The organism is Ensifer sp. ENS02 (assembly GCF_014851885.1).
Taxonomy (GTDB): domain Bacteria; phylum Pseudomonadota; class Alphaproteobacteria; order Rhizobiales; family Rhizobiaceae; genus Ensifer; species Ensifer adhaerens.
The window spans coordinates 57,672-101,683 of the sequence record NZ_JACVAO010000020.1 but is presented as its reverse complement, the minus strand read 5'-3'; the positions used below and the strand labels follow the sequence as shown (position 1 = coordinate 101,683).

At 62.2% G+C, this 44,012-nt stretch carries 41 protein-coding genes (1 of these 41 only partly in view); 29 read left to right on the top strand and 12 right to left on the bottom strand.

The window, feature by feature from the left end:
• Positions 1 to 131 precede the first annotated feature (131 nt).
• The 7 genes from IB262_RS30505 (at position 132) to IB262_RS30475 (ending at position 6,118) form a co-directional block, all read left to right on the top strand.
• Entirely contained in the window at positions 132 to 1,085 is a 954-nt protein-coding gene (locus IB262_RS30505) for a sulfonate ABC transporter substrate-binding protein (protein ID WP_110819022.1), read from the top strand.
• Positions 1,085 to 1,921 (top strand): ABC transporter permease subunit, encoded by an 837-nt coding sequence (locus IB262_RS30500; RefSeq protein ID WP_051659223.1) that lies wholly within the window; start codon positions 1,085 to 1,087, stop codon positions 1,919 to 1,921. The genes IB262_RS30505 and IB262_RS30500 overlap by 1 nt, the downstream gene beginning before the upstream one ends.
• Entirely contained in the window at positions 1,918 to 2,661 is a 744-nt protein-coding gene (locus tag IB262_RS30495; protein ID WP_060521248.1) for an ATP-binding cassette domain-containing protein, read from the top strand. The genes IB262_RS30500 and IB262_RS30495 overlap by 4 nt, the downstream gene beginning before the upstream one ends.
• A gap of 219 nt (positions 2,662 to 2,880) precedes the next feature.
• Positions 2,881 to 3,168, top strand: coding sequence for a DUF971 domain-containing protein (locus IB262_RS30490; protein ID WP_034791608.1), 288 nt, complete (start codon positions 2,881 to 2,883; stop codon positions 3,166 to 3,168).
• A gap of 9 nt (positions 3,169 to 3,177) precedes the next feature.
• Entirely contained in the window at positions 3,178 to 4,914 is a 1,737-nt protein-coding gene (locus IB262_RS30485) for a fumarate reductase/succinate dehydrogenase flavoprotein subunit (RefSeq protein ID WP_060521247.1), read from the top strand.
• 12 nt (positions 4,915 to 4,926) lie between these two features.
• Entirely contained in the window at positions 4,927 to 5,160 is a 234-nt protein-coding gene (locus IB262_RS30480) for a ferredoxin family protein (protein WP_034791614.1), read from the top strand.
• A gap of 1 nt (position 5,161) precedes the next feature.
• On the top strand, positions 5,162 to 6,118 hold the full coding sequence (locus IB262_RS30475; RefSeq protein WP_110819023.1) for a HEAT repeat domain-containing protein: 957 nt from the start codon (positions 5,162 to 5,164) through the stop codon (positions 6,116 to 6,118).
• A 20-nt stretch (positions 6,119 to 6,138) separates the two neighbouring features.
• Here IB262_RS30475 and IB262_RS30470 read toward each other — a convergent pair whose 3' ends face one another.
• A complete protein-coding gene (locus IB262_RS30470) occupies positions 6,139 to 6,879 on the bottom strand; it encodes a Crp/Fnr family transcriptional regulator (protein WP_181432597.1) in 741 nt (246 codons plus the stop codon).
• A gap of 512 nt (positions 6,880 to 7,391) precedes the next feature.
• Here IB262_RS30470 and IB262_RS30465 point away from each other — a divergent pair.
• From IB262_RS30465 to IB262_RS30430, 8 genes are all read left to right on the top strand, one after another.
• Complete coding sequence (locus IB262_RS30465) at positions 7,392 to 7,979, top strand: thioredoxin family protein (RefSeq protein ID WP_192494114.1); 588 nt, start codon at positions 7,392 to 7,394, stop codon at positions 7,977 to 7,979.
• 64 nt (positions 7,980 to 8,043) lie between these two features.
• A complete protein-coding gene (locus IB262_RS30460) occupies positions 8,044 to 9,672 on the top strand; it encodes an FAD-binding protein (protein ID WP_110819026.1) in 1,629 nt (542 codons plus the stop codon).
• 3 nt (positions 9,673 to 9,675) lie between these two features.
• Complete coding sequence (locus tag IB262_RS30455) at positions 9,676 to 10,005, top strand: ferredoxin family protein (protein ID WP_034791661.1); 330 nt, start codon at positions 9,676 to 9,678, stop codon at positions 10,003 to 10,005.
• A gap of 13 nt (positions 10,006 to 10,018) precedes the next feature.
• Entirely contained in the window at positions 10,019 to 10,855 is an 837-nt protein-coding gene (locus tag IB262_RS30450) for an ABC transporter ATP-binding protein (protein ID WP_060521243.1), read from the top strand.
• 11 nt (positions 10,856 to 10,866) lie between these two features.
• Complete coding sequence (locus IB262_RS30445; protein ID WP_060521242.1) at positions 10,867 to 11,730, top strand: ABC transporter permease; 864 nt, start codon at positions 10,867 to 10,869, stop codon at positions 11,728 to 11,730.
• A gap of 48 nt (positions 11,731 to 11,778) precedes the next feature.
• Positions 11,779 to 12,804, top strand: coding sequence for an aliphatic sulfonate ABC transporter substrate-binding protein (locus IB262_RS30440; protein WP_060521241.1), 1,026 nt, complete (start codon positions 11,779 to 11,781; stop codon positions 12,802 to 12,804).
• Positions 12,805 to 12,858: 54 nt separating this feature from the next.
• On the top strand, positions 12,859 to 14,298 hold the full coding sequence (locus IB262_RS30435) for an MFS transporter (RefSeq protein ID WP_060521240.1): 1,440 nt from the start codon (positions 12,859 to 12,861) through the stop codon (positions 14,296 to 14,298).
• Between the two features lie 531 nt (positions 14,299 to 14,829).
• Complete coding sequence (locus tag IB262_RS30430; RefSeq protein WP_246802757.1) at positions 14,830 to 15,828, top strand: septal ring lytic transglycosylase RlpA family protein; 999 nt, start codon at positions 14,830 to 14,832, stop codon at positions 15,826 to 15,828.
• 230 nt (positions 15,829 to 16,058) lie between these two features.
• Here the strand turns inward: IB262_RS30430 and IB262_RS30425 are convergent, their stop codons facing one another.
• Positions 16,059 to 16,262 (bottom strand): cold-shock protein, encoded by a 204-nt coding sequence (locus IB262_RS30425; protein WP_034791723.1) that lies wholly within the window; start codon positions 16,260 to 16,262, stop codon positions 16,059 to 16,061.
• Positions 16,263 to 16,497: 235 nt separating this feature from the next.
• Positions 16,498 to 17,508, bottom strand: a complete 1,011-nt coding sequence (locus IB262_RS30420) for a substrate-binding domain-containing protein (protein WP_060521239.1) — start codon at positions 17,506 to 17,508, stop codon at positions 16,498 to 16,500.
• A 136-nt stretch (positions 17,509 to 17,644) separates the two neighbouring features.
• Here IB262_RS30420 and IB262_RS30415 point away from each other — a divergent pair, with 136 nt between their 5' ends.
• Genes IB262_RS30415 through IB262_RS30405 form a run of 3 tightly spaced genes read left to right on the top strand, consistent with a single transcriptional unit; the run spans position 17,645 to position 21,113 of the window.
• Positions 17,645 to 19,012, top strand: coding sequence for a uracil-xanthine permease family protein (locus IB262_RS30415; RefSeq protein WP_110819028.1), 1,368 nt, complete (start codon positions 17,645 to 17,647; stop codon positions 19,010 to 19,012).
• On the top strand, positions 19,009 to 20,409 hold the full coding sequence (locus tag IB262_RS30410) for an amidohydrolase (RefSeq protein WP_162727222.1): 1,401 nt from the start codon (positions 19,009 to 19,011) through the stop codon (positions 20,407 to 20,409). Before IB262_RS30415 ends, IB262_RS30410 begins: the two co-directional genes overlap by 4 nt.
• Positions 20,406 to 21,113: a sulfite exporter TauE/SafE family protein gene (locus IB262_RS30405; RefSeq protein WP_110819029.1), complete on the top strand. Its 708-nt coding sequence runs from the start codon at positions 20,406 to 20,408 to the stop codon at positions 21,111 to 21,113. Before IB262_RS30410 ends, IB262_RS30405 begins: the two co-directional genes overlap by 4 nt.
• 42 nt (positions 21,114 to 21,155) lie before the next feature.
• On the opposite strand, the gene IB262_RS30400 is transcribed toward IB262_RS30405, so the two are convergent.
• The 9 genes from IB262_RS30400 to IB262_RS30360 all read right to left on the bottom strand — a co-directional run bounded on the left by IB262_RS30400 (position 21,156) and on the right by IB262_RS30360 (position 31,832).
• Complete coding sequence (locus IB262_RS30400; protein WP_192494113.1) at positions 21,156 to 22,400, bottom strand: DUF2325 domain-containing protein; 1,245 nt, start codon at positions 22,398 to 22,400, stop codon at positions 21,156 to 21,158.
• Positions 22,401 to 22,733: 333 nt separating this feature from the next.
• Positions 22,734 to 23,630: a LysR family transcriptional regulator gene (locus tag IB262_RS30395; RefSeq protein ID WP_034791732.1), complete on the bottom strand. Its 897-nt coding sequence runs from the start codon at positions 23,628 to 23,630 to the stop codon at positions 22,734 to 22,736.
• Positions 23,631 to 23,686: 56 nt separating this feature from the next.
• Positions 23,687 to 25,219, bottom strand: coding sequence for an ABC transporter ATP-binding protein (locus tag IB262_RS30390; protein WP_110819060.1), 1,533 nt, complete (start codon positions 25,217 to 25,219; stop codon positions 23,687 to 23,689).
• A gap of 5 nt (positions 25,220 to 25,224) precedes the next feature.
• A complete protein-coding gene (locus IB262_RS30385; RefSeq protein ID WP_060521234.1) occupies positions 25,225 to 26,157 on the bottom strand; it encodes an ABC transporter permease in 933 nt (310 codons plus the stop codon).
• 79 nt (positions 26,158 to 26,236) lie between these two features.
• Positions 26,237 to 27,331 carry an ABC transporter permease gene (locus IB262_RS30380; RefSeq protein WP_110819031.1) on the bottom strand — a complete coding sequence of 365 codons (1,095 nt, stop codon included), beginning with the start codon at positions 27,329 to 27,331 and terminating at the stop codon, positions 26,237 to 26,239.
• Between the two features lie 67 nt (positions 27,332 to 27,398).
• Positions 27,399 to 28,388: a BMP family protein gene (locus IB262_RS30375; RefSeq protein WP_162250988.1), complete on the bottom strand. Its 990-nt coding sequence runs from the start codon at positions 28,386 to 28,388 to the stop codon at positions 27,399 to 27,401.
• Between the two features lie 54 nt (positions 28,389 to 28,442).
• Positions 28,443 to 29,738: an amidohydrolase family protein gene (locus IB262_RS30370; protein ID WP_034791735.1), complete on the bottom strand. Its 1,296-nt coding sequence runs from the start codon at positions 29,736 to 29,738 to the stop codon at positions 28,443 to 28,445.
• Between the two features lie 223 nt (positions 29,739 to 29,961).
• Positions 29,962 to 30,750, bottom strand: coding sequence for an aldolase (locus tag IB262_RS30365; RefSeq protein WP_060521333.1), 789 nt, complete (start codon positions 30,748 to 30,750; stop codon positions 29,962 to 29,964).
• A gap of 185 nt (positions 30,751 to 30,935) precedes the next feature.
• Positions 30,936 to 31,832, bottom strand: a complete 897-nt coding sequence (locus IB262_RS30360; protein WP_192494112.1) for a LysR family transcriptional regulator — start codon at positions 31,830 to 31,832, stop codon at positions 30,936 to 30,938.
• 164 nt (positions 31,833 to 31,996) lie between these two features.
• Here IB262_RS30360 and IB262_RS30355 point away from each other — a divergent pair, with 164 nt between their 5' ends.
• The 11 genes from IB262_RS30355 to IB262_RS30305 all read left to right on the top strand — a co-directional run.
• Positions 31,997 to 33,388 carry a nucleobase:cation symporter-2 family protein gene (locus IB262_RS30355; protein ID WP_060521231.1) on the top strand — a complete coding sequence of 464 codons (1,392 nt, stop codon included), beginning with the start codon at positions 31,997 to 31,999 and terminating at the stop codon, positions 33,386 to 33,388.
• A 62-nt stretch (positions 33,389 to 33,450) separates the two neighbouring features.
• Positions 33,451 to 34,314, top strand: coding sequence for a xanthine dehydrogenase family protein subunit M (locus IB262_RS30350; protein ID WP_192357351.1), 864 nt, complete (start codon positions 33,451 to 33,453; stop codon positions 34,312 to 34,314).
• Positions 34,311 to 34,793, top strand: coding sequence for a (2Fe-2S)-binding protein (locus tag IB262_RS30345; protein WP_060521229.1), 483 nt, complete (start codon positions 34,311 to 34,313; stop codon positions 34,791 to 34,793). Before IB262_RS30350 ends, IB262_RS30345 begins: the two co-directional genes overlap by 4 nt.
• Positions 34,790 to 37,096 carry a xanthine dehydrogenase family protein molybdopterin-binding subunit gene (locus IB262_RS30340; protein ID WP_060521228.1) on the top strand — a complete coding sequence of 769 codons (2,307 nt, stop codon included), beginning with the start codon at positions 34,790 to 34,792 and terminating at the stop codon, positions 37,094 to 37,096. The genes IB262_RS30345 and IB262_RS30340 overlap by 4 nt, the downstream gene beginning before the upstream one ends.
• A complete protein-coding gene (locus tag IB262_RS30335; RefSeq protein ID WP_082584624.1) occupies positions 37,093 to 38,229 on the top strand; it encodes a GTP-binding protein in 1,137 nt (378 codons plus the stop codon). Before IB262_RS30340 ends, IB262_RS30335 begins: the two co-directional genes overlap by 4 nt.
• Positions 38,230 to 38,630: 401 nt before the next feature.
• Positions 38,631 to 39,554 (top strand): amidohydrolase family protein, encoded by a 924-nt coding sequence (locus IB262_RS30330; RefSeq protein WP_034791747.1) that lies wholly within the window; start codon positions 38,631 to 38,633, stop codon positions 39,552 to 39,554.
• Positions 39,555 to 39,572: 18 nt separating this feature from the next.
• Positions 39,573 to 40,517, top strand: coding sequence for an amidohydrolase family protein (locus tag IB262_RS30325; RefSeq protein WP_034791749.1), 945 nt, complete (start codon positions 39,573 to 39,575; stop codon positions 40,515 to 40,517).
• A 60-nt stretch (positions 40,518 to 40,577) separates the two neighbouring features.
• Positions 40,578 to 41,951, top strand: coding sequence for a UbiD family decarboxylase (locus IB262_RS30320; RefSeq protein WP_089045344.1), 1,374 nt, complete (start codon positions 40,578 to 40,580; stop codon positions 41,949 to 41,951).
• Between the two features lie 4 nt (positions 41,952 to 41,955).
• Entirely contained in the window at positions 41,956 to 42,537 is a 582-nt protein-coding gene (locus IB262_RS30315; RefSeq protein ID WP_060521226.1) for a UbiX family flavin prenyltransferase, read from the top strand.
• Position 42,538: 1 nt separating this feature from the next.
• Positions 42,539 to 43,477, top strand: coding sequence for an XdhC family protein (locus IB262_RS30310; protein WP_060521225.1), 939 nt, complete (start codon positions 42,539 to 42,541; stop codon positions 43,475 to 43,477).
• A 147-nt stretch (positions 43,478 to 43,624) separates the two neighbouring features.
• On the top strand, positions 43,625 to 44,012 hold the start of the coding sequence (locus tag IB262_RS30305) for an adenylate/guanylate cyclase domain-containing protein (RefSeq protein ID WP_192494117.1). 1,319 nt of this gene lie beyond the right edge of the window; only the first 388 of its 1,707 coding nucleotides appear in the window; its start codon is at positions 43,625 to 43,627; its stop codon lies off the right edge, out of view.

Genomic DNA, 44,012 nt, shown 5'->3' with positions numbered 1-44,012 from the left:
ACGGCCCTGTCCAGCGGAACGAAGACCATTGAGCCGATCGGCAAAAAAGGCCGGTCAGAACAAAACCGAACCCAAGGAAAGCCGCCAACTCAAGGCGTTCTGCCCCTTGCGTTCTTTCATTGGAGAACGTCATGATGATTTCCAGACGCCTTTTCTCGATAGCGCTTGCGGCCCTGTTTACGGTGCCGCTTCTTGAGGTCGCTCCCGCAGCAGCCTCCGACAAAGTGATCCGCATTGGCTACCAGAAATACGGCACGCTTGTGCTGCTCAAGGGAAAGGGTCTTCTGGAGAAGAAGCTGGAGAAGATCGGCTACACGGTCACATGGGCAGAATTCCCGGCGGGCCCGCAACTTCTCGAAGCCTTGAATGTCGGCGCAGTCGATTTCGGTACGACGGGAGAAACGCCGCCGATCTTCGCGCAGGCGGCCGGCGCGCCGCTGGTCTATATCGCCCATGAACCGCCGGCGCCGCGCGGCGAGGCGATCCTCGTGCCGAAGGGTAGCCCCATCCAGAAGGTTTCGGATCTGAAGGGTAAGACCGTCGCCCTTAACAAGGGTTCGAACGTGCACTTCCTCCTGGTGAAGGCGCTGGAGGAGGCTGGTCTCAACTATAGCGACATCAAGACCTCCTTCCTTCCGCCCGCCGACGCCCGCGCTGCCTTTGAACAGGGCGCCGTCGATGCCTGGGTGATCTGGGACCCGTTCCAGGCCTCAGCCGAGCTCGCGATCGAGGCACGCGAACTTCGAAACGGCGAAGGGATCGTACCCAACCACCAGTTCTACCTGGGCGCAAAGCCATTCGTGGACGGCCATCCCGAGGCCGTCGATACGGTGATCGAGGCCGTTGCAGAGATCGACGAATGGGCGAAGGCCAATCCGGCCGCCGCGGCCGCCGAACTTTCGCCTTCCGTTGGCATTCCCGCGGACGTGCTGGCCGTCGCGCTGCAGCGACAATCGTACGGCGTGAAGGCTCTTGATGAGGGCATCGTCAAACAGCAACAGACGATCGCCGATACCTTCTTCGAACTCGGCCTGATCCCGAACAAGATCTCGATCGCGGACGTCGTGCGCAAAGGCGGTGCCTGATGGTGGACGTGTCGGTAGCCGGTATTGCTACCGGCGAAGCCCGCAGGCCCAATCTGAAGAACCTGTGGAGCGGGCTGGCTCCATGGGCTCTTCCGCTTGCGCTTCTCGTCGTTTGGGAAATTGCGGCGCGCACGGGTCTCGTCACCGCCCGCCTCATGCCGGCGCCGACGACGATTGCTGCGGCCTTCTGGCGGTCGTTGCTTGATGGCTCGCTTCTTTTCCATACACTCGCCTCCACCCGTCGGGCCTTCATAGGCCTTGCGATCGGCGGCGGGCTCGGCTTCGTCGCCGGCGTCGTTACCGGTCTGTGGAAACCGGCCGAAACCCTCCTCGACAGCACCGTCCAGATGGTGCGCAACATCCCGCATCTTGCCTTGATCCCGCTCGTGATCCTCTGGTTCGGTATCGATGAAACCGCCAAGATCTTTCTGGTTTCGATCGGCGTCTTTTTCCCGATCTACATCAACACCTTCTATGGCGTGCGAACCATCGACCCTCAGATCGTTGAAATGGCGTCCGTCTACGGGCTCGACCGCAGGGCGCTGATCCGCCGCATCATTCTTCCCGGCGCGCTGCCCTCCATCCTGGTCGGCCTGCGCTATGCTCTCGGTTTCATGTGGCTGACGCTGATCGTCGCTGAAACGATTTCATCGACGAACGGCATTGGATACATGACGATGAACGCGCGGGAGTTCCTGCAGACGGACGTCGTCCTGCTCGGCATTATCGTCTATGCGCTTCTCGGAAAATTCGCTGATGTTGTGACCCGTTCGATTGAGAAGCGCGTTCTCGTATGGCATCCGGCCTATCAGTTGAAGCAGGGGGGCCGACAATGAGTGCCCTGCAGGCCCATGTGAGGGATAGCGACGGCGGTCTCCCGATTTCGCTGTCGCGGGTCGAAAAGTCTTTCGGCCAGCTCAACGTCCTCGACAGTTTCAACCTGGAAGTTCCCGCGGGCCAGTTTCTTGCCGTCGTCGGAAGGTCGGGTGGCGGCAAATCAACCTTGTTGCGGCTGATCGCCGGTCTTGATGCGGCAACGGCGGGCCGCGTCAGTATCGCCGGGCAAAAGGTTGACCGCACCCTTGCGTCCGTGCGCCTGCTTTTCCAGGAGGCGCGCCTTGTTCCCTGGCAGCGGGTTATCGAGAACGTCGGCATCGCCCGCGGCCAGAACTGGCAGGAAACTGCCCGTCGAGCGCTCGCGGACGTGGGGTTGGGGGGGCGTGAAAACGATTGGCCGAGTGTACTTTCCGGCGGCCAGCGTCAGCGCGTGGCTCTCGCCCGCGCCCTCGTCAGTGCGCCGCAGATCCTGTTGCTCGATGAACCTTTCGGCGCGCTCGATGCGCTCACGCGCATTGAAATGCATCGCCTGCTCGAGGGGATCTGGACGGGTCGAGGTTTTACCACCGTGCTGATCACCCACGACGTCGCAGAGGCGGTGGCGCTGGCCGACCGTGTGGTGGTGCTGCGGGAAGGGGCAATCGCGCTCGATATCGACATCGATCTCGAGCGTCCGCGGCGGGAGCTGGCTGACCCCCGTGCGGTCGATTTGCAGCGTCAGATACTTGAGGCCGTGTAGCGTTCGATTTGACTGCCGGCGAGAGCGTTGGGGTTTGCGACCACGATCGTGGGCGCCGGGTGCGGACGTGCGCTTCGTCGCCCGGCCTTACGGGCGTTGGCGCGCGTTCGTGGGGACCTCGTTCGGCTGCGACAGGGTCCCCATCGAAATGCCAAGGCAATTTATTGCGTGTGCGGGGCCCCCACCTTCCTAAAATGGTCGAACCATCAAGGAGCGCCCATGATCGCTATCAGTCTCAAGGTCAATGCTGCACGCAGCAGTCTCGCTGTCACGTGGGACGATGGGGCGGTTTCTCATATCCCGGCGACCGTGCTGCGGGCGCGCAGCCGCGCTGCCAGCCAGGTGCGCGCGGATATCGAAGGGCGCGCTGGTTCCTATGATGCCGTCACACTCAGCGGTGCAGAGCCAATCGGCACCTACGCGATCCGGCTGGTTTTTTCCGATGGCCATGATCGCGGCATCTACCCCTGGCCCTACCTGCGCGCGATCGCCGACTCTACGTTTTGAGGAAGAAGCATGGACGATTTTATTGACGGCCTGTCGGAAGTTGCCTGCGATGTCCTGGTGATCGGCGGCGGAACCGCCGGTCCGATGGCGGCCTTGAAGGCGAAGCAGAAGAACCCTGCGCTGAACGTCGTGTTGCTGGAAAAAGCCAACGTGAAACGATCCGGCGCAATCTCGATGGGCATGGACGGGCTGAACAACGCCGTCGTGCCGGGCTATGCGACACCGGAGCAGTACACGAAGGAAATCACGATCGCCAACGATGGCATCGTCGATCAGGCGCCGGTCTTCAACTACGCATCACGCTGCTACGACATCATCCAGGAACTGGATCGCTTCGGCATCCGCTTCCAGAGGAATGCCAACGGCGACTACGACCTGAAGAAGGTCCATCACCTCGGCACTTATGTGTTGCCGATGCCGAATGGCGAAACGGTCAAGAAGGCGCTCTATCGCCAGCTGAAACGCGAGCGCATCCTGATTTCCAACCGCTTCATGGCCACGCGGTTGCTGACGGCGAAGGATGGTCGCATCGCCGGTGCCGTTGCCGTCAACACCCGCACTGCGGAATTTCTCGTGCTTCGGGCCAAGGCGGTGATCCTGTGCATGGGAGCGGCCGGTAGGCTCGGCCTGCCGCATTCGGGCTATCTGTTCGGCACCTACGAGAATCCCACGAACTCCGGGGATGGCTATGCCATGGCCTATCATGCCGGGGCGGCGCTCGCGAACCTCGAATGCTACCAGATCAATCCGCTGATCAAGGACTATAACGGTCCCGCCTGCGCTTACGTCGCCGGTCCGTTCGGCGCCTACACCGCCAACAGCGAGGGCAAGCGGTTCATCGAAAGTGACTATTGGTCCGGGCAGATGATGCAGGAGTTTTACAATGAGCTGCAATCGGGAAAAGGCCCTGTCTTCCTGAAGCTCAACCATCTCCATCCCGACACGGTCGGCGAGATCGAAGACATCCTGCATCGGGTCGAGCGCCCCTCCCGTGGGCGGTTTCATGCGGCGCGTGGCACCGACTATCGCGACAAGATGATCGAGATGCACATTTCCGAGATCGGTTTCTGCTCCGGCCACAGCGCATCAGGCGTCTTCGTCGACGAATATGCGCGCACGACCGTGCCTGGCCTTTATGCTGCCGGCGACATGGCAAGCGTGCCGCACAACTACATGCTCGGAGCCTTCACAAACGGGGCGGTGGCTGGAGAGCATGCGGCAGAGGTGGCATTGGAAACCGACCTTCCGGACTACGATCCCGACTTCGTGCGGCTCGAGCGCGAGCGCGTTCTGGCGCCGACGCGTCGTGACGACGGAATTCCCCCCAACCAGCTCGAATACAAGGTGCGGCGCCTCGTCAACGACTACCTGCAGCCGCCCAAGGTGACGGTTCGGATGCAGATCGGCCAGGCGCGATTGGCCGAGGCCAGGGACGACCTTGAGACAGCCCTCGTCGCGCGCAACGCGCATGAGCTGATGCGGTCATTGGAGGTGTCGTCCATCCTCGATTGCGCGGACATGGCCGCCCATGCATCGCTCTATCGGACCGAAAGCCGCTGGGGCCTTTATCACAACCGGATCGATTATCCCGAAAAGGACGACGAGAACTGGTTCTGCCACACGCTGCTTCGCAAGATGAATGGCCGCATGAGCTCCGAGAAGCGCGCCATTGAGCCCTACATCGTTCCTATCGAGACCGAAGAGCGGGCGGCCTACGAGCGTCTGCGCGTTTCGAACCAAGCCTGATCGAGGAGAGCCATGCCGCTTGCACTTTCCCCCACCACAGTTCCCGTCGTCGTCGACGAAGCGAAATGCATCGCCGACAAGGGCTGCACCGTCTGCGTCGAGGTTTGCCCGCTCGATGTCTTGCGTATCAGCGACCTCACCGGCAAGGCCTACATGAAGTTCGACGAATGCTGGTATTGCATGCCGTGTGAGACGGATTGCCCGACGGGCGCCGTTACCGTCAACATCCCCTACCTGTTGCGCTGACATGGCGACGTTCGATCCATTCGAGGATTTCGGCAATGCCGATGAAATTGTCGGCCGTCTCGCTGATGCGGATCCCGCCGTTCGCCGCCTCGCCGTCATCGATCTTGCCGAGACGGCGATGCCGGACAGTCTCCTGCATCTGCTGGCGATGGTTGGAGACAACGATGCGACCGTGCGCCTTCAGGTGGCGATGGCACTCGGCGATTTCGACACGATCGATGCCGCCAGCGGGCTGGCGAAACTCCTGATTGATCTGGATAGACCGGTGGCTTCTGCTGCGGCGGACAGCCTTGCCGAGTTGAAGGATCCGTCTGCGGTTCCCGCGCTCCTTTCGTTGCCTACACATCCGGACCCTTTTGTGCGCGCGTCCGGTTTTCGCGGAATGAAGGGACTGCGCTCACGCGCAGCGCTTGGTCCCGCACTTAAAGCAATGTCGGACGAAAGCGCTCAGGTGCGGGCCGAGGCGCTGGGAGTGATCGCCTATCTCAAGCTCGAAGAAACGCTGCCATCATTGATCGCAGCCACGCGCGACGCCGACGCTTCTGTCCGTGCGGAGGCGGTCAACGCCTTGTCGTTCACAAAACAGGTCGCAGCGGCCACCGCAGTTGCTGCGGCGCTACGGGACGATGTCTGGCAGGTGAGGGCGGCCGCGGCGCAATCGCTCGGGAGGATCGGCCAGGCATTTGCCGTCGGCGGTCTCGTTGCGGGATTGGCGGACGACTACTGGCAGGTCCGCCAGAAGTGTCTTGGCGCGCTCGGGAGCCTGAAGGCGCAATCGGCCGTGGCCGATATAGCGGCGCAGCTTGCGAGCGACCTGCCGTCGCTCCGCAAGGAGGCCGCGGCAGCGCTCGGCGAGATTGCCGATCCATCGGCGCGCGAGCCGCTGATGGCCCATGCCTCCGACACGGATCCGGATGTGCGAAAAACGGTGCGCTGGGCGCTGACCCGGATTGCTTGATTTGCGATCGAAGCGCAATCTCACGCGCCGCGCTTCGACACCATCTCCATCAAGGCATACGGGCGCTCGATGCGAATGTGGCGCGGCGACACGGATACAAGTCCGTCCTTCTGGAACCGCTTCATCATCATCGTCACCCATTGGCGGGTCGAACCGACCATGGCCGCGATCTGGTCATGGGTGACCTTCGCGTTGATGATGATGGCTCGCCCGTCCCGCACCCCGTGCAGATCGCCGAGATTGATCAGGAACTGGGCAAGGCGTTCGATGACGGAGCGGGTGCCCAGCATCTGCGCCATAGCCGAATAGCACCGTCCCTTGGCGGCCAGCCCCTGCAGGAGACAGAGCGCGAAATTTGGCATCTCGAGGACCAGCTTCTTCAGCGCTGGCGCGGGAAGGAAGAGGATACGAGAGTCGCTAAGAGCTTCTCCCGACCAGATGTGCACCCCGCCGCCCGTCATTTCCGGGCCGCCGATAAAATGGCCCTTCGTCCAGTAGGCCAATGTGATCTCGCGCCCCGACGGTGCGGTATAAAAGACCCTGACGTCGCCGGCTTCGATGATGAAGATACCGCCGTGCCCGTCGCCCTGGTTGAAGATTGCTTCACCCGTTCGAAACGAGAGCTGGCGGCCCTGCGCTCTCAGCCTCGTCCATTCGTCGGGGGCGAGGGCATCGAGAAAATGCGCTCCTTCGTCGAGCCCGCCGATACCTTCACTCAAGAAGAGGGCCTGATCACCGGGAAGAATGGCCGGGGCCGGCAGATCAACCGAGGGGGTGTGTTTCGGGCGTGCATCCTGATTGGCGGTCACGCGGACGTCGAGGCTCACATCGCTCTCCTTCCACAGCGTAGATCGCCCTTAAATTATAGAAAATCTACCAATTAAGAAGAAAAATAATCGCGGTTTCGGAACTGGACGTGGAAGATTTTCGTCGAATAGATGTTTGAAGCGCCAGAGTCAGGAGGCCTTCCTGGGGCCCCGCACGCTCCCCCCCTGTGAAAGTCGCCACGCGTCTGCTCGTTTTGCGAAATGAGCCTGGCCGCGGGCGTGGTTCGCGCCTGGACCGATTGTTGTCCGCTCATGCGCCGTAGAATTTCGCGAGATCGACCGACGCGCGCGCTGCCAAAAGACCGCCACTCCGAAACGAGAATCCGAGCCTTGTGTCCTTGCGCAGCAAGATTATCTCCGCGGCCTGCAATCCGGAGAAAATTAATATCTATAAAATCTATGTGTTTTATGAGGTAATATTTCTATTGGCTTGCTAGGAGGATACCATGCCCAAAACCGAATCCAATCCCATTACACTTGGAGCCCGCGCGGCGGACTTCACGTTGCCCGATGCCGATGGCAACCTGTTCACGTTGGCCGAGTTCAAGGATAGCCCGGCGCTGCTCGTCACCTTCATCTCCAACCGCTGCCCCTTCGTGGTGTTGATCCGCGAGGAACTGGCGAAATTTGCGCGCGACTATGCCACGCAGGGGCTTGCCGTCGTCGCGATCAACAGCAACGACGCCAAGGCGCATCCGGAAGAAACGCTGGAGCGGATTGGTGTAGAGGCAAAGACTCACGGCTATGGCTTCCCCTATCTGAAGGACGCGTCGCAAAGTGTCGCCAAGGCCTTTGGTGCGGCCTGCACTCCGGACTTCTTTCTCTATGACCGAGATCGCAAGCTTGCCTATCACGGCCAGTTCGACGAAGCCCGGCCCGGCAACGGCAAGGATGTGACGGGTGCGGATCTGCGCGCTGCGGTCGACGCGGTCCTGAAGGGCGAAGCTGTCGGCGCCGGCCAGGTGCCCTCGATCGGCTGCAACATCAAGTGGTCGGCTGGCAACGAACCGTCCTGGTTCTCCACCGCAGCCTGATCCGCAATCGTGAAACGGCCGGCCGTACAGCCGGCCAACGCTTCCTTTTCTGTACCGGGACATCATGGCATCGCGTCGCAAGGAACAGCCCACCGAAGACGGGCGCCACATCGAAACGGACGTGCTGGTTGTCGGTGGGGGCCCCGCCGCCGCCTGGGCGGCGCTTTCCGCTGCCGAGACCGGCGCGCGCGTCGTCTTGGCTGACAAGGGCTACCACGGCACGAGCGGTGCCACGGCTCCGTCCAACACGGGAACGTGGTGTGTGCCGCCGGGAGAAGGGCGCGCAGCCTCGGTCGAGCAGCGTTTCAAGCGCACTGCCGGCCTTGCCGATCGTCGCTGGATGTTGCGCGCGGCTGACCGCGCCTACGAAAACCTCCTGAAGCTCGTCGAATGGGGCTATCCCTTTCCGAGCGAAGAGGATGGCAACCTCTATATCGCCAACCTGCGCGGTCCTGACTACATGCGCTTCATGCGCCAGCGTGTGCACAAGGCCGGTGTCACGATCCTTGACCACCATCCTATCCTGGAACTGCTTGGCGACGATCATCATGTCGGCGGGGCAGCGGGGCTTTCTCGCCGCAATGGCGCAAGCTTCTCCGTATCGGCCGGTGCCGTCGTGCTTGCCACCGGCGGCTGCGCCTTCTTCGAACGCATCCTCGGTGGCACGGGGCTCACCGGTGATGGCTATCTCTTCGCCGCAGAGGCCGGCGCGTCCCTTTCCGGCATGGAATTCACCGGCAAATACACGCTCGCCCCGCACGGTTCCTCGCTGAACAAGGGCTTGCCTTTTCGCTGGGCGACCTTCTACCGAGAGAACGGCGAGGTGCTGCGCGACGCCCGCGGTGAGCCGGTGACGAACGGTATCGGCGGCGGCGAGCGGCAAGTGGCCGAGGCCCTGCTGTCCGGCCCGGTCTATGCCCGGCTCGATCTTGCCGAACCCGCGATGCAGGACTGGCTGCGTCGTGGCCAGCCGAACTGTTTTCAGCCTTACGACCGGATGGGGATCAATCCCTTCGAGCACCTGTTCCGGGTCGACCTCAAATACGAGGGCACCGTGCGCGGCACCGGCGGTATCCGTATCGTCTCGTCCGACTGTGGCACCGGCATTACCGGGCTTTACGCCGCCGGCGACGCGGCGAGCCGTGAAAACGTGACGGGTGGGGTTTCCGGTGGCGGGGCCATCAATGCCTCCTGGGCGATTGCCAGCGGCTGGTGGGCCGGTCACGGCGCCGCCCGGCATGCGAGCAGCAGAAAGTCCCGTGATGCGGCGCGCTTGCGGCCGCTCGGCGCGACGGGTTTGCGCGGCGCCGGCGAACGTGAAGACGTCAATCTCGCGGCCGCCGCCCGCGCGGTGCACGAGGAGATCGTGCCGCTCGACAGGAGTTATTGGCGCAAGGCCAGCGCCCTGGAGACAAGTCACCGCATTCTGGAAGGCGTGTGGGCCGGCCTCAACCAGGCAAAGCCCGCGGTCGGCATCGACCGACTTCGCGCACGAGAGGTGGCGTCGGTTACGGCGAGCGCCCGCTGGACGGTCGCGGCTGCGCTCTTGCGCACGGAAAGCCGGGGCGTGCACCGCCGGAGTGACTTTCCGACCGAGGACGACGGGCAGGCGAGCCGCATCGTCGTCTCCGGGCTCGATCAGGTGAGCGCCGTGCGTGAAGACCTCGCTTTCGAGACGGTTCGGGAGGGCTGAGCGATGATCGAGGTTATCTCCGTCGACCGCTGCATCCGCTGCGATATCTGCGAACGGATCTGTCCCGCCTTCGTCTTCGATCGCGACGAAACGGGTCTGCCGATCATTGCCCGGCAAGACGACTGCCAAACCTGTTTTCTCTGCGAAATCTATTGTCCGACGGATGCGCTCTATGTCGCCGAGGCGGCGCACGGACCAACAGGCATCGCGGAGGCCGAGGTGCTGGAACGCGACCTTTTTGGCGCCTACGCCCGCTCGCTCGGGTGGAACCGCGGCCGCGCCGGCGGCGCGCAAGATGATCCGACCCGTCACATCCGCGTGGCGCAGGTTTGAAGGGAGTTCGACCATGGAACGCATAGCCGTCAGCGCGCTGCGCAAGACCTTTACGCTCAAACAGGGCCAGACCGTAACGGTGGACGGTGTCGCCTCGAGCCGCATTGCGGTGCTGGATGGCGTCGACCTGACCATCAAACGCGGCGAATTCATCACGCTGGTCGGGCCGTCCGGCAGCGGCAAGTCGGTGCTGCTCGATGTCATTGCCGGATTGACCGAAGCGACCTCGGGCGTCGCTCGCATCGACGGCATCGAGGTCTCCAAACCGCATGCCCGCACCGCCTATGTCTTCCAGCAATATGCGCTTTTTCCCTGGCGAACAGCGCTGCAGAACATCGAATATGCCCTGGAGGTGCGTGGTGTGCCGGCGGCGGAGCGTCGCGAGAAGGCACGTCATTTCCTGCATCTCTTCGGCCTCAAGGGCTTCGAAGACCGCTTCCCCTCGCAGCTTTCCGGCGGCATGCAGCAGCGCGTGGCAATCGCCCGGGCGCTCTCCACCGATCCGCAGGTGCTGCTGATGGACGAGCCCTTCGCGGCTCTTGACGCCCAGACGCGCGACATCCTGCAAAGCGAACTGTTGCGCATTTGGGAACAGATCAAGACGACCGTCGTCTTTGTCACCCATTCGATCGACGAGGCGATCTACCTCGCCGACCGCGTGGTCGTGATGACAGCGCGCCCGGCGAGCGTCAAGGAAATCGTCGAGATTGACCTGCCGCGCCCGCGCGACCTCGATATCCGCAACAACGCGGCCTTCAATGCCTATCGGGGCCGCGTCTGGGAAAGCTTGCGTGACGAGGTCGTCAAGGCCCAGCGCGATTGGGCGCTCGCATCCAACTATACCAACTAAGGGAGGATCCGATGAGTCTGATCGCCGACCGCAACCTGCCGCTCCGCCGGACATTATCATCGCGCCGAAAGCGTGCCGCGGAGAAACCGCCGACGGTTCTCGGTGAAGCCTTCTCAACCATTACGCTGGGCCTGCCGGCGCTCGTCGCCTTCGCGCTTCTCTGGGAGATCGCGCCACGCGCCGGCTGGATCAACGCGCTGTTCTTCCCGCCACTCAGCCAGGTGCTCTCTGTCCTGTGGGAGATGATCGCCTCGGGTCAGCTTGCTGACCACATCGGCATCAGCCTGCAGCGCGCCGCGATCGGCTTTTCGCTTGCCGTTGTTGTCGCCGTACCGCTTGGTCTTTTGATGGGGCGCTATCCGCTCTTCGAAAAGGCCTCGGACTTTCTCGTCCAGACCCTGCGCAATACCTCGCAGTTCGCGCTGCTGCCGGTCTTCATCCTTTTGCTCGGCATCGGCGAGGCGTCAAAGATCGCCATCACATTCTACGCGGCCGTCTTCTTCCTGCTGATCAACACCATCGTCGGTGTGAAGTCGGTCGATCCACTGCTGGTGAAGGCAGCGCGTTCCATGGGAACGTCCGACTGGGATCTCTTCAAGAAGGTCATTCTGCCCTCGGCCGTTCCCTCGATTGTCGCGGGCGCTCGGCTTGGTGTGAAGACCTCGCTCTTTTCGGTCATCGCCGCGGAGATGCTCGCGGCCCAATCCGGCATCGGCTACCTCATCCAGAATTCGTCGCTGATGCTGGAAACAGACCGGATGTATGCCGGCATCCTGACGCTGACGATCATCGGCCTCCTGCTGAACTACTTGCTCGTCGCTGGGGAACGACGCGCCACCCGCTGGCGCGGCGACGGCGAAAGCGGCCCGAACTGAGCCCCAGCCTCTCTTCCAACGAACACGCGATTTCGAAAGGATCCATCCATGACAGCCAATCCACTCCGCCGCACATTGTTGAAGCTCGCCTTGGCGCTATCGGTCCTGCCGGTGGCGGGTGCCGCGCCGGCCTTTGCCGACGACGCGAAGCCCGAGGTCATCCGCATCGGCTCGACCGCGCCGGGCCACCTGAAATTCATCCTTTATCGCAACAAGAAACTGCTGGAAGACGAGTTCGCCAAGGACGGCATCAAGATCGAGCTGACGACATTCGATGGCGGTTCCGCTGCCACGGTTGCGCTCGGTTCGGGAGCGATCGACTTCACCTATATCGGCAACAACCCGTCGCTTCGTCTGGCGGCGACCGGGGCCGATGTGAAGCTCATCGGCCTTTCGAGCTGGAACCGTTCGAACGAGACGCAGATCGTCGTCAAGCCGGAGTCTGCGATCCAGAAGATTGAGGACCTGAAGGGCAAGAAGGTCGCCTATCTCTCAGGCACGGTGCGTCACTCGACCTTCGCCAAGGCCCTGCAGGCCGCAGGTCTTTCCCTCGCGGACGTGGAAAGCCTGAACCTCGGTATCGACAGTTCCGGCCCGGCGCTGGCCCGTGGTGACGTCGATGCCATCGTGGAAAGCACCGGCCCGGTGCAGACGCTTGTTGAAAAGGGCGGAGCGCGGGTGATCTTCGACGCCGGCGTGTCGGGCAGCCCCGATTGGGCGGTTCCACATCTCCTCAGCGTCAACGGTGAATTCGCCCGCAAGTATCCTGAAATCGTGACACGTCTGCTGGCTGTCGATATTGCGACTGCCCGCTGGGCCGACGCCAATCCGGAAGAGACGACTACGATCTTTGTCAAGGAGACAGGCAGCAGTGACAAGGCAGTCCGCGCCACCTACCCGGATGGAAAGTTCTTCCAGGACCCGGAAATCACGGATGCGGCAGTGAAAGCGCTTCAGGGGGAGGAGGCCTTCATGGCCGAAGCCGGGCTGCTGAAGGGTAAAGTCAATTATGAGAGCTGGATTGACCGCTCCTTCTACGACGCAGCTCTAAAAAGAGTTGCTGCCAGCAACTGATCCTGTAGGTTCGGGCGGCGGCGCACCTGCGTCTCCGCCCTCTCTTCTTCTTGAATGATGTCCTCCATTTCCTCTTCTCCACTTCCGTTTCACCGCACCCGCATCGTCCCGGCCGTCGTGGCGGTGGCCTTTTTCATGCAGATGCTCGACAGCACGATCATCGCAACCTCGCTGCCGGCCATGTCCAAGGCCTTCGCGACGGATGTGGTGACGCTCAACATTGGCTTCACCGCCTATCTTCTTGCGATGGCCGTGTTTATTCCGCCGGCCGGATGGCTCGCCGAGCGTTTTGGCGCGCGAGAGGTCTTTCTTGCCGCTATCGCGCTGTTCACGCTCGCCTCCGTTGCTTGCGGCTTCTCGGCGTCGCTTGGTCAATTCACCGTGGCTCGGCTCTTCCAAGGTGCGTCCGCAGCGCTGATGACGCCAGTTGGGCGTCAGCTCGTACTGCGCGATGCACCGAAGGCGGAATTGGTGCGGGCGATCGCCACCATCACCTGGCCGGCTCTGATTGCCCCCGTTATCGGCCCTCTGATCGGTGCCTGGATTACAACCCACGCCGGCTGGGAGTGGAACTTCTTCATCAATCTGCCTCTCGGCATATTCGGTGTCGTGATCGTTGCCTTTTTCGTGCCGCGCGTGCCTGCGGAGGGAGCGCGACCCTTTGATGTGACCGGCGTCTTGCTGACTGGAGGCGCGCTCGCGCTCACCCTTGGCGGTTTGGAGCTTTCCAGTTCATCCTCGGGTGGGACCGCTTCACTTGGCCTTCTGGTCGCCGGTCTTTTCGCCGGCTTTTTTGCAGTCCGCCATCTGCGGCGCGCTGCGCATCCCCTGCTCGACATGACAGTGCTGAAGATCCCGACTTTCGCCTTCGCAACGCTTTCGGCGGGCACCGCCGGGCGGCTTGCCGTCAATGCGACGCCATTTCTGCTGCCGCTGCTCTTCCAGGTTGGTTTGGGTTTCAATGCGGTGGAGACGGGCTCGCTGGTCTTCGTCTACTTTCTCGGCAACCTTTTGATGAAGAGCGTCACCACACCGGCTCTGCGTCTTTTCGGCTTCCGCAGCCTTCTTGTCGTAAATGGCATGATCGCCGCCACGACGATCGGTGCCTTCGCATTCGTCGACGGAGAAACGCCGCGCATTGTCATGTGGGTGCTGCTGATTGCCTGCGGCCTTTCCCGCTCGATGCAGTTTACGGCGCTGACGACAATCGCCTTCGCGGATGTACCGCCTGCTCAGCGAAGCGCGGCGACGACGATTTCGGCGATGCTGCAGCAACTCTCCCAACTGCTTGGCATCGCCGTTGCCGCAGCCGTCATTCGCTTCGCATCCTATCTGGGCGGGGGAGGAGGCGATCATAATATGCTTCCGGATATTCGCGCCGCCTTCCTCTTTATCGCCGCCATAGGCTTCGTGTCGGCGCTTCGCTTTCTCGCACTGTCGTCCGACGCGGGTGCTGAGGTTTCCGGCCACCGTGGTCGCCCTGTCGTCGGATAAGGCGGCGTAACAGAAACCGCGAGCCACTGGCGACTTTTGAGCGGAGATCGCCGAAGAGCCGAGGAAAGACCGGCGGAGGCGCCGGGCGAAAACTTCCTTCCCATTTTCAAGGCTAGAAGTTTCGCCTGACCTCCCGGTCTGCGGTTCGTAAGCAGGGTACGACATAAATCGGCGGCCGGGGCGAAGCGCCGGCTTTGGTTCGCCTGCGAGGGTGAGTTCGCCTTCGATGCGATTCAGCCATCGTTTCGCTTCCGCCGCTGACACCCAAATAGACGGTGCTCTTTCATCGGTGCGACACAGTCGACGAACTCGACTTTTTATTTCCGCCTCTGATCGCGAAGAACGGGCAGATATGCCCTAGGTCGGGAGGGCGGAACCATTCGCTCGTAGCCTCATTTTACCGAGGTATCAGAGATGGAGCGGACCAACGGCACGCCCCAGATTGCGCCTGGTGTCGACCAGCCCCTCACGGCTGCGTCGCCTGTCTCGCGTCTCCACTGCGCATTGCGGTCGCGTGTCGAGTTGCAGTCGATGGTGGACGGAATGGGAGATGGAGTAGCAGCGACCGTTAAAGTCATGCGCTGGTTGGCAATTACGATGTTCTGTGCGTTCGTTGGTGCCTGCACCACGACATCTACGCCCGACATGACCAGCCTGAAGGCGCATTCTCCCGCCACGCTGCACCGTGTCTATGTCAAAATGCCAGATGCTTCCGGCAAAAGAACCTCGCAGCGTGTCGGCCATTACACTGTCGGCAAGCCTTACGTGGTCAAAGGCAAGCGTTACTATCCGAAGGAGGAACCGGGCTACAATCGAAGCGGCATTGCCTCCTGGTACGCTCGGGGGTTTCAAGGGCGGCGGACCGCAAATGGCGAAACTTACGATCCAGGCCGCCTCTCCGCCGCGCATCCGACACTCCCCTTGCCCAGCTACGTGCGGGTGACAAATCTCACAAACGGCTCGTCGGTCATTTTGCGCGTCAATGATCGTGGCCCTTACCACAAAGGGCGTTTGATCGATATTTCCAGCAAGGCAGCAGAGATGCTGGATATGACGCGCCGCGGGACAGCGTCCGTCCGGGTACAATATGTGGGGCGCGCCGCTCTAAACGGAGATGATATGGCGTTTCTCATGGCGTCACAAAGGAAGCGCCAGGGTCCCCTTGGCGTCAATCGGCCAATCGGCGCGCAGGTCGCCGGCAAACCGCTTGCCAGCTACGGTGAGCGCAGCACCCTGTTCGTCGGCTCGAAATCTGCCGGTAACTTTCTGGCCGCCTCTGGTTTGCGGGGACGGGAGGCTGCGTATGCACTCTGGGCTTCCCAGGCACACCGCTTGGCACCCTTCAAGGCAAGTATTGCAAGGGAAACCGCGATTTCTGCCGAATGCTGCTTGAACAAGGAGCGGATGGGCGAGAAATCTGTGTTGCAGGCGTTTCTCCCGGCAGCTTTCGATCGCAAAAGCCGACGGACGATCGCCAGCGGCAAGGCGACCACGGGGAGACCCGGAAACCGGCCATATCCGGTGGTGTGAACGTTGCCAGAGCGCGTGGCGTGCGTGTCGAGGGTGAGCCGGAAGCTTCAGAGAAGTTAGCCGGACCAGAATTATGCGCTCAGTTTCCGTTTTGTGCGTTGGGATCGCCTGCAAAAAAGGAGGACCCGACGGCCTCACGAGACGACATCATAATATTTCCCGGCCGCTGGCGCGGCCGGGAAAGTGAGGGAATGCAATCAAGCGAATTCCCGAAGCTTGGTATCCGAAGTTCAGGCTGACCTGACGTTTTCGGCCTTCGATTTTCCGGTCTTGCGGTCCTGGCCAAGTTCATAGCTGACCTTTTGACCGTCGCGCAGTGACGTTGCGCCCTCAAGCGCCGACACGTGGACAAAAACGTCCGGTCCGCCATTGTCAGGCGTGATGAAGCCAAAACCCTTGTCCTGGTTGAAAAACTTTACGGTACCGGTTGCCATAGTCATCCTCGTCAGCTGAGTGCTCTGCGTTTTGCCGGAGCACCATATCCAGCGCCTGCCTTAGCGGCAATCGCGCATGTTGGCAAAACTTAATTTGCTGAGCCGGACCTTCTTCCTTCATACCAGGGGCCGTTTAGACCCTGGATAAAGGCGGCAATGGCGACGGCGCGACAGTCACGACGTTAAACGCGGCCGCGCGGATGTCCGGCCATCGCGCTCTCGGCTTCAGCCTTCCTCAGATGGAATCGCACGAAATCATCGAAGAGGGGCGCAGGATCAGACCTGGTGGCGGGAGATCACTTGGTTCGACGTTCACCTGCTCCAATCGCGCCAAGAGCAGGTTGACTGCGGCTCCTGCCACCTCACCAAGGTGCAGATCAACTGCGGTCAGCGGAGGGGTGGCGAGTTTGGCGCGCATGCCGTCATAGCGGGTCGCGATCCGAAGGTCGTGCGGGATCTGGCGACCGGTGGCGCGGGCCGCGTTGAAAACGCCTGTCGCAAAGGCGTCGACCGGCACGCAAAGGGCCGAGATGGAGGGATTGGCGCGCAGCAAGCTTTCAGCAGCGATTGCTGCCGCTTCTTCGCCCCCCTGTTCGTCGATGCGGATGGCGCGTGGCGTAAAGCCGCTTCCGGCCATGCGCTGCGCATACACAGCCTCCATCTCGATATAGGAATTGCGCCTTTGTTCACCCGTTATCAAGCCGACCTGACCGTCGCCCGCAAGCAGGTGATCGAGCAGCAGATGCGCCGTTGCGGCGCTCTGCAAATCCACGAACGGAAGATCGTCCCGGCCGGGCGCACGCCCGATGCACACGACCTCGGTCCCGCGGGAAGAAAAGAAATCCAGCACCGGGTCGTCTCGTTCCGGCTCCACGACGATGGCGCCGTCCACCTCAAGCGCGTCGAGGCGGTCGCGGGGCCCGAGTGGAGGAACGAGGCAAAGGGAAATACCCCTGGCAAAAGCCGTCACGGCGGCGGCAGCAGCAATTTCCATGAGGAAGCCCAGCCTCGACGGTCCGGCGGCCACCGCAAAGGGCATCGATGAAACCAGTGCGATTGATCCGGCTCTGCCGGTGCGCAACCGCTGCGCACGGTGATTGGGACGATAGCCCATTTCCTGCGCCAGCGTTTCGATGCGCTTGCGCGTTTCCGGCTCGACGTAACGTCGGCCGCTGAACGCGTGCGAAACAGTTGTGACCGAGACTCCAGCCGCCTTGGCAAGGTCGGCGATAGTAGGTTTTCCCATCAGCCCTCCGATGAACGTCTTCTATCACGCCGATCGCACCGAAGCAAAACGATTTGCAAAGGCGCGATTGTGTGTTAGTGGATGCGCATGCAAAACGATTTGCATAACGGCTTGAGGAGGCCGGGAGGAGGAAAACATGCAGAGAGAATTGAATGGAGTGGTCGAACCGGTCGATGAGGGGCTGCCGCTTCGCAGCCTGTTCCTGTTTGGCCTTCAACACGTGCTGGTGATGGCCGCGTCTCCCATCACCGCCGTCTTTCTTGTCAGCAAGGCCCTTGGGTTTTCGGACGCGGTGACAGTCTCGCTCATCAGCGCAACCTTTTTCGTCTGTGGCCTTGGCTCGATGCTCCAGAGTTTCGGGCCAAAGGGGTTTGGTGCACGCCTGCCCTTCGTGATGGTGCCGGGAGGCGCGCCAATTGCCATCTTTCTGGCGATCGCCCAGCAGACGGACATCCAGACAGCCGTCGGTGCCGTGATCGTAACGGCTCTCTTTTACTTTCTGGCGCTGCCGGTCTTCCGCAGGCTGCTGCGTTACTTTCCGCCGATCGTCGTTGGAACGATGCTGTTGCTGGTCTCCGTCAATCTTGTGCGCATCTATGGCGTGACCATCACCGGAAAGCCTGGCAGCGAGAGCTTCGCAGCGCCCGTCGAGGTCGGACTGGCACTGATCACCATCATCCTTACAGTCGCTGCCGCGCGGGTCTTTTCCGGAACGCTCCAGCGGCTCGCCGTCATGCTCGGACTGGTCGGCGGTGCGCTCGTCGCGCTCGCCATCGGCCACATGGATCTGTCGGGTGTGTTCACCGGGCCGGTCATCGCCGTTCCGCAATTATTTCCCTTCGGCATGCCGAAGTTCGACCTCATCGCAGCTATCCCGCTGATCGTGTTCTCGATCATTTCCATGGCGGAGGCGACCGGTCAGACGATCGCGACGGCTGAAATCGTCGGCCGCCGGGGAGATGCCCATGCGATCGTGCCTTCGACCATCCGCGGCGATGCACTGATGTCGCTCGTCGGTGGCCTGTTCGGCACATCGCTGATCATCACCAGCGGCGAGAACGTCGGTATCGTGCGCGCGACCGGCGTCAAGTCTCGCTATGTGACCGCGATGGCGGGCGCCATCCTCGTTCTCATCGCGCTCTTCGCCCCGATTGGCCGGATGGCCACGGCTTTGCCTGAGGCCGTCGTCGGCGGCACGGCAGTCATCGTGTTTTCGATTATTGGCGTCATCGGGATCGACCTCCTGCGTCGCGTCGATCTGCGCGAACATGGCCCCATGTTCACCCTCGCGGCCGCCCTCTCGATGGGTCTGCTGCCGATCCTGGTGCCCGGTGTCTACAGCCAGTTTCCGCAATGGACGCAGATGATCCTCGGCAACGGACTTGCCGCAGGCACGATCACCGCCGTCGTCGTCAACGCCATCTTTTCACATTGGGGCCAAGCCGGACGATCCGAAATTGCGGCGGCGCCCCTGCAATCCACCACTCAAGGAGCAAGCGAGTGAGCGCAATCCGCCAACAACTATCGACCGCCGGCGACCTCATGCTGCGCCCAGGACAAGTTCTTCTGCCGGATGGCCCGCGCACCGGAAAAGCCATCGTCGTGCGCGATGGCGTCTTTCAGCGGATCGATACCGCGGAAGCGATCGCCCGGGACTTCCCCGAGATTGTTCCGATCGACCTGCCCAACCATCTCCTGATGCCCGGTTTCGTCGATACCCATACGCACCTGACCCAGTCGCTCGGCAAGGCCCTCGTCTTTGGAGAACCGTCGGAAATCTTCCGGCGGATCTGGGTGCCGCTGGAAGGCAGTCTCAACGAGCGCATGGTCTATCTCTCGGCAAAGCTTGCCGCATTGGAAGCGCTGCGTGGGGGGTTCACGACCGCCGTCGATGCCGGCACCCGCTCAAAGGGTCATGTCGGCGCTCTGGTGCGGGCTGCAGGGGAGGTGGGGCTTCGCAGCGTCGTCGGCTTTATCTGCAACGATCTTTCGGGAAGTGCGCAGATCGCCGAACCCGGCATCATCCTGCGCCAGGCGGAAGAGCACGTCTCCACCTACAGGCAGGACCCGCTGATCCATCCCTCGCTGGCGATTTCGATCCCGGAGGCCGCAACTGACGGGATGCTCAAAGCGGTTTCCGAATTGGCAGCCGCGTCCGGGGTGGTGTTCCAGACCCATGTCAACGAACACCTTGTTGCCGTCGAACGCTCGTTGGCAGCGAAAGGATTGCGACCGATCGAGCACCTGGCGCATCTGGGCGTTCTTGGGCCTCAGGTCCTCCTCGCGCACTCGACGCTCGTCACGCCGCATGAACTCAATCTTTTGCGCGAGACAGGCACGGCTGTCGCTTACAATCCCGTCGCCACCCTGTGGAAGGGGAATGCCGTCGCACCAGCCCTGCAAATGGCAGCGCTCGGCATGCGGTTCGGGCTCGGAACGGACGGAACCCGCGCCGACGCGTTCCGTCTGATGGACGCAGCCGAGGGCCTCCAGCGCGCGGGGTTTGGTCTTGCAACGGGGGATTCTTCCTGCGGCGGCGGCTGGCTGTGGCTCGACCGGGCAACATCCGGCGCCGCAGACGCTGCAGGCCTGTCTCATGTGACCGGCTCGATCACCGAAGGTCTTGCCGCCGATTTCCTGCTCGTCGACCTCGATCGACCCGAGTTCACGCCCTCGCACGATCTGACGTGGGAGCTTGTCCGCTACGGCAATCGCGATCAGATCGACGCGGTCTTTACCAGCGGCCAGCTTCGGCTTTGGCAAGGCTGGCCGATTGATTGGGACGCCCGGGCACTGCTCGAAGAGGTGAGAGGCGAAACGGCGACCGCCATTGCCGAAGCGCCGATCCAGCGCATTCATCCGCTCTCCGAAGCACATCGCCGCCTTGGACAATACCGATGAGTTTTGGTCTTCTTGCCGTTCTGGCTGCCGTGACATTAGTTTCGGCCTTCATTCAAGGGGCGCTCGGCATTGGCTTCGCCCTGATCGTCGCGCCGATCGTCGGTATGCTGAAGCCCGATCTTCTGCCGGTGACCCTGCTTTTGCTGATGCTGCCGCTCAATCTACATGTGGCGGCGCGAGAGCGTGCCCATGTCGACTGGTCAGGCGCGACCTGGATCACGATCGGACGCTTCGCGGGAACGTTTGCTGGCCTTTGGTTGCTGGCAGCGCTTTCCATCGAACAACTGGATCTTGCCGTCGGTGTGTTCACGGTGGTCGCAGCCGTCACCGCGCTCATAGCCCCGCCGTTCACGCCGAACAGGCCGAGTGCGCTCGGGGTCGGATTGTTTACGGGCGTCACCGAAACTGCCACGGGTATCGGCGGCCCGCCGCTTGCGCTGCTCTACCAGCATGCCAAGGCGCCGGTGCTAAGGGCAACGGCGGCCCTTTGCTTCTTCGTCGGCGAGGTCATGTCCCTCGTCGTGCTGGCCATATCCGGGCGCGTTGGGTCAGAGCAACTGCTCGTCGCCCTCTACCTGACGCCGGCGGTTCTGCTCGGAAGCGCGGTCTCAAAGCACGTGCATGGCCGCATCGGCGGCCGCGGTCTTCGGATCGCCGTTCTGGGCTTTGCCATCGTCAGCGGATTGTTCCTTATCGTCCGGTGAACGAGGCTCTCTCGTTAACCGGCCGTCGGCAGACCACCGGAGCTAGAAACGTCCATAGGCGCCGCCGGCGCCGCTGATGGCCGTGAGGAAACTGGCAAGTCCGGCAGAGCGAAGCGGCAGGTATTGTTTTTGCTGCTCGCGGCAAAGGCGTTTGACCAGGCCCACCGCCGAGTGACTGATGTGATCGACCGGAAAGAGGATCGTCGCTGCCTGCCCGACGAGGGCGGGCAAGAGCGTCGTGCTGTCTTCCATGCCTCCGTCGTGGAGGAGGAGGTCGATGTTGCGCACTCTTGCGTAGGCTCGAAGATGATCAAACAGATTGCGTCGGCCGCCGACATAGAGCACGGGGCCGCTGAGCTGTGCGGGCGGCGCGCTGCCGTCGTCTCTGAGCTGAGCTGTGATTGCCGTCTCGAGGGCTTCGTTTTCGCGTAGGACCGCATAACGCAGATCCTGCATCTGCTCCAGTTCCCGCTGAAGGGCATCGGATTTCTCCTCCGACGCGGCAAGGCGCTGGGCGAAGGCCTCGTTGCGCGTCACGTCCGCTTCGTTGCTTGCGGATAGAGCTCTCGTGCTCCTTGCGACGCGCGCCAAGGGTGCGACCGACGCGGCGATTGCTTCGGCGTTGATCGCTCTCTCCTCCAATTGCCGGAGGCGCTGTTGCAGGGCGATCCGCTCATCGGCGGCCGCCTTCAGACGCGTCTCCTGCCGGGCGGTTCGTTCGCGTTCCTGTTCGAGTTCCCTTTCCAGCTCTGTCAGCCGTGCGATGTCGAGCCGACTTGCGCTGCCGACAAGGTGCGACAGCATATGCACTTCTCCGAAGATCTCGCGCATTAGTGCTGGCGATGTTCCCGGATGGCTCATCAGTGCCCAATACGGACCGGCGATGTCGCCGCGCTCGAAGGAATTGCGCCAGATGTTTCGGAGTTCGTCTTGATCGGCCTGCCGGGGAATGCGCTTGATGCTGCTCTCGTGGCGCTTGTCGAGCGCCTTGTTGAGCAACTTTGCCGCCTGATTCCGTTGACCAGCAAGCCACACGCCTCGACCGTGCAGGGTATGGTCCGTCGCAGTGCGCACATCGTCTTGTCCGGTCCTGATCAGGACCTGGCGCAATTCTCCCGCCGTCAGGCAGGTGCCGATGATCGAGCAATGAAATGTCGAGGCAATGTCCCAGGTCCGCAAGCGATGGGCACTGATCTTGGGTGTGTGGCCATCCGGGCATGCAGCGAAGGACAAGGCTGCGGCAGGTAGGGGGACACCGTGGGATTTGAGACGGGGCAACGTGGGCATGGGCGTTCCGGAGCTAGGGCAGTTGCTGGCACTTCGCGACGCGGCCGTCCGCATTGCACATCCGCGAACGGGCCTTTCATCACAGGTAAACCCAATTATCGTTATGTTTCAAGAAATATAACGCTGAGGGAAAACGCGCGCCCGAACGGGAACCACAGAATTCCCGCGCAGTTTTCGTCATTGCGTCGTTCAGCGAACAAACGTGCATGTCTGAAACGGAGCGCTGCCAAGGGGTTTCCCGCACAGCAATTGGTGTGAGTTCAAGCCTTTGCTCGTAGGAGAAAAGTGCCCGGACGGCGCTGGGCAGCGAGACGACCGGCCGTTTCCCAGGCCTCAGACCTGTTTCGCAACGCTGGCGATGAAGGCCGCTTTCAGATGCTCGGCGGCGGGCGAGAGGCTGTGGTGGCGCCGTTGAAGCAAAGAGACGTCACGCATGACGATGGGGTCAATGAGATCGACTGTCGTTACACCGACGGCCGAGGCGAGCTGTCCGGAGTTTTCCGGTAGCACCGAAACGCCCATTCCAGCGGCAATCATGCTGATCGCCGTTGTCGAAAAGCGTACCTCGTACTTTGGCCGGTAGTTCGGCACGACGCGAATGAGGTTGTGCTCGACGATGTTGCGCAAAGGGTTGGAGGCGGCAAGCGTGATTAGCGTTTCGTCCTTGAGCTCGGCCCAGCGCACGGATTTGCGCTTGGCAAACCGGTGATCCTCGCGGCAGACGAGCATCAGTTTGTCGCGCAGCAGCGGGGTGGCGGCGATTTCGGGGTCTTCCTCCGAAAGGGTGCCGACGGCGATATCGACCTCGTGGCGCTTGAGCGCCGGGGTTATCTGCTCTTCCGGCATGTCGCGAATGTTGACGGAGATCTCCGGATACTTGTTCAGGAATCTGGCGATGATCGGCGGTACGACCGTTGCGGCAAGCACGATCGCCGCGGCGATCGTCACTTGCCCACGCTTCAGCGAAGCGTTGTCGCGCACGTCGCCAACGGCAAGCTCGAGGTCCTTCATGATCTTGCGCGCCTGGGGCAGGAATTCCTGGCCGACCAGGGTGAGGGAGACCATGCGCGTGTGCCGGTCGAACAGGCGCACGCCGATCTCCCGTTCCAGATCCCGGATGAGGATGCTGACCGCGGACTGGGTGAGATGGAGGTTGCGTGCGGCGATGTTGAACTGGCCGAGCTCGGCCACAGCAATGAAGGCCCTGAGTTGCCGCAGGGTTATGTTCATATACGCGCGGCCTCCCGTTACTCGCTCCCATCAAAGCCTGCCAGACCTCGGCTTGTCTACCCCGCAAGTGCGGCTTGCTCTTTGTTGCCGGCCATGAGCAGGCCGAGTTCGTCGAGACGGGCGCGGTCGGGCGGCAGTTCGCCAAGGATTTCGCCGTGGAACATGACGACGATGCGGTCGCAGATTGCAAACAGCTCCTCGAGTTCCGTGGAGATCAGCAGAATGGCGCGGCCGCTGTCGCGCTGGCGCAGCATCTCCTCCATCACGAACTCCATCGCGCCGATATCGATGCCGCGCGCGAGCTGATTGACGAGGATGAAATCGGGATCGCGCGCCAGCTCCCGCGCGACGACGAGCTTTTGCTGGTTGCCGCCTGAAAGTGCTGCGATCGGCTGGTTCTCGTCCCGGCTCTTCACGCGAAACCGCTTGATCAGGTCGCGGGTGTGCTCGCCGATGACCTTGCGGTTGAGCATGCCCCCCGTCGCGAACGGTTTTTGGTCGTAACGCTGCAGAATGGTGTTTTCGCTGAGCGACAGCGGCAAGACGATGCCGTGCTTGTGGCGGTCTTCCGGAATGTGGGAAAAACGCCTGGCATTGATTTCTGCCGGGTCGAGCCCGGTTATATCGTTTCCGTTGAGAACGACGCGCCCGGAATCGACCGGCAGCAGGCCGGAGAGCGCGAGCGATAGTTCCGTCTGGCCGTTGCCGGATACGCCGGCAATGCCGACGATTTCGCCGGCGCGTACATCGAGGCTCACGCCGCGCACGGCCGGAAGGCCGGTCTCGGCGCGGCAGGTGAGGTTTTCCACCGAAAGCACGATGCGACCTGGCGGTTTGGGGCTGCGCGGGAGCTCCATGCGCACCTCACGACCGACCATCATGCGCGCAAGCTCACGCGCATTTGTCTCCCCGACCCTGACCGTATTGACGACGCGGCCGTCACGCATGACGCTGATGCGATTGCTGACCCGCATCACTTCGTCCAGCTTGTGCGAAATGAAGACGACGGTCTTCCCATCCTTCACCAGATCACCCATCAGCGAAAGGAGGCGGTCGGTCTCTTGCGGGGTGAGAACGGCGGTCGGTTCGTCAAGGATGAGCAGGTCGATACCGTGGAATAGCACCTTCAGGATTTCCACCCGCTGCTGCTCGCCGACCGAGAGGTCTTCGACGATTGCGTCGGGACGCACGTCGAGGGCGTAGCGCTCGGAAAGCGCGCGGATCTTTCGGTGGACCTTGTCGATATCGGATATGACGCTGAGCGCCGAACCCTGGCCGAGGATGTAGTTTTCTGCCACGGTCAGGTTCGGTACCAGCATGAAGTGCTGGTGCACCATGCCGATCCGCTGGCGGATCGCGTCGCGTGGGCTTGTAAAGCGCACCGATTGTCCCTTGTAGACGATCTCGCCTTCATCCGGCCGGACCATGCCGCAGATCATGCTCATCAGCACGCTCTTGCCGGCGCCGTTTTCGCCGAGCAGCGAATGGATCTCGCCTTCCTCGATTTCGAGCGAAACGCCGTCGCTGGCGATGATAGGGCCGAAACGTTTGCGGATATTGTCGATGCGCAGGAACGGTTTTGCCGACATGTCGATCACCTCATCTCGTAGGGCTGGCCAAGCTTGCTGGGTGCGGCACCCTTGCCGCGGAAGGCGACGAGCGTGACGATCGTCATGATGTAGGGAAGCGCCTGCAGCACTTGGTAGGGCACGACGATCGATGCTTGCGCCTGGAGCATGAGCTGCAGGGCGTAAAAGAGGCCGAAGAGCAGCGAGACGAAGAAGGCGCCGATCGGCGACCAGCGGGCAAAGACCACGACGGCAAGGGCGATGAAGCCGCGGCCGGAGGTGATGCCTTCGACGAACTGGTTGGAATGGCCAAGCGTGAGGAACGCGCCACCGAGCCCTGCAAGGCCTGTACCGACGAGGACGGCGGCATAGCGGTAGCCAACGACACTGCGACCGGCGACGTCGACGGCCTTCGGGTGCTCGCCGACGGCGCGAAGCGTCAGGCCGAAGGAGGTGCGGTAAAGCACCAGGGTGGCGAGTATGGCGACCAGCACGGTGGAATAGACGATCAGGTTCTGGCGGAAGAACGCTTCTCCGAGAAAGGGCAGATCGCTCAGCCAGGGTATGTGGACCGGCTGGGCGATCTCGATGCCCTTGCCGGTCGAAACGTAATAGGTGCGAAAGAGGAAGGCCGTCAGGCCCATGCCGAGCAGGTTGAGGGCCGCCCCCACCACGATCTGGTCCGCCTTGATGGTGATCGTGAAGACGGCGAAGACGAGCCCGAACAGCATGCCGCCGGCGACGCCGGCCAATAGCCCGAGCGGAATGTTGCCGGTGGCTGCGGCCGCAGCGAAGCCACAGAAAGCGCCGACGAGCATCGTGCCTTCGAGCCCGATGTTGAGCACGCCGGCGCGCTCGGAAAAGACCTCGCCGATCGAGGCGAAGATCAGGGGGGTGGCAAGCCTCCAGGCGGCGCCGACGAGCGCTGCGAGAAAGGTGAGAGAAATCATGTCGTCCATGGGTTCGACCCTCCAGGAATATCGCCAAAGTTTTGTTTTCCCGCGGGCGGTCTACGGCGACGCGGGAGTTTCCATGCTTTCAAGCCACAGTCCTGAGGATGTCGCGCAGCTTTGCGAAGGCGACGACCGAGAGGATGACGATGCCCTGAATGACCAACACCAGGACCTGCGGGATCTGTGAGGTGATCTGGAGGACTTCCGAGCCGGAGCGAAGCGTCGCAAAAAGCCCGCCCGACAGGATTGCCGCCAACGGATTGTTGCCGGCCAAGAGCGCCACCGCGATGCCCTCGAAGCCATAACCCGGCGAAATGTTCTGGTAGAGCCGACGTGTGACGCCCGCCACCTCGAAGGCGCCGGCAAGGCCTGCCATCGCGCCGCTGATGCACATCGCGATCATGACGTTCCTGGCGACGTTCATGCCGGCATAGCGGGCGGCATGCGGGTTGAGACCGACGACGCGCAGCGCAAAGCCGCGGCTGCTTCTTCGCAGGAAGATGTACAGCGCAACCGCCAGAACCACCGCAACGAGGATGCCGATGTGAAGCCTAAGGTCGGTTACCAGGCGTGGCGTCCAGGCTTCGCGCACCAGCCTTGCCGATTGCGGATAGGCGGCACTCGCATCGCGCATCGGACCGGTGACGAGATAGCTCGTGAGGATGAGGGCGATGTAGTTGAGCATGATCGTGGTGACGATCTCGCTTGCCTGAAAGCGCACCTTCAGATAGCCGGCTATGCCAGCCCAGGCGGCGCCCGCAAGCGCCCCCGCCAACATCACAAGCGGCGCATGCACCCAGACGGATAGGCCGTCGATGCTGGTGCCGACAAGGGTTGCGGCGATTGCGCCGACATAGAGCTGGCCTTCGGCGCCGATGTTCCAGATCGAGCAGCGAAACGCGACGCACAGCCCTGCACCGATCAGGATCAGCGGCGTCGCCTTCAGGAGAATTTCTCCGACCGAGCGTATGTCCTGGAACGAGCCGAAGACCATGACGGTGACGACGTCGCTGCCGTTGAAGCCGTTGAGCCAGAGCAGCAGGGCGCCGAAGGCGAGTGCGACGAGAACTGCCGCGATGGGTGTCAGGGCGCTGATCGCAGCCTGCGAGAGTGTCCTGTAGAAAGCTTGGGCTGCTTGAGAATTCACGGTCTCACGCACTCCCTGGTTTATCTCAGCCATGGGTGTGTCCATTGGTGTGATGCGGGAAGTGGCTGCGGCTGGATATCCCGCCGCAGCATGGAGGCAGCTATTCTGCGCCGGTCTTGATCTCGCCGGCGGCGATCTTGGCGCTGATTGCCTTGACCTCGGCGCGGATATCCTCCGGCACGGAGACCGGGCCGTCGTCGCGGAAGGTAAACGAGATGACCTTCGGGTCCTTCAGGCCGAAAACCACGTTCTCCGTGGGCGGGTGGCCTTCCTTGATCGCGCGAACCACTTCGACCACGCCTTGAGCATAGTCGGCGACGTAGAGCCCGAGAATGTTGTTGGGGGCAACCTCGGTAAAGTCGCTGAAGATCGAGAAGGAGCGCACGTCCGGGCCGGATTCGGCAATCGCCTGGTAGCCGCCGACGGTGGCGCCGGAAGCGTTCGGTACGACGAAGTCAGCGCCTTGCGAGATCATGCTGAGCGCCGCTTCCTTGGCGGCGGTCGTATCGGTGAAGTTGCCGATATAGGCTTCGCTGATCGGGAAGTCCGGATTGATGCTTTTTGCGCCGTTCTTGAAGCCGGCGAATGCCTGCTGGATCGGCGGGATTTCCATGCCGCCGACAAGGCCGGCCTTACCGCCCATTTTCGCAGCGATCACACCCATCAGGTAAAAGGGCTGGCTGGTATCGGTATTGAGCCCGATAACGTTGCCTTCGTGGATCGCGCTCGACGAGATCAGGAAATAGGTGTCCGGATAATCGAGCGCGACATCGCGCGCGGCGTCCTGGAACTCAAAACCGTGGCCAAGGATGACCTTGTAGCCCTGGCTCGCATAATCTCGAAACGCCTTTTCGAAGGAGGCCGGGTTCTGCTGCAGCTCGACATAGCTGATCTTGGCGCCAAGCTGTTGCTCAACGCCCTTGAGCGCGTTGTAGCCGATCCGGTTCCATCCTTCTTCGGAAACGCTGCCGGGCACGAGAAGGCCCATCTTGAAGTCTTCGGCGTGCGCGAGGTCCTGCCAGAGTATTCCGGTCAGGGCCATTCCGAGAGTGGACGCAAGCAGCAAACGACGTGAAATTTCAGTTATCATTTCATTCCTCCCATTAGATTGCAGTCCCAATCCCCCCGGAGCAGCCGTTCCCTTTTATGCGTTCTCCTTCAGGCGGATGTTTTCAGTAGTGCTCTGCGAGACCAGGCGCCCGTTCGAAAAGACGAAAGCCCGATCTGGCCCGCCGGCAATCAGCGTGTCGGTATCGATGCAGTCGGTAATGACGAAGTCGGCGCGCGCGCCGGGTCTGAAACCGTAGTCCTTGCCAAGCCCCATCAGTCGGGCAGGGGCCGTCGTGATCATGCTGTGCGCGGCTGAGAGCTCGTCCCCGCGCAGATGGCCTGCAAGCAGTGTCCAGCGGGCGATTTCCAGCATGTCGCCCGAGCCGGTCGGAACGAACGGATCCTGGATATTGTCCGAGGCGGTGGCGATGGTGATGCCGGCGCGATGGAGTTCGGCGACACGCGTCAACCCGCGTGGCGGCAGCATCTCGTAGTCGCGGCCCTGTAGATAGAGATTTGCGGCCGGCAGTGTCACCACGCCGACATTCAGTTTGTCCAGGCGCTCGGCTATCCGCTGGAACTCCCGGCGCGGCAAGGCGCTCAACACCGAGACGTGGCTGAAGACGGTGCGCCCCTGCATGCCGAAGCGCTCGACGCGTTCGAGTGCGGCGTCGATGAGATGCACGCCGGCATTGAGGTGTTCGTCGAGGTGCAGGTCGATAGGCTTGCCGGATTTCACCGCGGCCGAAAACAGGATGTCGAGGTAGCGCGGCGGGTCCTCGGAAACGGCGGGCGTTCCGCCGACGGCATCGGCGAGCGCAACGGCGCCGTCGATGTTGTTGCCGAGCCACTCGAAGTCTTGGCCCGGATGCGGCGTCATGAAGGCGACGAGCTGAAGCGTGATGCGGTGCTTTTCGGCATCGCGAATGGCGGCCAGCGTCTCGATGCCATGGAAACCGGCATCCTTGTCGACGTTGATGTGGCTGCGGATCGCGGTCGTGCCGCGCGAAAGACATCGCCCGATTGTGCGCGTCGCGCGCTTGTGAATGTCGTCGGGGCCGGCGGTGCGGGCGTATTTCGCAAAGGCTTCGCGGGCGCCCTGGAGCGTGCCGGAGGGATTTGGCGTAAACCGCAGCACCCCCGTCTTGTCGAGATGCTGGTGCGCGTCGACGAAGCCCGGCGAAACGAGCATGCCGGAAATGTCTATGCAGGCGCCGCACGAACCGGTGTCGAGAAAGGGCTCGACGACCGTGATGCGCCCGTCGGCGCCGACGATAATGTCGCTTGCCGACTGCGAGCCGTCATCGTTTATGACGGTACCGCCCGTGAGGGCAAAGGACTGACCGGGGATCAGTCTTGCGAGCAACGCAGCTGGATTTTCACGTACCATGTCGTCCCCACCTTGTTGTTATGGCGGGAAACTAAGCACGCGCTTTTAATTCAAACAAATTCATTATTTCAATTATTTGATAAATGGATCGTATTAATTGCCGATCGCCAGGCACCGTTCGAGCGTGGCCAACGTCATGGAAAGAGACGCCTGATCAACTGGTTGACCGGCAATCTGGAACGGGCCGATGCGGTCGGCTTTTGGCATCGGCCCTGGTTCGCATTCAGTGCTTGTATTGCGGTTCCTCGGCGTCGAGTTGCCGGCGAATGGCGGCAAGATGGGCCCGTGCCGACTCCGGGTCACCCTCGCGCATCTGCCGGTAAGCGGCCTCAGCGATCTGTGGGGCGACGGGCAGGACTTCCCGTCCGGTGGACATCGCAAGCACCTGCACTTCGGCCGCCCGTTCCAGATAGTAGAGATCGTCCCAGGCATCGGCGATTGTCGGCGCCAGGACCAGCACGCCGTGGTGTTTCAGGAAGACGATATCGGCGTCGCCCGCTGCAGCAGCAATGCGAGCGCCTTCCCGATGGTCGAGGGCAAGGCCGTTGTAGTTTTCGTCGACAGCGGTGCGTCCGTAGAATTTCAGCGCAGTCTGGCCGGCCCAGATCAAGGGGGCGCCCTCGGTCATGGATAAGGCGGTCGCATACGGCATGTGCGTGTGGAAGGCGACTTTTGCGCGCGGCAGCCGGCGGTGGATTTCGGCATGGATGTAAAAAGCGGTTGCCTCCGGCTCACCGTCACCGTCGATGACGGTGCCGTTGAAATCGCACACCAGCAGCTTTGATGCCGTCAGCTCGCGAAAGGCATAGCCGTAGGGATTGACGATGAAGAGATCGTCATGGCCGGGTACGACAGCCGAAAAATGGTTGCAGATGCCCTCTTCGAAGCCGTTGCGCGCCGCCATGCGGAAGCAGGCCGCCAGATCTTCCTTGGTGCTGCGGATGGCATCTGTGGAAAGGTTGGGCCGGTTCGACCGTGCCGCTTCGGTGCTGCTTTTCAGGGAATGCGCCATGAGTTGCTCCTGGTTTGGCTTGAGCTGGGAGCGGCGGCCGGCCGAAAGCCCTCCGCGCGCAGCGAAGGCTGCGCCCTGCCTGCCCGCCGTTCCGCGGTCCAGCAGCGCGCCCAGATAACGCCGGAAATTGCGCGTGGTCAAACGCAAGGTCGCGTCTGAATACAAGACGTCTTTCCATGGAAACGTCAGTGCACGGATTTCAGCAGGAAGTCGCGAAACCGCCGGGCGGCCGGAGAGAGGGAGCGCGTGCGTTTCTGGATCAGGCTGACTTCGCGCTTGATGTGCGGCTCGGTCGGCGTGCGCACGACGAGGCCCATGGAGGTCGCAAGCCGTGTGACCGCCGATGTCATGATCGCGACGCCGAGCCCGCCTTCGACCATGCCGATAATCGTCAGCGGCAAGGCCACCTCCTGCATTGCCTTGTCGAAGGGCAGCACGATACCGTTGCGTGCCAGCTCGTTTTCGAGGCGGTCCCTGATCGGATTGCCGCGGTGCGGACCGATCAGCTTGCGGTCAACCAGGTCGGTCCAACGAATTTCACGCAGCCTGACCAGCGGGTCGTCCGGGTGAAGGACGATGAGGAATTCGTCGGTCGTCAGCCGGGTCCCCATCAATTCGGTATCGTCCTCCGGCACGGTTCCGATCCCGAGGTCGACCGAGCTGTTGGTCACCTGTTCCAGGACGGCGATCTCAGCCACGTCATGGAGAGCGACGGCAATATCGGGGTAGAGCCGGGTGAAGGCGTTGACGAGCTGCGGCAGCATCAAAGCCGCCTGCACGGTGCCCGCTGCAATCGAAACCTTGCCACGTCTCAGCGCATTCAACTCGCGCGAGCTCTCCACCATGCCATCGATGTCGGCGACGGCACGTGCGGCAACCGGCAAGATGTCCATGCCGGCCTGCGTAAGCCGTAGAAGACGCGTATGCCTGTCGAAGAGACGCAGCTTCAAATTCTGCTCCAGCTGCCGAACCAGCGTGCTCACCGCCGACTGCGAGGAGCCGAGCCTGTCGGCGGCGAGGGTGAACTGCCCCAGATTGGCTACGGTGACGAAGGCTCGAAGCTGTTTCAGCGTGATGTCCATGCCGGTCCATTCATTCAATTCCTATATGAATAAATATGATTGTGCCGATTGTTTGCTGATTTGGCCAGCCGCATGATCCGCTTTGTACGGCGTGCGGTGACCACATCATGAGGCCGAAGTTGCCCTCCCACCGCGCCGGAAGCTGTTCGCTGGGAGGAAAGCGAATGCATAAATCCGATACGACTGATCCTGTCGAAAAAACCTACCCGATCCCAAGTTTGATGGCCCTTGGCCTACAGCATGTTCTCGTCATGTATGCCGGAGCGGTCGCCGTGCCGCTCATTGTCGGCAGCGCACTTCAATTGCCCAAGGAACAGATTGCGATGCTCGTCAGCGCGGATCTCTTCTGTTGTGGCATCGTCACCCTCATCCAGGCGCTCGGCATCTGGAACATCGGCATTCGCCTGCCGATCATGATGGGGATTTCGTTCACCGCCGTACCCTCGATTATCGCGACGGGCACCAATCCCGATCTCGGCATGCCGGGCGTCATCGGCGCGGTCATCGGCTCCGGGGTGTTCACGATCCTGGTCGCGCCGTTCTTCGGCCGCTGGGTACGGTTCTTCCCGCCTGTTGTCACCGGCACGGTGATGCTGGTGATCGGCCTTTCGCTGATGCGCGTCGGGGTAAACTGGGCGGCAGGCGGCCAGCCGATGATCAAGGGTCCGGACGGCATGATCCCGAACCCGGCCTACGGCGCGCCGTTCGCGCTCGCCGTGGCTGCCATCGTGCTCATGTCGATCCTGCTTCTCACCCGCGTTCTCAAGGGCTTCATGGCCAATCTTGCGGTCCTGATCGGGATCGGGATCGGCTTCGTGGTCGCGATCGCTGCCGGCAAGGTGGATTTCCACGGCGTTGCCGAGGCCGACTGGGTGCGCATCATTCACCCGCTCGCCTTCGGATGGCCGATCTTCGAGTTCTGGTCGATCCTGTCGCTCTGTGCGGTCATGACCGTCATGATGATCGAATCGACCGGCCAGTTCCTGGCTGTCGGCGACATGGCCGGACGCAAGATCACCGAGGCAGAACTGACCCGGGGTTTGAGAACCGACGGTGTCGGTAACATCATCGGCGGCCTGCTCAACACCTTCACCTATACGACCTATGCGCAGAACGTCGGACTGCTGCAGATCACCGGCGTGCTCAGCCGCTTCGTGGTGGCAGCGGGCGGCGCCATCCTGATCCTGCTCGGCTCGCTGCCCAAGGTTGCCTTCGTCAGCGCATCGATCCCGAGCTATGTCGTCGGCGGTGCGGCAATCGTGATGTTTGGCATGGTGTCGGCGACGGGGGTGAAGATCCTGTCGAAGGTGGATTTCGTGGCCAATCGCCGCAATCTCTACATCGTCGCCGTCAGCGTCGGCCTCGCCATGGTGCCGGTCGTTGCCGAAAACATCTTCGATCAGTTGCCGGCGGCGATCGAGAAGTTCCTGCACAGCGGCGTGCTCGTCGGCACCTTTGCGGCGGCACTGCTCAACATTCTCTTCAACGGCGTTCCGGCGAAAGAGCCGGAGGAGGCCGAACTCGCGGACGGCGCGCCGGCTGCCGACCCTGCCTAGAGAACAACACCATTAGTCCGGCGGCCGCGCGCCGCCGGAGCCCCCAACCCCAAGAGGATTCCATGAGACGCTTCGACTATCATCGGGCGGAAACGCTGGAGCATGCCTCCCGTCTTCTCACCGAGCTCGGCGACGACACATTCCTGTTCAACGGAGGCACGGACCTTTTGGTCGAGATCCGCGAACGGCTGCGCCGCGTGCGCAACGTCGTCGACATCAAGCAGATCCCTGGTTTGTCCGACATCACCTATGACGAGACGCGCGGACTGACCTTCGGTGCGCTGGTGACCGTCGGACGGCTGGAGAACCTGTCGCTGGTGCGCCAGCGATATCCGAACCTGCGTTCAGCACTCGCCTCGCTCGGCTCCATCCAGGTGCGCAACCGCGCGACCGTCGTTGGCAATATCTGTCGCGCCTCGCCGTCGGCCGATACCATTCCGCCCTTGGTGGCGGACGGCGCCTTCGTGCACATCTACAGCCGCACCAACATGCGTGTGGTGCCGATCTGCGAGTTCTTCACCGGCCCCGGCAGGACCGTTCTCGCCAAGGGCGAAATCGTTACCGGCATCACCGTGCCGCCGGCGGGTGACAATACCGGCAAGGCCTATCTCAAGCACGGCCGTCGAAAGGCGATGGAGCTGTCCACCGTCGGCGTCGCCGTCAGCCTGGCGATGGACGATGGCGTCTGCAGCGACATCCGCATCGCGCTCGGTGCGGTCGGCGCCACTGTTCTGCGCGCGCCGCAAGCCGAAGCCATGCTGCGTGGCACGAGGCTCGATGCTGAGGCTGTCAGGAGTGCTGCCGACAAGGCGATGGAGGAATGCACGCCGATCAGCAACGTGCGCGCCAGCGCAGACTACCGTCGCGACATGGTCGGCGTCCTGACCGGTCGCGCCATCAAACAGGCATTGGAGACTTTCGCATGAAACGGATGGTCGAATTCACCGTGAATGGCGAGGCGCGCGAGATGGCCGTCGATGGCTGCTGCTCCCTGCTCGATGCGCTGCGCAACGAGGTCGGCCTCACCGGCACCAAGAAGGGCTGCGATGTCGGCGACTGCGGCGCCTGCACCGTGCTCGTCGATGGCGAGCCGGTCAACGCCTGCCTGATGCTTGCCGTGGAAGCCGAAGGCCGTGCAGTCGAGACGGTCGAAGGGCTCCAGCCGGGTGTCGATCGACTGCATCCGCTGCAGGATGCCTTCATGCGGCACGGCGCCTCGCAATGCGGCTTCTGCACGCCCGGCATCCTGATGATGGCGAAGAAGCTCATCGACGACAATCCGCACCCGACTGACGAAGACATCCGCTTCGGGCTCTCCGGCAACATCTGCCGTTGCACGGGATACACCAAGATATTCGACGCGATCAAATCGGCCGCGCGCGAGATGGAGGCTGCTAGACCATGAACATGACCACCCCCATTGAACAGCGCGAGTTCAAGATCGTCGGCAAGAGCGTCAAGCGCGACGACGTGCTCGAAAAGGTCACGGGCGAGGCGCAGTATACCGGCGATATCAAGCTGCCCGGAATGCTGCACGGCAAGATCAAGCGCGCGGCGATCGCCCATGCGCGCATCAAGTCGATCGACGTCAGCAAGGCGCTCGCCTATCCGGGCGTCAAGGCTGTGCTGACCCACGAGACCGTGCCACGCGTGCTGCACTATGGGTCGCCGCATCCACGCTCGGCCTCCTGCACCAAGGACCAGTACATTCTCGACGACAAGGTGCGGTTCTGGGGCGAGGGCGTCGCCGCCGTCGCTGCCATCAGCGAAGAGATCGCCGACGAGGCGCTCGACCTGATCGAGGTGGAATACGAACCTTTGCCGGCCGTCTTCGAGCCGGAGGACGCCGCGCAGCCAGGCGCACCACTGATCCACGACGTTGGGCCGGGTGGCAATCTTGTGCTCGACCCGGTGCGCGTCAACCGCGGTGATATCGATAAGGGTTTTGCCGAGGCGGACTTCGTTCTCGAGGGCACGTTTGCCGGCGGGCGGCCGCACCCGGCCTACATGGAGCCGAACGTCTGCATCGCCGACTGGGACGGTTCCAACAAGCTGACCTTCTGGACCTCGACCCAGACCTCTTTCATGGTGCGCGGCATCCTTGCAGAAGTGCTCGGCCTGCCGCTCACCAAGGTGCGCGTGCTCGTCGACCATATGGGCGGCGGCTTTGGGGCCAAGCAGGACCTGTTCCAGCACGAGTTTCTCTGTGCGCTTTTGGCGAAGGAAACCCGCCGGCCGGTGAAAATGGAGTTCACCCGCCATGAGACATTCGTGGCCGGTCGTTCCCGTCACCCTTGCCGGATCTGGCTGAAGCAGGGCTTCAAGAACGACGGCACGCTCGTCGCCCGCGACATGAAGCTGGTCTACGATTCCGGCGCCTACGGGTCCCATGGCCCGGGCGTGACCATCGTTGGAACCACCGCCGCTACCTCGCTCTATCGCTGCGAGAACGTGCGGCTGGAGGGGCGGTGCGTCTACACCAACACCCCGATCAACGGCGCCTTCCGCGGCTACGGCGTGGTGCAGAGCTACTATGCGCTCGACATCCAGATGGACGAAGCGGCCGAACGGCTCGGCATGGATCCGGCCGAACTGAAGCTGAAGAACGTGGTGCGCGCCGGCGACATCGCGCCATCAGGCCATCCGATCCTCGGTCACGGGCTTGAAATCTGCCTCAAGCACGGCATCGACGTGCTCGACTGGAAGGCGCTTTGGAACCGCGACCGGGCTCCAGATCCGAAGCGCCCGCACATCCGCAAAGGGTGGGGCATCGGCTGCGAGATGCACGGCTCGTCTGCCTATCCCGGCATCAAGGAACAGGGCAACGCCACGGTGAAGGTCAACGAGGACGGCACGGTGACGCTGCTGACTGGCGCTGCCGGACTTGGCACCGGAGCCCATACGGCGCTGGCGCAGATCGTTGCCGAAGAGCTCGGGGTCCGCTTCGAGGACGTCGGCGTCATCCATGGCGACACGGACGTGGTTCCATGGGACATCGGGGCCTTTGCCAGCCACACGACCTACCTGGTCGGCACGGCCGCCAAGATGGCGGCCGGCAAGGTCCGCGCCGCCGTGCTCGAACGGGCAGCGATGAAACTTCAGGTCTCGCCCGACGAGATCGACCTTTCCGAAGGCAAGGTCTTCCTCATTGCCGAGCCAGATCGCTCTATGACGGTGTCGGAGGCCATGGGGCCCTCACGTGGCATTCCTGCCGCCAATATCGTTGCCAACGGCACTTACGAGCCGACGAAATCCTACTCCTTCGCCGCACATTTCACCGAGGTGGACGTCGACACGGAAACGGGCATCGTCGAGGTCAAGCGCGTCGTGCCGGTGCACGACGTTGGACGCGTCATTCACCCGATCGCGGCGCAAGGCCAGATCGAGGGCGGCATCCAGCAGGGCATCGGCCACACGCTGACCGAGGACTACGTCATCGACAAGAAGACCGGGCGCTCACTCAATGCGGGCCTGGTCGACTACAAGATGCCGCTGTCGATGGACATGCCCGACATCGAGACGATCATCCTCGAGGCAGCGCCCGACCCGGGTGGTCCCTGGGGCGCCAAGGGTGTGGGCGAAGATCCGATCATCGCCATCGGCCCTTCCATCGCCAATGCCATCCACGACGCCATCGGCGTTCGCTTCCACCACTATCCGATCACACCGGAAGACATCCTGAAAGCCTTGAGGGAGAAGGGCGCATGAACATGCATATCGAACCTGCGAGCCAGCAGAAACTCCCGATCACGATCCTCACCGGTTTCCTCGGATCAGGAAAGACGACACTGCTCAACTACATTCTCACCGAGCGTCACGGTCACCGTATCGCGGTGATCGAGAACGAATACGGCGAAGTGGACGTCGACAGCGACCTGGTGCTCGCCTCGGACGAGGAAATCTTCCAGATGCAGAACGGCTGCATCTGCTGCTTCGTCGACGTGCGCAACGACCTGATCGACGTGATGAAGAAGCTCCTGAGCCACAAGGACAAGTTCGATCACATCATCGTCGAGACCTCGGGTCTTGCCGACCCGACGCCGGTCGCCACCGCCTTCTTCGTCGACCGTAGCGTGGCCGACGAGGTGGAGCTCGACGCCGTCGTCACGCTGGTGGACGCAATGCACATCGACCAGCATCTCTACGATCCGGTGCTCGACGGCAGCGACAACCAGGCGGTCAACCAGATCGTCGCGGCCGACCGCATCCTCGTCAACAAGATAGATCTTGCCGGGGAGGATGCCCTCGGTTCGCTGGAAACATCTCTGCGCAGGCTGAACCAGACAGCACCCATCCTGAGGTCCAGCTACGGCAAGGTGGATCTCTCCAACATTCTCGGTGTCAAGGGTTTCCGGCCGTCCTATGTGCGAGAGCGGGCGGAAATTCTCGACATCGACATGGATGACGATCGCGATGCCGAGCACCATCATCACCATGATTGCAAGGAGCCGTGTTGCGACCATGCGCATCACGACCATGGGCACCACCATCATCATGACCATGGACGCGCGCACGCGACCCCCCTTCGGCCGCACCAGCATGACGCGACGGTGAAATCCCACTCCTTCGTCTATCCCGAAGCCTTCGACGGCGAAAAGCTTGCAGGTTTCCTCAAGGGCTACCTCGGCGAGCACGGCGACGACATATTCCGCACAAAGGGCATCGTTTCCGTTGCCGGCGACGACCGCTTCTTCGTGCTTCAGGCCGTGCACAAGCTCGTCGATTTCCGCCCGGACCACGCCTGGGGCGAAGACAAACGGAAGTCGAAGTTCGTGTTCATCGGCCGCAATCTCGACCGCGAAAGTATCGACAGAAACTTGCGTGCATGCCTGGTGCCTTAGCAGCGAATCTCCACGCCGGACGGCGCTTGCGTAAGCCTTTCTGTCTGAGCCGCCCGCGCCCCTCCAGCGCGGGCGGTTGCTGCTGCTTTCAACGACAAAAATAGCTTTAAAAACAATTGGTTAGCTCATTTTTTGAGTTGACAAGAATCGCGCGAAGTGGTTCCTTTGAAGGCGAGTAGAAGCACCGACAATTGCTCACCGTCTGTTGGAAGATGAGGCTGCGATGTCGATGCTGATCACCAAAGGAACACCCGGTTGCCCCGCCCTGGGAGCTTATGCGCCGGCCTGTTCCCTCCGTCCTCGGCATTTCCTGAGATCGCGGATCCAGGCCTGGCTTTGGCCGGCATGGCGTTCATCGCGCGGCCCCGCATCGACCGGACCCTCTACGACAGGAGAAACCTATGATTATTGACCTGAGCTGCTATCCCACCGATCTGGTGGACCTGGCTTGGCGACACGACGGACCGCCGTTCACCGGCGACAAGCTGCTGAAGATGATGGATGGCCCCTACTATGTGAACGGCAAGCCGCGCCGGATCGACAAGGCCTTCATTCAGCCGCCGCAAGGCAACACCATCTACACCCACGAGGTGATGGATCTCGAGGGCAAGGCCGCCATCCGCCAGTACATGGCCTACACGGAAAAGATGGTGACCGAGCACCCCGACCGCTTCCTCGGCTGCTTCGTCTACAACCCGCGCTACGGCACCCAGAACGGCGCCGAAGAGATCGAACGCTACGCCAAGGAGTTCGATTTCAAGATGGTGCAGCTGCAGGCGAACATGCACGCCTACCGCCCGGACCGCGCGCTCGACTGGCTGCGACCGGCACTGAAGAAGTGCGCGGATCTCGGCCTGATGGTGAAGGTGCATACCGGTGACGGACCGTACTCGATCCCGACGGAGTTCTATCCGATCATCCGCGAGTTTCCGGAGGTCAACTTCATCCTGGCGCATTTCGGCGTTCAGACCGGCGGCGTCTACGTGTTTGAGCCGATGCAGATGGCACTCGACACACCGAGTGTCTACGTGGAATCCGGCTGGTGCCTGCAGTCGCGCATCGTTGAATTCGCCAAGGTTCTGCCCAAGCACAAGATCCTCTTCGGCTCGGATACGCCGCCGAACGAACCGGGCATGTGGATCAACCTCCTGGAGGTTCTCTGCCACGAGCCGCCGCAGGGCCTGAACCTCGATGAGGATACGCTCGAAGATTACCTCGGCAACAACGTCGCCCGGATGATCGGGCTGGAAGCGACGAAGCCACCGGCCACCGTCGAGGAAGCCGAGGCGTATCTGCGCCAGCACGGCGTCGCCCTTGCCGCGTAAATTTGAACGGAGTGAACAATGATCATTGATACCCATCTTCACCCGACCAACCTCGTCGACGAGGCGTGGCGTCACACGGGCGAGCCCTTCACCGGCGAGCGCATGCTCAAGCTGATGGACGGTCCCTACATGATCAACGGCAAGCCGCGCCGGATCGACATGGGCTTCATCCAGCCGCCGCCGGGCAACACCGGCTACCGCGACGGCAACCGCAAGGGTCGCGACGGCATTCGCGACTACATGGCCTATTGCGCCGAGCTTTGCCAGAAGTACCCGGACCGCTTTATCGGCAACTTCAACTACAACCCGCGCTGGGGACCTGAAAACGGCGCTGCGGAGCTGGAATTCCACGTCAAGGAATACGGTTTCAAGATGTTGAAGCTGCACGCCAACATGCACGGTTATCGCCCCGACCGCGCGCTTGATTGGCTGCGTCCGGCGATGAAGAAGTGTGCCGAACTCGGCGTCGTCGTGCTCATCCACACGGGCGACGGCCCGTACACCATCCCGACGATGTTTTATCCGATCATTCGCGAGTTCCCGATGGTGAACTTCATCATCGGTCACTTCGGCATCCAGACCGGCGGCAACTATTCGTTCGAGTCCTTCTGGATGGCGATGGATACCCCGAACGTCTATTGCGAGTCCGGCTGGTGCTTCCAGTCGCGCATCGTGGAGTTCGCCCAGCAGTTGCCGAAGAACAAGATCGTCTTCGGCACGGACAGCCCGCCGAACGATCCGGGCATGTGGCTGCGCGAACTGGAAGTGCTCTGCAAGGATCCGCCGCACGGCATCAATCTCTCCGAGGACGATCTCGAAGGCTATCTCGGCAACAACATCGCCAAGCTCGTCGGCATCGATCCGTCGCCGCCGCCGCGCGACCTGAGGGACGCTCAGGCGCGTCTGAAGGATAGCTATGCCGGTGTCGACCGGGCCACGGGCAAGCACAAGGAATTTGCCTGAGTAAAGACGACGGCGCCCATTCCGGGCGCCGTCACCCCCCAGTCGCGTCGAGGCAAAGATATGACCCAGTACCACAAGCAAGATGTCCGCAGCTTCCTCGCCGACTACAGGGCGGAGCACCCCGAAGATGTCATCACCATCGACCAGCCGGTCTTAGACGATCAGGATGCGACAGCGCTGATCTGGAACCTGGCTGAGCGGGGGCGACATCCCATGCTGCACCTGAAGGATGTCAGCGGCGTCGGCAGCGAGGTCCTCTGCAACATCTTTGCCTCACGCGATCGTATCGCCCGTCTGCTCGGTTCGACCGCCGACAGGTTGCACGAGGCCTACCAGGCACGCGCCAACCGGCCGTTCACGCCGGAAGTCCTGAAGGAAGGTCCGATCACCGAGGAGATCGTCTCGGGCGATGCCGTCGATCTCAACGCGTTGCCGATGCTCAAGCACTTCGACACGGACCGGGCGAAATACATCACCAGCGGCATCATCATCGGCGAGCATCCCGAAACTGGCGCCGGCAATCTCAGCTACCACCGCGCGATGATCCATTCGAAGAATTCGCTCGCCACCTCGCTGCATTCGCGTGGCCATCTCTGGCGGCTGATGAACATGGCCAAGGAGAAGGGCAGGCCGATGCCGGTCGCGATGGTCATCGGCGGCCATCCGCTCTTCATGATCGCAGCTTCTGCCCGACTTGCCTTCGGTGAAGACGAACGTGATGTTGCCGGCGGCCTGATGGGCGAGCCGCTTCAGGTGGTGCGGACACCAAAGTACGGCATTCGTGTTCCCGCCCATGCCGAGATCGTGCTCGAAGGTGTGCTGGATCCCGAGGCGCATGTGGAGGAGGGGCCGTTCGGCGAGTTCACAGGCTATTCCTCCGACCGCTCGACCAACAACCTTTTCACCGTCGAAACCGTCATGCGCCGGCGCAATGCCATCCTCGTCAGCGTCGCCGGCGGCAATTCGGCCGAACACCTCAATCTCGGCCGCGTGCCGCGCGAGGCCGAGGTGGTGGAGAAGCTGAAGGCGCGCTTTCCCTCGATCACCGCGGTACACTACCCCTCGTCGGGCACGCATTTTCACGCCTACATCGCCATGAACCAGACGCGTGAGGGGGAGGCGCGGCAGGTCATGCTCGGCCTTCTCGGCTGGGACCAGTACCTGAAAACCGTGGTCGTGGTGGACGCGGATGTCGATATTACCCGCGACAGTGAGGTGCTCTGGGCGCTAGCCACTCATTTCCAGCCGCACAAGGACGTCGTCATCATCGAAGGCCTGCCAGGCAATGCGCTCGACCCCTCCGCCAGCGGCATCGGCACGACCTCGCGGATGGGGCTCGATGCGACGCGCGGCCCGAATTTCCATGGCGTGCGCGCCCGCATCAGCGACGAGGCCTGCGCGCGCGCCGCAGCACTCCTGAAAAGCGCGGGATAGGGCGATGACGCATCCAAGACGCATGATCGTTGGCATTTCGGGCGCGTCGGGCGTGGTCTACGGCAAGCGCATCCTCGAACTGCTGCGTGACCTCGAGATCGAGACACATCTGATCATGTCGCGTGCGGCCTGCATCACGCTTGCGGCCGAGGCGACGTTTTCCAGACAGGACCTCGAAGCGTTGGCGACGACCACCCATTCCAACAAGGATATCGGCGCCGTCTGTTCCTCTGGCTCCTACAAGACGCTCGGCATGATCGTCGCCCCCTGTTCGGTCAAGACGCTGGCCGAGATCGCCACGGGCACGACGGACAACCTCATTTCCCGTGCGGCCGACGTGGTGCTGAAAGAACGTCGTCGCCTCGTCCTGATGCTCAGAGAAACGCCGCTTCATCTCGGCCATATCCGTAACATGGCGCATGTGACCGAGATGGGCGGCATCATCTATCCGCCTGTCCCAGCCTTTTACGCGAAACCTCAGTGCATCGAAGACATGGTCGACCACACCGTCGGCCGCGTGCTCGATCTCTTTGATCTCGATCCGGGTATCGTGCGCCGCTGGCGGGGAACGCAGGGAGTGGAGTGAGATGACGATCCGCATCGCCGCCGATCCGGAAACGCTTTCGCCAGAACCGCGCGCTGCCTTCCTGTCGGACGATGCAATCGAAGTACTGTCTTTCGCCGCTCGATCGCTCGAAGAGGGGCAGTCAACGGCCCTCATCACGCTCGTCGAAATTCGGGGCGGCGCTGCGCGCGCCCTCGGCGCGCAAATGGTCGTGCGCAGTGACGGTCTCTATTGCGGTTTCGTCTCCGGTGGTTGCACCGAAGCGGCCGTGGCCGCCGAAACCATCACCGCTCTTGGAAAGGGCCTTGATCGCACGCTTCGACTTGGCGAAGGGTCCCCGTTCTTTGATATTGTCCTGCCCTGTGGCGGCGGCATTACCCTTGCGATCCATGTATTGGCGGATGCGGCAGTCTTGCGCCAGGCGCTTTCCACCCTCCAACATCGCTCGCCGGTGGGTCTACGCTATCATCCTGGCAAGCGCGCCCTTTCGCTGCAGCACGGCAGCGAGGCAAGCGGCTGGTACGGCGAGAGTTTTGTGCGCGCCTACCGGCCGAGGCCGCGGGTCATCCTCGCCGGCACTCCGCTCGAGATCGATGCGGTTGCCCGCGTTGCTGTTGCGGCCGGCTACGAGACAGTCGTGCTCGAGCGCGGGCAAGTGCCTTCGCCTGACGAACTAGACGGCGACACCGCAGTCGCGCTCCTCTTCCACGATGTTGATCGCGAGTTGCCGCTGCTCGATGTGGCGCTGACGTCGAATGCGTTCTACATCGGCGCCCTTGGCAGCCGCCGGACCCATGCGAAACGCTGCCAGCTCCTGCGTGATTGCGGGGGAGATGAGCGTCTGCTTTCTCGCATCAAGGCGCCGATCGGCCTGTTCGACAAGGCGAGGGATGCACGTTCACTCGCAGTCTCGGTCGTGGCCGATATCGCACACGCGCGCCTGCGGCTCGACTGGATGTAGGTCTCCCATCCGAAGACAAAGGGCGCCGATAAAGTCGCTCAATCCTCGATGGAGGCGGAGGTCGCCTGGCATTACCTCTTGCGACTTGTTGACTCACTCGCGGTTGAACAATACCTTGCGAGCTCGGTCGTTAAGCTTGTCCTCAACATGACGGATCAATCTCTTCAGCGTCGCCTTGCCGCCATCGTCGTTGCCGATGTGGTGGGATATTCACGCCTGATGGAGGCTGATGAAGTCGCAACGCTGGCCGACCTCAGGAAACTCCGTTCTGGCGTTATCGAGCCGGCTGTGATGCGTTACACGGGTCGCATCTTCAAGGTCATGGGCGACGGATTTTTAATCGAATTCGGTAGCGCGGTGGACGCGGTCGCAGCAGCGTTGGAAATGCAACGGGCCACCACTGCTGTCGAAGCTGCCGGAGACCGGCGCCTGCTTTTGCGTGTAGGGGTCAATCTGGGAGATGTCATTGACGACGGTTCAGACGTTCTCGGCGACGGTGTCAATGTCGCGGCGCGCCTAGAGACGCTGGCCGCAC

Coding starts and splice junctions, on each gene's coding strand:
- IB262_RS30505 (WP_110819022.1), top strand. CDS start 132: ATGATGATTTCCAGACGCCTTTTCTCGATAGCGCTTGCGGCCCTGTTT.
- IB262_RS30500 (WP_051659223.1), top strand. CDS start 1,085: ATGGTGGACGTGTCGGTAGCCGGTATTGCTACCGGCGAAGCCCGCAGG.
- IB262_RS30495 (WP_060521248.1), top strand. CDS start 1,918: ATGAGTGCCCTGCAGGCCCATGTGAGGGATAGCGACGGCGGTCTCCCG.
- IB262_RS30490 (WP_034791608.1), top strand. CDS start 2,881: ATGATCGCTATCAGTCTCAAGGTCAATGCTGCACGCAGCAGTCTCGCT.
- IB262_RS30485 (WP_060521247.1), top strand. CDS start 3,178: ATGGACGATTTTATTGACGGCCTGTCGGAAGTTGCCTGCGATGTCCTG.
- IB262_RS30480 (WP_034791614.1), top strand. CDS start 4,927: ATGCCGCTTGCACTTTCCCCCACCACAGTTCCCGTCGTCGTCGACGAA.
- IB262_RS30475 (WP_110819023.1), top strand. CDS start 5,162: ATGGCGACGTTCGATCCATTCGAGGATTTCGGCAATGCCGATGAAATT.
- IB262_RS30465 (WP_192494114.1), top strand. CDS start 7,392: ATGCCCAAAACCGAATCCAATCCCATTACACTTGGAGCCCGCGCGGCG.
- IB262_RS30460 (WP_110819026.1), top strand. CDS start 8,044: ATGGCATCGCGTCGCAAGGAACAGCCCACCGAAGACGGGCGCCACATC.
- IB262_RS30455 (WP_034791661.1), top strand. CDS start 9,676: ATGATCGAGGTTATCTCCGTCGACCGCTGCATCCGCTGCGATATCTGC.
- IB262_RS30450 (WP_060521243.1), top strand. CDS start 10,019: ATGGAACGCATAGCCGTCAGCGCGCTGCGCAAGACCTTTACGCTCAAA.
- IB262_RS30445 (WP_060521242.1), top strand. CDS start 10,867: ATGAGTCTGATCGCCGACCGCAACCTGCCGCTCCGCCGGACATTATCA.
- IB262_RS30440 (WP_060521241.1), top strand. CDS start 11,779: ATGACAGCCAATCCACTCCGCCGCACATTGTTGAAGCTCGCCTTGGCG.
- IB262_RS30435 (WP_060521240.1), top strand. CDS start 12,859: ATGATGTCCTCCATTTCCTCTTCTCCACTTCCGTTTCACCGCACCCGC.
- IB262_RS30430 (WP_246802757.1), top strand. CDS start 14,830: ATGGTGGACGGAATGGGAGATGGAGTAGCAGCGACCGTTAAAGTCATG.
- IB262_RS30425 (WP_034791723.1), bottom strand. CDS start 16,262: ATGGCAACCGGTACCGTAAAGTTTTTCAACCAGGACAAGGGTTTTGGC.
- IB262_RS30420 (WP_060521239.1), bottom strand. CDS start 17,508: ATGGGAAAACCTACTATCGCCGACCTTGCCAAGGCGGCTGGAGTCTCG.
- IB262_RS30415 (WP_110819028.1), top strand. CDS start 17,645: ATGCAGAGAGAATTGAATGGAGTGGTCGAACCGGTCGATGAGGGGCTG.
- IB262_RS30405 (WP_110819029.1), top strand. CDS start 20,406: ATGAGTTTTGGTCTTCTTGCCGTTCTGGCTGCCGTGACATTAGTTTCG.
- IB262_RS30400 (WP_192494113.1), bottom strand. CDS start 22,400: ATGCCCACGTTGCCCCGTCTCAAATCCCACGGTGTCCCCCTACCTGCC.
- IB262_RS30395 (WP_034791732.1), bottom strand. CDS start 23,630: ATGAACATAACCCTGCGGCAACTCAGGGCCTTCATTGCTGTGGCCGAG.
- IB262_RS30390 (WP_110819060.1), bottom strand. CDS start 25,219: ATGTCGGCAAAACCGTTCCTGCGCATCGACAATATCCGCAAACGTTTC.
- IB262_RS30385 (WP_060521234.1), bottom strand. CDS start 26,157: ATGGACGACATGATTTCTCTCACCTTTCTCGCAGCGCTCGTCGGCGCC.
- IB262_RS30380 (WP_110819031.1), bottom strand. CDS start 27,331: ATGGCTGAGATAAACCAGGGAGTGCGTGAGACCGTGAATTCTCAAGCA.
- IB262_RS30375 (WP_162250988.1), bottom strand. CDS start 28,388: ATGATAACTGAAATTTCACGTCGTTTGCTGCTTGCGTCCACTCTCGGA.
- IB262_RS30370 (WP_034791735.1), bottom strand. CDS start 29,738: ATGGTACGTGAAAATCCAGCTGCGTTGCTCGCAAGACTGATCCCCGGT.
- IB262_RS30365 (WP_060521333.1), bottom strand. CDS start 30,750: ATGGCGCATTCCCTGAAAAGCAGCACCGAAGCGGCACGGTCGAACCGG.
- IB262_RS30360 (WP_192494112.1), bottom strand. CDS start 31,832: ATGGACATCACGCTGAAACAGCTTCGAGCCTTCGTCACCGTAGCCAAT.
- IB262_RS30355 (WP_060521231.1), top strand. CDS start 31,997: ATGCATAAATCCGATACGACTGATCCTGTCGAAAAAACCTACCCGATC.
- IB262_RS30350 (WP_192357351.1), top strand. CDS start 33,451: ATGAGACGCTTCGACTATCATCGGGCGGAAACGCTGGAGCATGCCTCC.
- IB262_RS30345 (WP_060521229.1), top strand. CDS start 34,311: ATGAAACGGATGGTCGAATTCACCGTGAATGGCGAGGCGCGCGAGATG.
- IB262_RS30340 (WP_060521228.1), top strand. CDS start 34,790: ATGAACATGACCACCCCCATTGAACAGCGCGAGTTCAAGATCGTCGGC.
- IB262_RS30335 (WP_082584624.1), top strand. CDS start 37,093: ATGAACATGCATATCGAACCTGCGAGCCAGCAGAAACTCCCGATCACG.
- IB262_RS30330 (WP_034791747.1), top strand. CDS start 38,631: ATGATTATTGACCTGAGCTGCTATCCCACCGATCTGGTGGACCTGGCT.
- IB262_RS30325 (WP_034791749.1), top strand. CDS start 39,573: ATGATCATTGATACCCATCTTCACCCGACCAACCTCGTCGACGAGGCG.
- IB262_RS30320 (WP_089045344.1), top strand. CDS start 40,578: ATGACCCAGTACCACAAGCAAGATGTCCGCAGCTTCCTCGCCGACTAC.
- IB262_RS30315 (WP_060521226.1), top strand. CDS start 41,956: ATGACGCATCCAAGACGCATGATCGTTGGCATTTCGGGCGCGTCGGGC.
- IB262_RS30310 (WP_060521225.1), top strand. CDS start 42,539: ATGACGATCCGCATCGCCGCCGATCCGGAAACGCTTTCGCCAGAACCG.